Here is a 56,313-nt window from a genome sequence, read left to right as displayed (position 1 = left end):
CACACTGCCTGCCGCGCGCCTCGAGCGCAGCGGCAGCACCTCGACGATCACGATCACCAACACCGAGTGCCTCAACGCCGAGGACAACCAGCACGTCGCCGATATGGAAACCGCGGTCGACCTGGTACTGCTCGACCCCGAGACCCGGGTCGGCGTGGTCCGCGGCGGCGTGATGGACCATCCGCGCTATCGCGGTCGCCGAGTCTTCAGCGCGGGCATCAATCTCGCCCACCTGCACCAGGGCAAGATCTCCTTCCTCGACTTCCTGCTCGGACGCGAGACCGGCTACATCGCGAAGATCCTGCGCGGACACACCGAGGACGCGGCGCGCTGGCCCGCCGTCCCGGTCACCAAACCCTGGGTCGCGGCCGTCGATTCGTTCGCGATCGGGGGCGGAGCACAGCTGCTCATGGTCTTCGATCGGGTCATCGCGGCGACCGACAGCTACGTCAGCCTGCCCGCCGCGCAGGAGGGCATCATCCCGGGCGTCGCGAACCTGCGCCTGGGACGATCGGCGAACTTCCGGCTCTCGCGGGAGGTGATCCTGTGGGGTCGCAAGATCTGGGCGACCGAACCGGAGGCGCGGTCGCTGATCGACACCGTCGCCGAACCGGCCGACATGGACCTCGAAATCGGCAAGGCCGCCGCCAGACTCGCCTCGCCCGCCGTGGTCGCCAACAAGCACATGCTGGTCGTCGCCGAGGAACCACAGGACGTGTTCCGCCGCTATCTGGCGGAATTCGCGCTGCACCAGGCGTTGCGGCTGTACTCCCCGGACGTCATGGCCAAGACCGAGCGGTTCGATCGCAAGGCGCCGCGATGACCACCGTGGCGCCGTCGAGCACCGTCGAGTACCGCAAGTACGGCCATCTGGCGACCGTGGAACTCAACCGGCCGCGGGTACTCAACGCGATGAATCGCGCCATGCACGCCGAGCTGGCCGAGATCTGGGACGACATCGAAGCCGACGACGACATCTGGGCCGTCGTGCTGAGCGGGGCGGGGCGGCGGGCGTTCTCGGTCGGGCAGGACCTGACGGAACTGGCCGAGCGGATCGGCGACGGCGCCCCGACCCGGTCCTCGTTCGGCAGCGCGGGAAAGCCGGGGTATCCGCGGCTGACCGAACGCTTCTCCTTCGCGAAACCGATCATCGCGAAGGTGTCCGGGTACGCGCTCGGCGGTGGCTTCGAACTCGCGCTCGCCTGCGACATCGTGATCGCGTCGACCGACGCCCGATTCGGGCTCCCCGAGGTGAAACTGGGGCTGATCCCGGGCGCGGGCGGGGTCTTCCGGCTGCCCCGGCAGGTGCCCTACCGCGTCGCGATGGGACATCTGCTGACCGGCCGCCCGATGTCGGCCACCCGGGCCTACGAGCTCGGGGTGGTCAACGAGGTGGTCGACGAGTCGGAACTGGACGCGTGCGCCGACCGCTGGGCCGCCGACGTGCTCGCCTGCGCGCCCCTGTCGATTCGCGCGATCAAGGAATCCGCCGCGCTGTCGGCGAATCTGCCACTGCCCGCCGCCTTCGAGGCCGACTACCCGTGGGAGCGCGTCCGCGCCGACTCGGCCGACGCGACCGAGGGCCCGCTGGCCTTCGCCGAGAAACGTCTACCGCACTGGACCGGACGGTAGGACCAGACCGACTCGATTGCTTGAGGATTTTCATGCGAACACCCGATACCTACATAGCCGCCCTCGGCTCGTTCCTCCCCTCGACCGTCACCACCGAACAGGCTGTCGCACAGGGCTTGTACTCCGCCGAGACCGCGGAGATCCACGAGCTCGGCGGCGCGGCGGTGGCCGGTCCGATCCCCGCCCCGGAGATGGCGTTGCGCGCCGCGGAAGTCGCGGTGAAACGGTCCGGTCTGGCCGCCGACGAATTCGATCTGCTGCTGTACGCGAGCACCTGGCTGCAAGGCCCGGAAGGCTGGCTGCCGCATCCCTACCTGCAACGTCATCTCGTCGGGCCGATCCCGGCGTTGGAGATCCGGCAGGGTTGCAACGGCATGTTCGCCGGCCTGTCGATGGCATTCGACTACCTGCGCGCCGATCCCGACCGGCGGACCGCGCTGTTGGTGGCGGCCGACAATTTCGGCACCCCGCTGATGGACCGGTGGCAGATGTCGGCGCTGTTCGTCGCCGGTGACGCCGCCTCCGCGGTGGTGCTGAGCAAGACCGACGGCTTCGCCCAGCTGATGTCGGTGTGCCACACCTCGATTCCCGAAGCCGAGGAGATCCACCGGGCCAGTGAACCGATGTTCCCGCCCGGTGTCTCGCTCGGGAAGTCGCCCGACTTCTTCGCCCGGCTGCAGGAAATCACCGCCAAAGTGGCCGCAGCGCCCGATTCGCCCTTGGGTGCGGCCCTGGCGCGGGTGCGCGAGCAGATCCCGGTGGTGGTCGGCCAGGCGCTGGCCGACGCGGGCATCGAGCTCGGCGACATCGCCCGCGTCGCGTTCCTGAACTGTTCGCGCGAGGCCACCGAACAGCGGTGCATGGTGCCGCTCGGTTTGCCCATGGAGATGTCGACCTGGGAATTCGGGCGCGATATCGGCCACTGCTCGGCCAGCGACCAGATCCTGTCGTTCGAGCATCTGATCACCACGGGTCAACTCGGGCCCGGTCAGTACATGCTGCTGTTCGGCTCGGCGCCCGGCGTGCTGCTGTCGGCCGCGGTCATCAAGGTTCTGCGTGATCCGGGGTGGATCGCGTGACCGTCCATCCCGATCCCACGTCCGTCGCATCCAGGAACGAGAACGCTATGTCCCACCCAGTCTCCGGCAACGCCTCCCACACCCCGGTCGATCCGGTGGCGGTGATCGGCATCGGCTGTCGCTTCCCCGGCGGCGTCGGTTCCCCCGCCGACTTCTGGCAACTGCTCTCGGCCGGGCGCGACACCTATGGCGAGATACCGCCGGAGCGCTGGTCGCGATATCGGCACCGCACACCACAATTCGCGACCGCCATCCAGAACACCGTGACCCGAGGCAGCTTCCTCGACGAGATCGAGCGCTTCGACGCGGAATTCTTCGGCATCTCCCCGCGTGAGGCCTCGCTGATGGACCCGCAGCAGCGGTTGCTGCTCGAGGTCACCTGGGATGCGCTCGAGCAGGCCGGGATCGCGCCGCGAGAACTCGCGGGCAGCGAGACCGGTGTGTTCGTCGGCGTCTGCACGGGTGACTACGGTGCGCTGATGCTGGAGGACCTGGCCAGCATCGAGGCGTGGACCGGCATCGGCGCGGCGACCTGCGCTGTCGCCAACCGGTTGTCGCACTCGTTCGATCTGCGCGGACCGAGCATCGCGGTGGACACGGCATGCTCGGCCTCGCTGGTGGCGCTGCACCTGGCCGCCCAGAGCCTGCGCAACGGTGATTGCGATCTGGCGATCGTGGGCGGGGTGAACCTGATCGTCACCCCCGGCCAGACGATCACCCTCGACGCGGCGGGCGCGCTCGCCCCCGACGGCCGCAGCAAGGCCTTCGACGCCTCGGCCGACGGTTACGGCCGGGGCGAGGGCTGCGGCGTCGTGGTGCTGCGCCGCCTGGACAGCGCGCAGCGCGCGGGCGACGAGGTGCTCGCGCTCATCCGGGGCAGTTCGGTGAATCAGGACGGCCGGACCAACGGGATCATGGCGCCGTCGGGCGAAGCACAGGCCCACGTCATGGCGCGGGCCTGCCGTAACGCCGGAATCGACCCGGCCACAGTCGATTTCGTCGAGGCGCACGGCACCGGCACCAGATTGGGCGACCCGATGGAGGCCGAGGCGCTCGCCTCGGTGTACGGATCGGTGCGTCCGGTCGGCGACCCCTGCCTGATCGGGTCGGTGAAATCGAACATCGGCCACCTCGAGGGGGCCGCGGGCGTGGCCAGTGTGATCAAGACGGTGCTGGCGTTGCGGCACGCCGAGATCCCGCGCACGCCGCTGTCGACCGAGCTCAATCCGGAGATCCCCTGGGACACTTCGGGTATTCGGCTCGCCACCGAGCACACCGCGTGGTCCGAGGGCAGCAGCCCGCGGCGCGCGGGCGTCTCGGGCTTCGGCTACGGCGGCACCGTCGCGCACCTGGTGCTGGAGGAAGCGCCCGCCGCGCCCGTGCCACCGGTCGCGCCGCCGCGGACCGAGCTCGACGGGCTCCGGCTGTTTCCGCTCTCGGCGGCCTCCGATATCGCCCTGCGCGCGTACGCGGATCGGCTCGCGGAGTGGGTCAGCGACCGGGCGGGCGCGGTGTCGCTCGACGCCGTCGGCCGCACCCTGTCCCATCACCGGTCGCGACTGAACCACAACGCGGCCGTGGTGGCCCGCGACGAGCACGAGTTGATCGCACGACTGCGGGAACTGGCCGCCGCACGGCCGGACCCCGGCGTCGTGACGGGAACCGTGGCCGCCGAATTCGGTAAGGGCCTGGTGTGGGTCTTCTCCGGACACGGTTCACAGTGGCGCGGAATGGGACGCGAGCTGCTCGCCGTGCCCGAGTTCGCGGCGGTGGTCGACGAGGTGGAGCCGATCTTCCTGGCCGAGATCGGCTTCTCGCCGCGACAGGTACTGATCGACGACGAGATCGACGGCGTCGACCGGATCCAGACCATGATCTTCGTGATGCAGACGGGTCTGGCCGCGATGTGGCGAGCGTACGGGGTGACCCCGGACGCCATCATCGGCCACTCCGTCGGTGAGATCGCCGCCGCCGTGGCCAGCGGGGCGCTGCCGCTCGCCGACGGCGCCCGGCTGATCTGCCGGCGCTCGATCCTGCTGCGCCGGGTCGCGGGCAACGGCGCGATGGCGATGGTGACGATGTCGTTGCGGGATGCCGACGAAAAGCTCGGCGGCAGAACAGATCTTGTCGCCGCGATCGCGTCGTCGACAGTATCGAGTGTGCTCTCCGGTGACCCGAGTGCGATCGAGGAGGTGCTCGCGCAGTGGCCCGACGACGGGATCGGGGTGCGCCGCGTCGCCTCCGATGTGGCGTTCCACAGTCCGCACATGGACCCGCTGCTCGCCGAGCTCGCGGCGGCGGGCGCCGACCTGGACTACCGCCCGCATTCGGTGCGGATGTACTCGACCGCGCTGCTCGACGCGCGTGCCGAACCGGCAGCCGACGCCGAGTACTGGGTCGCGAACCTGCGAAATCCCGTGCGGCTGGCGGGCGCCGTCGAGGCCGCGCTGGCCGACGGATTCCGCGACTTCCTCGAGATCTCGCCGCACCCGGTCGTCGCCCACTCGATTCGGGAAACGCTCGGCGAGAGCGGAATCGACGACGCGTTCGTCGGCACGACCCTGCGTCGCGACGTGCCGGAGCAACCGGCCTTCCTGGCCGCGCTCGGCACCGTGCACTGCCGGGGACTGCTCGTCGACCTGGACCGCCTGCAGCCACCCGCGGCGCAGGCGGATCTGCCCGGCTACGCGTGGCAGGGACGTCGGCTGTGGCACGCCCCCTCGGTGGCCGGTCGGGTCCCCGGCCAGGGGCACGCCGCGACCTCGCACACGTTGCTCGGCACCCCGAGCACCGTCGCGGGCAGCGATCTGCGGATCTGGAACACGGTGCTGGTGGACGAGAACCGCCCCTATCCGGGTAGCCACGCGCTCAACGGCGCCGAGATCGTCCCCGCCGCCGTGCTGGTCGAGACCTTCCGGCAGGCCGGTGTGCTCGGTGACGCCGCGATCGAGCTCGCCGGGGTGGCGATGCGCCATCCCCTGCTGACCGACGGTGAGCGTGAGGTGCAGGTCGTGCACGATCCGGATCGTGGGCTGCTGCGGATCGCTTCGCGGACACCGGGTGAGGACCCCGAGCAGGAAGCCGCCTGGCTGATCCACGCCGAGGCATCCTCGGTGCCGGTCGCAGCCGGGGTGCCGCTGCCCACGGCCCTGGACGACCCGGCGGCGCGCCGGATGTTCCCGGTCGAACCGGGCGTGGTCCACCAGCGACTGGCCGCGGTCGGGGTGCCCGAAACCGGGTTCGAGTGGCGTGTCGAGGAATTGCTCTTCGGCGCCGACGTGGTGCGCGCGCGAGTGCGCGTCGCGGCAGGCGGCAGCGCCACCTGGGCACCGGTACTCGATGCGGTGATGTCGATCGCGCCCGCCGCGTTCGGCGGCGAACCGGTCCTGCGGATGGTGGTCCAGATCGATGACGTGCGCTGTGCCGGTGAGCCGGCCGACGAGGTGATCATCGAGGTGGCCCTGGATCCGAAGCGCACCGATGTCGTGGACGGGCTGGTCGCGTCGACGGACGGCACGGTGATCGCCCGGGTCAGCGGAATGGAGTATCCGGTCATCGACCGTCCGGTCGAGGACGATTCAGCGGCAGGCTCGGCGCTGTCCGGTCCGGTGCTGTCGCTGGAGAACCTGACCACCGAGCAGGTGCGGGAGCTGATCGCGGCGGAGGTGTCGGGCACGATCGCCGCCGAGATGCGCTTGCCCGATCCGGCGGATCTGAATCCGCGCCGTCCGCTGCTGGAACAGGGACTCGATTCGGTGATGACGGTGACCATTCGCAAGAAGCTCGAGAAGCGGTTCGGCCACAAGTTGCAGGCCACCGTCTTCTGGCAGCAGCCGACCGTTGTTGCGATCGCCGATCATCTGACGGAGATGCTGACGGCGTAGATCAGTGTCCTGCCGCCGTGCCGAGGCCTCGATCAGGCCCGGTACGGCGGCAAGGGCCGCGTTCTGCGCCACGGCTCAAACCCGGTGGGCGTTGCGCTCGTCCCACCACGCGGGCGCGTCGACGAAGTGGTTGTCGAATTCCTCCTGGGCGGCGACGAATTCCTCATGGGTCGCCGTGCCGTGGATGAGCCGATCGAGCAGGCGGAAGTACTCGAAGCGTTCGACGCCGGGCATCAGGGCGATGAGGATGCGCGCGCCGCTGTCCGGGGTGGCGCCGAAGGCGTGCGGCATCTGCCGTGGGACGACCAGCGAGCCGCCCGCGCCGACGGTGAGGATGCGATCGCCCGCCATGACCTGGAGTTCGCCGTCGGCGACATAGAACAGCTCGTCGGAACGGGTGTGGAAGTGCGGAGCGGCGCCGTCGGCACCCCGCGCCATGGTGACCTCGAGGGTGCTCACCGCGCCGTCGCTGGCGTTCGCGTCGGTGAGCAGGCGCATCCGCACGTTCTCGGTGCCCAGTGTCTCGGCATCCTCGGGAAGGCAGAGGGCGATGTCGCGGGTGTTCGTCATGACCATTCCGTTCGTCGGTTGATAATTCGCTACCGAACTATATCCCAGCGAATAGAATCGTGTCCATGGATGAACGCGAACCGGACGTGGTGGATGCGATCACGGCGCAGTGGCAGCGGGAGCGACCCGAACTGGAACTCGAGGCGATGGCGGTCTTCGGCAGGCTCGGCAGGCTGATGAACATCGCCATGGCTCGGATCGAAAACGTCTTCGCCGCACACGGTTTGCAGCGCGGTGAGTTCGATGTGCTTGCGGCACTGCGTCGTTCGGGCTCGCCCTTCGAGCTCAACCCGTCGGTGCTCGCCGACACTCTGATGCTGTCGCGCGCGGGGATGACCGGCCGCATCGACCGGCTCGAAGCGGCGGGCCTGGTCCGCCGCATCGCCGACCGCGAGGATCGTCGCGCCGTGCGGGTGGCGCTCACCGAGGAGGGGCGGGTGCTGGTCGACACGGTGGTCGTGGCGCACACCGAGAACGAGACGGCGATGCTGTCGGTGTTGACGCCCGCGGATCGTGGCGCCCTGGACCGGATCTCGCGAACCCTGCTCGATGGCTGGGCGAGCTGACCCGCCGATCCCGGCCGGGGAAAGGGCGCCCCGTGGTGATCCCGCCGTGCGCAATCGGGGAAAGTTCGGTGGCCATGGAGGCGGGAATCGAACCCGCGACATCCGTCCTGTGGAGTCGGCGTTCTACCTGCTGAACTACTCCATGGCCACGCCGAGCCTAACTCAGGATTCCTTGCGCCGCACCGAGGCTTCGACGAGATCCAGTACGGCGGAAAGGTTTTCGTTGGTGTGGCCCGAAGCGATGCGGGCGATGAGGCCGTCGAGGACCAGGTCGAGGTAGCCGAGCAGGACGTCGGTGGGGACGTCGTCGCGCAGGGCTCCGGCGGCCTTGCGACGCTCCAGGCGGGCGAGCGTCGCGGCGGTAAGTTCGGCCGAACGCTGGGTCCAGCCCGCGCGGAATTCGGGGTCGGTGCGGACTCGGCGCGCGATCTCGAGGCGGGTGCCCAGCCAGTTGAATTCCTCCGGGCGGGCGAGCATATCGCGCATCACCTGGACGATGCCCTGGTTGGCGGCGACTTCGGCCATGCGTTCGGCGTCGTCCTTGGCCAGGGCGAAGAAGAGAGCGTCCTTGTCACGGAAATGGTGGAAGATCGCACCGCGGGACAGGCCGATGGCCTCCTCCAAGCGGCGCACGGTGGCGCCGTCGTAGCCGTATTCGGCGAAACAGCGCCGTGCACCGTCGAGGATCTGGCTGCGGCGCGCGGCGAGGTGGTCGTCGCTGACCTTGGGCATGATTCCTCCAGCTAGCGGATACACGGACCCCCGCCCCGGCGAACCGAGACGGGGGCTGTCGCATTATTCACGGGCACACGAATGCCCTTGTGGCGCAACATCTCACGATGTCACGCCACCGGATCGAGCAGTTAGCCGCGGATCATGTTGCGCAGCACGTACTGCAGGATGCCGCCGTTGCGGTAGTAGTCGGCCTCACCGGGGGTGTCGATGCGCACGACCGCGTCGAACTCGGTGACCTTGCCGTCTTCCGCGGTGGCGGTGACCTTGACGGTCTTGGGGGTGACACCCTCGTTGAGGGCGGTGATGCCCGCGATGTCGAAGGTCTCGGTGCCGGTCAGGCCCAGCGACGCGGCGGACTGCCCGGCCGGGAACTGCAGCGGCACAACGCCCATGCCGATCAGGTTGGAGCGGTGGATGCGCTCGAACGACTCGGTGATGACGGCCTTCACGCCCAGCAGGCTGGTGCCCTTGGCGGCCCAGTCACGCGAGGAGCCCGAACCGTATTCCTTGCCGCCGAGCACGACCAGCGGGATGCCCGCGGCCTGGTAGTTCTGCGAGGCGTCGTAGATGAACGCCTGCGGGCCACCGTCCTGGGTGAAGTCGCGGGTGTAACCACCCGAGACATCGTCGAGCAGCTGGTTGCGCAGCCGGATGTTGGCGAAGGTGCCACGGATCATGACCTCGTGGTTACCGCGACGCGAGCCCAGCGAGTTGTAGTCCTTGCGGGCCACACCGTTGGCGTCGAGGTACTGCGCGGCCGGAGTGCCGGGCTTGATCGGGCCCGCCGGGGAGATGTGGTCGGTGGTGACCGAGTCGCCCAGCAGCGCCAGCACGCGAGCGCCGGAGATGTCGGTGACGGGGGACGGGTCCATCGACATGCCGTCGAAGTACGGCGCCTTGCGCACGTAGGTCGACTTCTCGTCCCACTCGAAGGTGTCGCCCTCCGGGGTGGCCAGGCCCTGCCAACGCTGGTCACCGTCGAAGACGGTGGCGTAGGAGTTGCGGAACATGTCCTGGCTGATCGAGGACTTGATGGTGTCGTCGATTTCCTGCGGCGACGGCCAGATGTCCTTCAGGAACACCTCGTTGCCCTCGGTGTCGGTGCCCAGCGCGTCGGTCTCGAAGTCGAAGTCCATCGTGCCCGCGAGCGCGTAGGCGATGACCAGCGGCGGGGAGGCCAGGTAGTTCATCTTCACGTCGGGGGAGATGCGGCCCTCGAAGTTGCGGTTACCCGAGAGCACCGCGGTGACCGAGAGGTCGTTGTCGTTGATCGCGGCCGAGATCTCCTCGGGCAGCGGACCGGTGTTGCCGATGCAGGTGGTGCAGCCGTAGCCACCGACGAAGAAGCCGAGCTTCTCGAGGTAGGGCCACAGACCGGCCTTCTCGTAGTAGTCGGAGACGACCTGCGAGCCCGGCGCCATGTTGGTCTTCACCCACGGCTTGGTCGACAGGCCCTTCTCCACCGCGTTGCGGGCGAGCAGGGCGGCGCCCAGCATGACCGACGGGTTGGAGGTGTTGGTGCAGGAGGTGATGCCCGCGACCACGACGGCGCCGTGATCGAGGACGAAGTCGCCGCGCTCCTGGGAGCGCACCTGCACCGGCTTGGACGGGCGACCCGCGGCGCCGTTGGCGGCCGAGTGGGCGGGGGTGTAGCTGTCGTTGGCCGAGGAGGCCGACACCGAGACCGGATCCGAGGCCGGGAAGGTCTCGTCGACGCCTTCGTCGAGCGCGGTGAAGTCACCGGTGACGTAGTCGCCGATGTCGGAGCGGAACGCCGACTTCGACTCGCTGAGCAGGATGCGGTCCTGCGGGCGCTTCGGGCCCGCGATGGAGGGTACGACGGTGCCCAGGTCCAGCTCCAGGTACTCCGAGTACGCGGGCTCGTTGTCGGCGTCGTGCCACATGCCCTGTTCCTTGGCGTACGCCTCGACGAGCGCGAGCTGCTCGTCGGTGCGGCCGGTCAGGCGCAGGTAGTTGATGGTCTCCTCGTCGATCGGGAAGATCGCCGCGGTGGAACCGAACTCCGGGCTCATGTTGCCCAGGGTGGCGCGGTTCGCGAGGGGCACCTCGGACACGCCGGCGCCGTAGAACTCGACGAACTTGCCGACCACGCCGTGCTTGCGCAGCATGTCGGTGACGGTGAGCACCACGTCGGTGGCGGTCACGCCGGGCACGATCTCACCGGTCAGCTTGAAGCCGACGACGCGCGGGATCAGCATGGAGACCGGCTGGCCGAGCATCGCTGCCTCGGCCTCGATGCCGCCCACGCCCCAGCCCAGCACGCCGAGGCCGTTGACCATGGTGGTGTGGGAGTCGGTGCCGACACAGGTGTCGGGGTAGGCCTGACCGTTGCGAACCATGACGGTCGGGGCCAGGTACTCGATGTTGACCTGGTGGACGATGCCGACGCCCGGGGGGACGACCTTGAAGTCGTCGAAGGCGCCCTGGCCCCAGCGCAGGAACTGGTAACGCTCGCCGTTGCGCTCGTACTCGAGGTCGACGTTGCGCTCCAGCGCGTCGGCGCGGCCGAAGACGTCCAGGATCACCGAGTGGTCGATGACCATGTCGGCGGGCGAGAGCGGGTTGACCTTGCTCGGGTCGCCACCGAGGACGGTGACGGCCTCACGCATGGTGGCCAGGTCGACGATGCAGGGCACGCCGGTGAAGTCCTGCATGATCACGCGCGCGGGGGTGAACTGGATCTCGACGCTCGGCTGCGCCGAGGGGTCCCAGTTCGCGATCTCGCGGATGTGATCGGCGGTGATGTTGGCGCCGTCCTCGGTGCGCAGCAGGTTCTCTGCCAGCACCTTCAGGGCGTAGGGCAGCTTCTCGGTGCCGGGAACAGCCGAGAGACGGAAGATCTCGTAGGAGTTGCTTCCGACCTCGAGCGTGCCCTTGGCGCCGAAGGTATCAATCTTCGTCACGTCAGCTCCACTCATGTGTGAGGGTGTGCCGCCGGCGGGGCTGTGCCGGCGACTCGCGTCTTCGGAGGGGGTATCCGGCACCGTGAGATGCCTGATTCCTCGCCGTACGATCCTAACAGTACGCTTGTCCTATGAAATACGCGGGGGCCGTGGGTGGTGCCGCGCAGGCGTAGCCGGGCGCCGAGTCGCGTACTGTGCCTGACGAGCGAAGTCGGGGAAGACGCAGTGACGCTCACCTTGGCAGTGTTGGACGCCCGTCGCGACACCGGCGATCGTGGCTCGACAGACCGGATGGAACATGACCACTTTTGCGCCGATGGCGGCCGAACTGCCGCCGAACACCGTGCTGAGCAGCGTCGCGTCCGACCTCGCCGACAATCACGTCGCGGCCCCCAAGGGTCAGGATCAGGAGAAACTGGCGGCGATCGTCGCGCAGGCGCGATCCGAGGGGATCCCGCTCAGCGTCGTCATCGTTCCCGGTAATCCCGGCCACGACTCGAGCCTACGTGACCTGGCCACCGAGGTCGGCGAGAACGCCCACGGCACTGTCGCCGTGTTCAGCGACGACTGGCTGGGCACCTACAGCGACACCATCAGCCGGGTGCGGCTCGAATGGGCCGAGGATGCGGCCAAGTACAAGGGCAATCACCCCGAAGAGGCCGTGCAGGCCTTCGTCGACCGGCTCGAGCAGCCGGAGGGCGTTTCTTGGGGCGTCATCACCACGGTGTTGCTGACCCTGATGGCGCTCGTGATCGCCGGGCTGTACCTGGTGAAGGTCCGCCGCGGTCCCGATGCGGACGCACCGGCAGCCCCCACGTCCTCGCGCGTCGATGCGGGTTCCACCAACTAACTGGTTTCACTGCAGTCACATTTCCAGACCAACGGTTTGTTTTCTGCGGTAGAAAACTGTCTTTCGTCAGGCTAATTCTGAGCAATCTGTGAATTGATGCCGCGCCCCACTGTGACGGATGTTTCCTTTGTGAACTATGTGTCGTACGGTTGCGATGAACGCGATCGTGAATGCAGTGGTACAGGGGGCATTGGTCGACTCTTGTGGTCGGTGTTTCGACTGATGCGCCGGTGGCGTATGTCGAGTCGAGATACTCGGAGGTGCCGTGCGCAGTGCGGGCAGGCAGGACGAACCAGGTCTATTACGAATAGCGATCGGTTTGCTGGCGGTGGTGGCAGTGCTGCTCGCCGCGGGACCGGTCGCTGCTGTGCCACCCCCTCCACCCAATCCGTCCGACGGTGAGATCGCCGGGGCAGGCGCCCAGGTCGACGCGCGGGTCACCGAGATCGGTGTACTGATCAATCGTGTCGCCGCGGCCGATCAGCAGTTACGCGAACTCGACGACCAGCTCGCGGGCAAACGGGAAGCGGTCAACCAGGCACTCGTGGACCTGCAGACCGCGCGCGACGCCGCCGACGCCGCCGCGGCCGCCGTCACCGACAGCCAGACCCAGCTGGCCGACGCGGGCGTGAAAGTCGGTGCGGCACGCCAGGATTTCGATCAGGTCGCCACTCAGGCGTACGTGCGCCCCGCCAACAGTTCGGTCGTCACCTACCTCGCCTCCTCCACCCCCGATGCCGCGATGGATCGCGCGCAGGTGCTCGGCATGGTGTCGAAGAACCAGCGGCAGGTCCTGGACGGCTTGCGCCGCGCCCAGGTCGCCCAGGCCAACCAGAACTCCGCCGCGCGGCAGGCCAAGACCGACGCCGACAACGCTGCCGCCGGGGCTGAGCAGAAGCGCGACGCCGCCCAAGCCGCGGTGAACATCGCGAAGTCCGAATTCGACACCCAGGCCGTGGCTCGCGACACCCTGCGTCGCGACCGCAGCGCGGCACAGTCCGCTCTCGACGTCGCCCGCTCGACCGTCGCCGGGCTGCAGAGCCAGCGCGAGATCTTCCTGGCCTGGGACGACCAACGCGAAGCCGAGGTGATGGCCCTGCTGGCCGCCGCCAACGCCGCCGCCTCGCGCGCCGCCGCGGACAAAGCCGCCCGCGACCGCGCCGCCCAGCTCAACGAGGGCCAGCGCCCGCACGCCGACCTCGAGTCGACCCCGGCCTCCCCGCGCCGAACCAAACCGCGACCCTCGCAACCGCAGGTCACCGGTTCGGCCGCGATCGAAACGGTGGTCGACCGCGCGATGTCGCAACTCGGCGTCACCTATGCCTGGGGCGGCGGCGACGAAGACGGTCCTACCCTCGGCATCCGCGACGGCGGCACCGGCGACGCCCACGGTGACTTCAACAAGGTCGGCTTCGACTGCTCGGGCCTGATGCTCTACGCCTTCGCCGGCATCGGCGTGTCGCTGCCGCACTACAGCGGCTATCAGTACAACGCGGGCACCCGGGTCGACGTCGAGGACCGCGAGCGCGGCGACATGCTGTTCTGGGGTCCCGGTGGCAGCGCCCATGTGGCGATGTACCTGGGCAACGGCAAGATGATCGAGGCCCCTGAATCCGGGGATGTCGTGAAGATTTCCCCGGTCCGCGAGGACGGCATCATGCCGTACGCGGTCCGCATCGTCACCGGCTGAGTGTCCATCGCCGCTGGTAGGGCCGCGATCGATGCAGCGTGCGCCACAGTCACCGCTGCGCGTGAGCGGCGTCACGAGCATGACGAATCCCCGTCTAGTACTGGCCGGTTGCGGCGCACCGGGCGATTCAATGGAATAGTTGGTGCCGCACGCACAGGACCAAAGCGAAAGCGGGGATGTTGGTGACTTCGACGGAAGGTGTGAGCGGGCCGAAGCTGGCGAAGGACGCCGGTACGGCCACGCCGAGCACCCTGGAGCGTGACGTCCAGACTCTCGAGAAGGCGATCTACGAGGTCAAGCGGGTTATCGTCGGTCAGGACCGGCTCGTCGAGCGTTTGCTCGTGGGCGTTCTGGCACGCGGACACGTGTTGCTCGAAGGTGTGCCGGGCGTCGCGAAGACTCTTGCGGTGGAAACCTTCGCCAAGGTCGTCGGCGGCTCGTTCTCCCGGGTGCAGTTCACCCCGGACCTGGTGCCGACCGACCTCATCGGTACCCGCATCTACCGGCAGGGCCGCGAGGAATTCGACACCGAGCTCGGCCCGGTCGTCGCGAACTTCGTGCTCGCCGACGAGATCAACCGCGCGCCCGCCAAGGTGCAGTCGGCACTGCTCGAGGTGATGGCCGAGCGCAAGCTGTCGATCGGCGGCAAGACCTACCCGATGCCCGATCCGTTCCTGGTCATGGCCACCCAGAACCCGATCGAGAGCGAGGGCGTGTACCCGCTGCCCGAGGCGCAGCGCGACCGCTTCCTGTTCAAGGTCGTCGTCGACTACCCCTCGGTCGAGGAAGAGCGCGAGATCATCTACCGGATGGGTGTGAGCGCGCCCGAACCGAACCAGATCCTCGACCCCGAGGACATCATCCGCCTGCAGAAGGTGGCCGCCAACGTCTTCGTGCACCACGCGCTCGTCGACTACGTGGTCCGCGTGATCACCGCGACCCGCACGCCCGCCGACTTCGGCATGGAGGATGTGGCGAGCTGGATCTCCTACGGCGCGTCCCCCCGCGCGAGCCTGGGCATCATCGCCGCGGCGCGCTCGGTCGCGCTGATCCGTGGCCGTGACTACGTGGTTCCGCAGGACGTCGTCGAGGTCATCCCGGACGTGCTGCGTCACCGTCTGGTGCTGTCGTACGACGCACTGGCCGACGAGGTGTCGCCCGAGGACGTCATCAAGCGCGTGCTCCAGACGGTCGGCCTGCCGCAGGTCGCCCCGCAGGCCAACGGCCAGGCCGCCCCGCAGCAGCCCCCGGTGCCCCAGCCGCCCCAGCAGCAGCCGGTGCCGCAGGCGGTGAACGGGCAGCAGTCCCAGCCCGCCGGCTCCGTCGCGCCCCAGTGAGTGCGCCGGAACCCGTTGTCCGCGTGCCCGTGTCGTCTCACGCTCCGCCCTCGTTCCGTGCCGGTGAACTGACCGACCCGAAGCTGGCCGCCGCGCTCAAGACCCTCGAGTTGACCGTGCGGCGCCGCCTCGACGGCGTGCTGCACGGCGACCACCAGGGGCTGATCCCCGGACCGGGTTCGGAACCGGGGGAGGCACGGCTGTACCAGCCGGGTGACGATGTGCGACAGATGGATTGGTCGGTCACCGCCCGCACCACCCATCCGCATGTGCGGCAGATGATCGCCGACCGCGAGCTCGAGACGTGGCTCGTCGTCGACCTGTCGTCGAGCCTGGACTTCGGCACCGGCCGGGTACACAAACGCGATCTCGCGATCGCGGCGGCCGCGGCGATCACCCACCTCACCTCCGGGGGCGGCAACCGGATCGGCGCGGTCGTCGCGACCGGTCAGGATCTGGTACGCATCCCCGCGCGCAGCGGACGGATGCACGCCCAGACCCTGCTGCGCGGCATCGCCACCACCCCGCACGCCCGCGACGGCGTACGCGGCGATCTCAAGGCCGGGATCGAATCGCTGCGCCGTCCGCAACGCAAACGCGGTCTGGCCGTGGTGATCAGCGACTTCCTCGGTGACGTCGACTGGCAGCGCTCCCTGCGCGCGATCTCCGCCCGCCACGATCTCCTCGCCGTGGAAGTGCTCGACCCCCTCGATGTCGCGCTGCCCGACGGCGGCGACGTGGTGCTGCACGATCCCGAATCGGGCCGCACCCGCGAGTTCAGCGTCACTCCCACGCTGCGGGCCGATTTCGCGGCCGCGGCCCGAGCCCAGCGTGAGCAGGTGGCGCAGGCGCTGCGCAGCTGCGGCGCGCCGGTGCTCACCCTGCAGACCGATCGGGACTGGATCGCCGACGTGGTCCGGTTCGTGTCCACCCGGCGCCACAGCCTCGGCGCCCCGAGCGGGCGGGTGCCTCGCCAGTGAGTATTTCGCATTTCACGGCCGTCGTCTGGCTCGGTTTCCTCGTGGTCGTCGCCCTGCTCGTGCTCGGTTACGTGCTGGTGCAGCGCGCCCGGCACAAGCGGATGCTGCAGTTCGGCAACATGGCCATCCTGGAGCGGGTCGCCCCGTCGCGACCGAGCCCGATGCGCCATGTCCCGATCGCGTTGATCCTGGCGGGCCTGGTCCTGCTGACGATCGCCGCGGCCGGTCCGACCGCCGTGCAGAAGGTGCCGCGTAACCGCGCGACTGTGGTTCTGGTGATGGATGTTTCGCTGTCGATGGAAGCCACCGACGTGGAGCCGAACAGGTTGCAGGTCGCGCAGAAGGCAGGCAAGGATTTCGTCGACGGGCTGACCCCCGGTATCAACCTCGGTTTCGTCACGTTCGCGGGCACGGCCTCGGTGATGGTGTCGCCGACGACCAACCGCGAGGCGGTGAAGCACTCGATCGACAACATCAAGCTGGCCGAGCGCACCGCCACCGGCGAGGGCGTCCTCACCGCACTGCAATCGATCGATACCCTGGCCGCCGTGCTCGGTGGCGCCGAGACGCCCCCGCCCGCGCGCGTGGTGCTGATGTCGGACGGCAAGCAGACGGTGCCCGACGACAAGGACGTCGACAACCCGCGCCACGGTTTCACCGCCGCGCGCCTGGCCAAGAACAAGGGCATCCCGGTCTCGACGATCTCCTTCGGTACCGAATGGGGCACGGTCGAGATCCCGGACTCCGACGGCAAGGGTTCCCAGCGGGTGAAGGTGCCGGTCGACAACGACTCGCTGCGCGAGATCGCCGAGCTGTCCGGCGGCGACTTCTACACCGCGTCGTCGCTGGCCGAACTCACCGCGGTCTACGACACCCTCGAGGAACAGATCGGCTACGAGACCACGCGGGGCGATGCGAGCCGCCCGTGGCTGTTGTTCGGCATGCTGGCCATCGCGGCGGGAGTCGTGGTCAGTTTGCTCTATCGTCAACGCCTGCCCTAGCTCCCACCGCCCCGCGTTGTGAGCTGTCGCAACGGCGCGACCCTGACGCGGGGCGCACGAATCGGAACAGATAGGTTGGACCCTATGTCGAACGTCACATCCCGGTCGGTCCTGGTCACCGGCGGTAACCGCGGTATCGGTCTCGCGGTCGCGCAGCGTCTGCAGGCCGACGGCCACAAGGTCGCCGTCACCCATCGTGGATCGGGGGTACCCGAGGGTCTGTTCGGCGTGAAATGCGATGTCACCGACAGTGATTCGGTCGATCGCGCGTTCACCGAGGTCGAGGAGCACCAGGGGCCGGTCGAGGTGCTGGTCGCCAATGCGGGCATCACCGACGACACCCTGCTGATGCGCATGACCGAGGACCAGTTCGAGCGGGTCATCGACGCCAACCTCACCGGCGCCTTCCGCTGTGCCAAGCGCGCCAACCGCGCCATGCTCAAGGGGCGCTGGGGCCGGATGATCTTCCTCGGTTCGGTGGTCGGCATGGCCGGTCAGGCCGGTCAGCTCAACTACGCGGCGTCCAAGGCCGGCGTCATCGGCATGGCGCGGTCGCTCACTCGGGAGCTGGGCTCGCGTTCGATCACTGCCAACGTGGTGGCCCCGGGCTTCATCGAGACCGACATGACCGCGGACCTGCCCGACGATCTGAAGACCATGGCGAAGAAGTACATTCCGCTGCAGCGTCTCGGCCAGCCGGAAGACATCGCCGCCGTGGTCAGCTTCCTCGCGTCCGAGGACTCCCGCTACGTTTCCGGCGCGGTCATCCCGGTCGACGGCGGCATGGGCATGGGTCACTGATCCGATAACGGCGCTGTCGTCCACGTCGACGGCTGCTATTGCATGGGTCACTGATCCGCTAACGGATCGCCCCGCGCCACCGACAAGGTGGCGGCAACCATACTGATTTCAGGAGAACCGAAAACTCATGGGCGGACTGCTCGAAGGCAAGACCATCCTGGTCACCGGCATCATCACCGACTCGTCGATCGCGTTCCACGCGGCCGCGATCGCGCAGGAGCAGGGCGCGAGGGTGATCATCACCGGCATTCCCGACCGACTGCGGCTCATCGACCGCATCGCCAAGCGGCTGCCGCAGGAAGTGCCGCCCGCCATCGGCCTCGACGTGACGAACGAAGAGGATCTGGCCGCGCTCACCGAGAAGCTGCGTGAGCTGGCCCCCGAGGGCATCGACGGCGCGCTGCACTCCATCGCGTTCGCGCCGCGGTCGATCATGGGCCCCGGCGCGCTGCCGTTCCTCGAGGGCCCCGGTCCCGATGTCGCCAAGTCGTTCGAGATCTCCGCGTGGAGCTACGCCTCGCTCGCGCGCGCCGTGCTCCCCGTCATGAACGAGGGCGGCTCGCTCGTCGGCATGGACTTCGATCCGCGCGTGGCCATGCCGTACTACAACTGGATGGGCGTGTCCAAGGCGGCGCTGGAGTCGGTGAACCGCTATGTGGCGCGTGAGGTCGGTGCCGCCAAGAAGGTGCGCTCGAACCTGATCGCCGCGGGCCCGATCAAGACCCTCGCGGCCAAGGCCATCGCCGGCACCGCGACCGACGATGCCAAGCAGCTCGTCCAGCTCGACCAGTACTGGGACGGCGCGTCGCCGATCGGCTGGGACGGCAACGATCCGCGCGCGGTCGGCAAGTCGATCGTGGCGCTGCTCTCGGATTGGCTGCCCGCCACCACCGGCTCGATCATCTACGTCGACGGCGGCGCCAGCCACAATATGTGGTTCCCGGAGAACATGTCCCTGAGCTGATGCCGGACGCCCTGCTGCTGCTGTCCTTCGGTGGTCCCGAGGGCCCCGAGGACGTGATCCCCTTTCTGGAGAACGTCACTCGGGGCCGTGGGGTGCCCCCCGAACGGCTCGCCGAGGTCGCGCAGCACTACCTGCATTTCGGCGGGGTCTCGCCGATCAACGCGTTGAATCAGCAGATCATCGCGGCGCTGGAGGCCGACCTCGCCGATGCCGGGCTGGATCTGCCGGTCTATTTCGGCAATCGCAACTGGCATCCCATGGTCGAGGACACGGTCGCGCGGATGACCGCCGACGGCGTGCGTTCGGCACTGGTCTTCCCGACGTCGGCGTGGGGTGGGTATTCCGGTTGCCGCCAGTACGACGAGGACATCACCCGCGCCCGCACGGTGGTCGGTGCCGGTGCCCCGGAGCTGGTGAAACTGCGCCAGTACTTCGATCACCCGCTGCTGATCGAGTCGTTCGCCGACGCGATCGCCGCTGCGGTGCAACAGATTCCGGCCGAGCGCCGCGACGGCGTGCGCCTGGTCTTCACCGCACACTCCATCCCCGTCTCGGCCGACCTGTCGGCGGGCCCGCCGGCCGACGGTGGCCGCCTCTACAGCAGGCAGGTCGCCGAGGCCGCCCGATTGTGTGCCGCGGCAACCGGTTTCGCCGAATACGACGTGGTGTGGCAGTCGCGTTCGGGCCCGCCGCAGGTACCGTGGCTCGAACCCGACATCGTCGACCACCTGGATGTGCTGCACGGCAAGGGCATCGACGCCGTGGTGGTGTGCCCGGTCGGTTTCGTCTCCGATCATCTCGAGGTGATCTGGGACCTCGACAACGAAGCGTCGACCCGCGCCGCCGAGCTCGGCATGGCCTTTGCCCGTGCGGGGACACCCGGCACCGATCCGCGATTCTCCCGGATGATCGTCGAACTGATCGCCGAACGCGTGAGCGCCGGTCCGGTGCGCGAACTCGGCACGGTCCCCGGCTACGGCTGCACCGTCGACGGAGCCCTGTGCGCCCCCGGTTGCTGCGAACCGCCCGCGCGCCCGGTCCGGCGCTGAACACAACCGGATAACCATTCACCGGTAGTCCCCGGTTCGAGGAGTAGCCTTTTCACAGTTGCGCTCGACTGATCGGAGGATTTCCGATGATTTCGACCACGCCGCGCCGCGCTGCCGGGTTCGCCCTCGTGCTGACCGCCGCCGCGCTCGGTCTGACCGGCTGTGGCGGGGACTCCGGCTATCAGACCCAGCCCCCGCAGCCCACCGAGCCCACGATCTCGCAGGCATCCGTCGAGGAATTGTGCGGCATCCTCGATGGGCAGAAGGGGACGTGGAAGGCGCTGGGCCCGCGCGTCGCGCGGGTGGCGTTCACCGGCGCGATGAAGCTGTGGACGGTCAACGACACCGTCGCCAACGCCGCGATCGCCTACAACCGCCACATCGTCGACACCGTCACCATCCGTACCTGCCCGCAGGTCCGCGATGCGACGCTCAGGTCGCTCGATGTGCCCGATCTCAAAGTCGCCCTCGGCGGATTCTGAACTGGCGCTTCCCCGTTCGGCGCATCTCTGCGTTAGCATCGCCGCAGACCTTCGCCCGAAGGTCGGGTGACGCTACGGGGAGGGCCCGATGAACCATGCCGACATGATGCTGACCGCACTGGCTCGGGGAGGTGGTCTTCTCGCCGGCGACGACATACTCGCGGGCGATGCGGAAGCGGTCCTGGCCCGTCGTGGGGGCGGTAGCAGCGTCAGCGTCGGTGGTGGCGGGGTCCCGGAATGGGTCTGGTACCTGATCATCGGCGTTGTTGTGCTCATCGTGGTGATCGTGTTGATCCGCACGTTCAGCGGTTCCTCGAACCAGGCTGCGCCACATCAGATGCCGCCACAGCACATGGCACATCAGCAGCAGCCGTACCCGGCGCAGTACCAGCAGCCGTACCCACAGCAGCACCCGTCTGGCCCCGGCTACCCGCAGGCACAGTACTCGCCGCAGTATCCGCAGGGTCAGTACCCGCAACCGTATCCGCAGCAGCAGCAGCAGCAGCCGATGCCGTACCCGCAGCAGCAGCCGTACCCGCAGCAGATGCCGTATCCACAACAACCGCAGTACCAGCAGCCTTATCGGCACTGACGGATCGGCTCCGGCGTGCGCCACCGGACTCGGTGACTACCCCGTCCGTCCCGAATAGGAAGGTCAGCCGTCGCGGCGGGCAGCGGCGTGGACCGCGACGAGGCGGGCCTCGCGGATCGTGTTCCACAGCGGCCGCAGCAGGGATTCGTGCGCCCCGAGCGCGGTGGCCGAGGTGGGTGAGGACGCCGGCTCGTGCTGAGCGACGGTGAGGATCGCGGCCACATGATCGGCCGTATCGAGAATTCGCTTGGCGCGCAACGGGATCGAGTCGGGATAGGCGTGGCGCGCATAGGCCGCGAGCTGGGCCTCGATCTGTTCACGCGGATCGTCGTCGCCGTTGCCGACCGAGGTGGTGTGCAGTTGCATCAGGGCGTCGGCGGCGTCGCGCACCGATTCGCGCATGGTGTACTCGGCCTCGCCGAGCGACATGTCGTGACCCGCGATACGCGGCAGATCGACGCCGTAGACGGTCCACTGCAGGGTGTCGTCGTCGTCCCACTGCGGGATCAGGCCGGTGCCGGGCTCGCCGGGAACGCCGAGCAGCAAGCCCTCCTCGGCGTCGATCGCGTCGGCCGCGAACGCGGTGCCGACCGGCAGCCCGCGCACGTCACCCGGTGCGGGCAGGACCAGGCGCAGCTGCGCCCCGGCGGGAGCCATCGCCTCGCGGATCACCTTGAGCAGCGGCATGGCTCCGTTGCCCGCCGCACCGCGCGAGGTCCACGGCAGGTCGGTACGTCCGCCGGTGACCGGGTCGCCCGCCGCGATGGTGTGGTGCGGCGCCCAGGCGTGCAGTGCCTCCAGCACGTCGTCGGGCGCGCTGGTACCGGCCAGCCAGGAGCCGGCCCACAGCGTCAGCGTGGCACTGGGAGAGCACATAATCATCGAGCATAAAGGTTCGCCCGCGATCGCGTGCGCGCACCGAGGTGGTCGATGGTGCCTACGCGGATCACCGATTTCGGCGCGACGATCCGTCTGACCTGCTGTGCGTTCACTCCGGCTCGGTCACGAAGTCGATGAGCCGTTCGACCGCGCCGATGAGTGGGGCTTCCAGATCCCGGAACGAGCCGACCGCATCGTAGACACGGCGCCAGCCCTGCTGCGGTGTTCCCCAGCCGAGGCGCGCGCAGATTCCGGTCTTCCAGTCCTCGCCGCGCGGCACTGTCGGCCAGGCATCGATGCCGAGCGCGGCGGGGCGTACCGCCTGCCAGACATCGATGTAGGGATGGCCGGTCACCAGCACGTGTGGGCCGAGGCCGGCGGTCAGGTGCGTCTCCTTCGAGCCGGTCACCAGGTGGTCGACGAGCACGCCTACCCGCGCGCCGGGGCCGGGTTCGAACTCGGTGAGCCGGGCACCGAGGTTGTCGAGGCCCTCGAGGTGTTCGACGACCACGCCCTCGACCCGCAGGTCGTGGCCCCACACCCGTTCGACGAGCGCCGCGTCGTGCACGCCCTCCACCCAGATCCGGCTGGTTCGCGCGACTCTTGCCCGCAGGCCCTCGACGCGGGTGGACCCCGACGCCGACCGCACCGGCTGTTTCGGCGCGGTCGCGGTGGGCTTGATCAGCGTGACCGGTTTCCCGTCGATCAGGAACGCCGCCTCCCGCATCGCGAACAGCCGCACCGCCCCGCGCGCGTCCTCCAGCTTCACGAACTCGCCGTCGTAGCTGCGATCGAAACCCACTACGGCACCGCAGAATCCGCTCGCCGCGTCCTCGACCACCAGATCGCGTTCGGCGTTCACTGTCGGCACCGGCTTCTTCTTGGTCCGATCGTGTCCGGAATAGATGTCGCCGTAGCTGTCTCGCGCACTCACGTCCCGAAACTACCGCGCGCGCCAGCGCGCGCGGTACCGGCGCACCGGGAGGTGGCGATTACGCGAGCCTGCCCCCGAACCGGTCATCGAGGCTAGGCTGGCAGGGTGGCCGCAATAGTCTGGCTGATCGCGGGCATCGTTCTCGCGGCGGCGGAAATGCTCACCGGGGACCTCACGCTGCTCACCCTCGGGGTGGCCGCACTCGGCACCGCGGGGATCAGCGCCGCCACCGACCTTCCGGTCTGGGGAGACGCCCTGGTGTTCGCCGCGATGGCCGGTGTGCTGTTCGTCGGGGTGCGCCCGCTGTTGCGCCGCAAGTTCGGTACCCCGCCGCCCACTCCGACGAATGCCGATGCGCTGCCGGGGAAGTCGGCGCTGGTGCTCGAGCAGGTCGCGGAGTATTCGGGTCAGGTCAAGCTCGGTGGCGAGGTCTGGACCGCGCGTCCGCTCGACCCGAGTGAAGTGTACGAAGCCGGTGTGACTGTCTATGTGATGAAGATCGATGGCGCGACCGCCGTCGTCTGGAAGGGTCCCTAGCAATGGTTGCCTTGATCGTGGCCGCCGTCCTCGTCCTGTTGGTCGTGGTGGTGGTGTTCAAATCGATCGCTCTCGTCCCGCAGGCCGAGGCGGCGGTGATCGAACGGCTCGGGCGTTATTCGCGCACCGTGTCCGGTCAGCTGACGTTCCTCGTCCCGTTCGCCGATCGCGTCCGCGCGAAGGTGGATCTGCGCGAGCGGGTCGTGTCGTTCCCGCCGCAGCCGGTGATCACCCAGGACAACCTCACCCTGCAGATCGACTCGGTGGTGTATTTCCAGGTCACCAGCCCGCAGGCCGCTGTCTACGAGATCAGCAACTACATCGCCGCGGTCGAGCAGCTCACCGTCACCACGCTGCGCAATGTGGTCGGTGGCATGACCCTGGAAGAGACGCTGACCTCGCGCGATCAGATCAACAACCAGCTGCGCGGTGTGCTCGACGAGGCCACCGGCCGCTGGGGCCTTCGGGTGGCCCGGGTGGAGCTCAAGTCCATCGATCCGCCGCCGTCGATCCAGGAATCGATGGAGAAGCAGATGAAGGCCGATCGCGAGAAGCGCGCGACGATCCTCACCGCCGAAGGTAACCGCGAAGCGCAGATCAAGACCGCCGAGGGCGCCAAGCAGGCGGCGATCCTGACCGCCGAGGGCGGCAAGCAGTCCTCGATCCTGTCGGCCGAGGGTGAACGCCAGAGCCGCATCCTGCGCGCCCAGGGCGAACGCGCCGCCTCCTACCTGCAGGCCCAGGGGCAGGCGAAGGCGATCGAGAAGGTGTTCGCCGCCATCAAGAACGGCAAGCCGACTCCGGAACTGCTTGCCTACCAGTACATGCAGACTCTGCCGATGGTGGCCAAGGGCGATGCGAACAAGGTGTGGCTGGTCCCCAGCGATTTCGGCAAGGCGCTCGAAGGCTTCGCCCAGAACTTCGCCACCAAGGGCGAGGACGGTGTTTTCCGCTACGAACCGTCCGCCGACGAAGCCCCGGTGAAGATCGAAGACGACACCGACGTGGCCGACTGGTTCGAAACCGCCTCGGACCCCAAGATCGCCGAAGCAGTCCGCGCCGCGGAAGCCACCGCCCGCACCCCCGTCGAAGGTTTCGATTCCCCCGTACCCCGGCCCAAAACCTCGGTGGCCAAGGGGGACCCGGAACTCCCTACCCCACCTCCGATCGCCCCGGCGGAACACCCCGCCCCGCGCCCGGACGACCCCTACGGTCGCCCCTGGCAGCCGCCGCAACACGGCTGATCCGAGCAGGGTACGGCCCCGGTGTGGACTTCCACTCCGGGGCCGTTTCTGTTGTGCGGCAGCGCTGTCGGGTCAGTGCGGGAGGGGAAGGAGTTCGACGAGGGAGCCTCGGCCGGTGCCGGGCGGCAGGATGGCCAGGGCTTGGCAGGGGATGAGACCGGCCAGGTGAGGGGTGTGAGCGGGGCCTGTGCTGCGCCAGACGCCGCCGGGGTGTTGCTGGACGCCGACTATCCGGGTGGCTTCGCCTTCCATCACGCCGGCGTCGGAGAGGCGGCCCCACATGGTGGGGCCGGGCGTGCGCAGCGTGAGGGCGTCGACGATGGCCGGGCCGACGGCCAAGAGGGCCGCGACGGCGGCGAAGGGGTTGCCGGGCAGACCGAGCAGGACTCGGCCGTCGGGGAGCTGGGCGACGAGGGTGGAGCCACCGGGGCGGATCGCTATCCGTTCGACGATGATGCGCGCGCCGAGGTCGGCCAGCAGGGTGCGCAGGTGATCGGCGGCGCCGCGACCGGTGGCGCCGACCATGACGACCAGGTCGGCGTGGGATTTCAGGGTGAGCCAGGAGCGCAGCAGGTCGCGGCTGTCGGCGAGGTGCCACAGGCCGGTGCTCTCGATATCGCAGCAGCGCAAGAACTCCGGCATGACCGGGCCGAGGGAGTCGCGGGTTTCGCCCGGACCGAGCGGGCCGACAGCGCGGATCTCGTCACCGGTCATCACCACATCGGCGCGCAAAGGTCCACGCACGGTGACAGTTTCGGCTTCGGCGCTGAGTGCCGCCGAAGCCAGGGCCGGTGAGACGCGGGCCCCAGCGCGCGCCAATTCCGTTCCGCTGCTCCAGTGTTCGCCTTGGCGGCGGGTGTCGTCGCGCACCGGTGCGCCGGGCGCGCGCATCACCACCGGTTTGCCGGACACGCTGGTGGTCACGATGTGTTCGTCGCGCAAAGTCGCCGTGGTACCCAGCGGGGTAGCCGCGCCGGTCGCGATCCGCACCGCCTCGCCGGGCGCCAGCACCACCGAGCAGCCGCGCCCGGCGTAGCTGACCTGCTGGTGTAGCCGCCACCACGGTCCGGGGCCCGCCACCGCGTAACCGTCCATGGCGGCGCTGTCCACCCGCGGCAGGGGAGTGCCCGCCGCGAGGGCGACAGCCAGGGTTGCCCCCACGGCCTCGGCCACGGGTCGTTCACGCACCGCGATCGGCTCGAGCTCGGCGGCTATTCGCGCGCGCACCAGCCCCAGCCCACATTGCACCGCCGCAACTACGCCCACCCGTGCGCTCGTCACCACGTTCCGCCTTCCGAGGACCCATCACCGATACTGGGACTCATCGTGCGCACCACCGATTGCCTGCGATTTTCTGGGCAGTTGCCGCGCGATGACGTTGTGCTCACGCACACGCGTGCCGCTCGGTGCGCAGTTCGGGCGTCACGAGTGGGTGACCCGCAGGTCTGCCGGGCTGGGTGCCCCGACGTCCGGGCGGTCAGCGGTGGGGGAGAAGCCGACGGGGTTCACGCTTCGGTGAGGGCGTTCGTCAGCTCGGCGGCGCGGTCGGCGATGGCGGTGCCCAGCTCGGCGGTGGTGGCGGTGCCGCCCAGGTCCGGTGTGCGAACCGTACCCGCGGCGAGGACGTCGCAGACCGCGCGGTCGACGGCGGCGGCCGCGGTGTGCTCGCCCAGGTGGGAGAGCAGCATGGCCCCGGCGAGGATCTGGGCGACGGGGTCGGCGATGCCCATGCCCGCGATGTCGGGCGCGCTACCGTGCACGGCCTCGAACATCGACGGCGCGTCCGCCGCGGGGTTGATGTTGCCCGAGGGCGCGAGCCCGAGTCCGCCGGTGACGGCCGCGGCGAGGTCGGAGAGGATGTCGCCGAACAGGTTCGAGCCCACGATCACATCCAGGCGATCGGGGTGGAGCACGATTTCGGCGGCGAGGGCGTCGACGTGCATCTGCCGGGTCCGCACCGTCGGGTACTCCTCGGCTACGCGCTCGACAATGCTGTCCCAGTAGGGCATCGAGTGGATGAGCCCGTTGGATTTCGTCGCCGAACAGAGCTTGCCCGAGCGTTCGGCGGCGCGGTCGAACGCATAGCGGATGATCCGTTCGCAGCCGGTGCGGGTGAACACTGATTCCTGCAGCACGAATTCGTCCGGCCTGCCCGGGTTGTGGATGCCGCCGATCTCGGAGTACTCGCCTTCGGAGTTCTCCCGCACGATGAGAATGTCGAGGTCCTCGGCGGTGCGGTCGCGCAGCGCCGATTCCGTGCCGGGCAGCAGTCGTACCGGCCGCAGGTTGACGTACTGGCCGAAGGCGCGCCGCAGCGGAATCAGCAGGCCCCACAGCGAGATGTGGTCGGGTACCCCGGGGAATCCGACGGCGCCCAGCAGGATCGCGTCGAACCCGGCGAGCTGCTCGGGCCCGTCGGCGGGCATCATCGCGCCGGTCCGCAGATAGTTCTCACAGGACCAGTCGAACTCGGTCCAGCTGATTCCCGGCAGGACCCGGTCGAGCACCTTCACCGCCTCGACGGTCACGTCGACGCCGATTCCGTCGCCCGGAATGGTCGCGATCCGGTATGTGCGCACGCTGTCTCCCTAAACCTTGACGCCGATGTATTTGGTCTCGAGGAATTCGTCGATCCCGGTGAAACCGCCCTCACGCCCGAGCCCCGATTCCTTCACCCCGCCGAACGGCGCGGCCGGATTGGAGACCACGCCCTGGTTCAGGCCGACCATTCCCGTGTCGAGCGCTTCGCAGACGCGCAGGCCGCGACGCAGGTTCTCGGTGAACACGTACGCCACCAGCCCGTACGGGGTGTCGTTGGCGCGGGTGATCGCCTCGTCCTCGGTGTCGAACGTGCCGATCGCGGCGACGGGTCCGAAGATCTCGGTGCGGCACAACTCGGCGTCGTCGGGCACGCCGGTGAGCACGGTCGCCGGGTAGAAGGTGCCCGGTCCGTCGATCGCCGTGCCACCGAGCCGCACCTGGGCGCCGCGCTGCCGGGCGTCGGCCACGAGGTGTTCCACCTTGGCCACGGCCTCGGCGTCGATGAGCGGCCCGACGACAACGCCCGGCTCGGTGCCACGGCCCATCGGCAATGCCGCCATCCGCGTGGCCAGTCGTTCGGCGAATTCCGCAGCGATGCCGCGCTGCACCAGAATTCGGTTCGCGGCCGTACAGGCCTGGCCGATGTTGCGCATCTTGGCGGCGAGCGCGCCCTCGACCGCTTCGTCGAGATCGGCATCGTCGAACACCAGCAGCGGTGCGTTGCCGCCGAGTTCCATCGAGGTGCGCATCACGGTGCGGGCGCACTGTTCCAGGAGAAGTTTCCCGATGGCGGTGGACCCGGTGAAGGAGAGTTTCCGGGAGCGCGGATCGGCGATGAGCGGTGTCATCAGCGCGCCGGGGTCGGCGGTGGTCACCACATTGACCACACCATCGGGCACACCCGCCTCGGCCAGGATTGCCGCGAGCGCCAGCATCGACAGCGGTGTTTGTTCGGCGGGCTTCACCACACAGGTGCAGCCGGCGGCCAGCGCGGGCGCGATCTTGCGGGCGCCCATCGCCATCGGGAAGTTCCACGGCGTGATGAGCAGACTCGGCCCCACCGGCTGCTTCGTCACCAGAAACCGGGATCCCCCCGTCGGCGCGGGCATGTACCCGCCGTCGAGGCGGACGGCTTCCTCGGCGAACCAGCGGAAGAACTCCGCGGCATAGGCGATTTCGCCGCGCGCCTCGGCGAGCGGCTTGCCCATCTCGAGCGTCATGACCAAGGCGAGGCGTTCGGTGTCGGCCAGCAGCGCGTGGTGCGCGCGCATGAGGACGTCGCTGCGGGTGCGTGCCGGGGTGCCGGCCCAGGCGGCCTGGGCGGCGGCGGCCGCGGCGAGCGCGTCGAGTCCGTCGGACGCGGTCGCGTCCGCCACCGCGCACAGCCGCGCGCCGGTCGCGGGATCGAGGACGGGCAGCGTGGCGACGGACTCACGCCATCGGCCCCCGATGAACAACCCCCGCGGAACGCTGTCGATCGCGGCCCGCTCGGCGGCGCTCAGGATGTCGAGCAGCTGCGCGCTGCCCCCGGACTCGTCCATGCGGTGCCTGCCTCCCGACGCGGTGGATCAACCGTTGCTGTGAACCCTGCCGCCATGTTATGCATATTGTCAACAATCCGACAATAGACAATCTGGGGAGTCCTTGATGACCGAGCTGTCTCCCGTCCTGAAGCAGGCCACGCCCGTCCACGTCGACCACGGCGCAGGCTGCTACCTCTACGACACCGACGGTCGCCGCTACCTGGATTTCACCGCCGGGATCGGCGTCACCAGTACCGGGCACTGTCACCCCACCGTGGTCGCGGCGGCGCAGGCCCAGGTCGCCAGCCTGATCCACGGCCAATACACCACGGTGCTGCACCGACCGCTGCTCGAGCTCACCGAGCGCCTCGGCGCGGTGCTGCCCGAGGGTTTGGACACGCTGTTCTTCGCCAACTCCGGCAGCGAGGCGGTCGAGGCCGCGCTGCGTCTGGCCCGCCAAGCCACCGGGCGCCCGAACGTGGTCGTCTTCCACGGCGGATTTCACGGCCGCACCGTCGCCGCGGCGACCATGACCACCTCGGGGACCCGGTTCTCGGCGGGGTTCAGCCCGCTGATGTCCGGGGTGCACGTGGCCCCGTTTCCGACCGCCTTCCGCTACGGGTGGAGCGAAGCCGAAGCCACCGATTTCGCGCTGCGTGAGCTCGACTACCTGCTCGCCACCCTCACCTCGCCCGCCGAGACCGCCGCGTTCATCGTCGAACCGGTGCTCGGCGAGGGCGGCTACATCCCCGGCAACACCCGCTTCTTCCAGGGCCTGCGCGAGCGCGCCGACCGGCACGGCATCCTGCTGGTCTTCGACGAGATCCAGACCGGCTTCGGCCGGACCGGAAAGTTCTTCGGCCACCAGCACTTCGACGTGCGCCCCGACGTGATCACCATCGCCAAGGGGTTGGCCAGCGGGTTCCCGCTGTCGGGCATCGCGGCGTCGCGGGAGTTGATGGCCAAGGCCTGGCCGGGCTCACAGGGCGGGACCTACGGCGGCAACGCGGTGGCCTGTGCCGCCGCGGTCGCGACACTCGAGGTGATCGAGGCCGAGGGTCTCGTCGACAACGCCGCCGTTCGTGGAGCGCAATTGCTCTCCGGCGTCGGGAGTCTCGCCACGAAGGCGATCGGGGACGTCCGTGGCCTCGGTCTGCTCGTCGGCGCCGAGTTCACCACGCCGACCGGCGAACCCGACACCGCGACGGCATCAGCCGCCCAGAAGGCCGCCGTCGACAAGGGACTGCTGCTGCTCACCTGCGGGGCGCACATGAACGTCGTGCGCATGATTCCGCCGCTGATCGTCACCGAAACGCAGGTGCAGGATGCCCTGGCGATCTGGTCGGAAGTCCTCGCCGAGCTGTAGTCCGCCACGCTGTCCCCGCTCGGGTTCCGGGCGGGGACTCGCACCACAACCGGGACAATCCCGAAATCCCGCACCGCACAGGAAGCAGGAGCCGATGGCCCGCTACATGAGCATCACCCTCACCGAAGCCGGCGTCACCTGCCGCGCGCGCCTGCTCGACGACGAGGCTCCGCGCACGTGTGCCGCCGTCTGGGCTGCGCTCCCGCAGGAGGGCGACGCCTTCCACGCCAAATACGCCCGCAACGAGGTCTACGCGCTGGTGCCCCGCATCACCGCGGCCCCGCATCGCGAAAACCCCACCGTCACACCGATTCCCGGCGACGTCTGCCTCTTCGACTTCGAACCGTGGGAAATCGGCAACCCCGCCTACGGCTACGAACCGGGCTCCGCCGCCCATCACGCCCAGGGCGCCACCGACCTCGCCCTGTTCTACGGCCGCAACAATCTCCTGATCAACGGCGACCTCGGCTGGGTTCCCGGCAGCGTCTTCGCCACCATCGAGGACGGTCTCGCGGACTTGGCGGCCGCCTGCAACGGGTTGTGGTTGCGCGGTGTCGAGGGTGAGACGCTGGCTTTCGCCCGCGCCTGACAGAGCGACCGCTCCGACGCCGTCGAATCCCTCGGCGGCGTCGAAAGAGGTGAGCGCCCTAGATATTTCAGGAGTTCAGCACGAACTCGGCGTGCCTGGCCACCGCGAGGATCAAGTCATCGGAGTGCCGGGGTCCCACGATCTGCAAGCCCACCGGCATTCCGGTGCGAGTCGTGCCGACCGGGATGCTGATGGCGGGCTGCTGCGTCATATTGAACGGGTAGGTGAACGGGGTCCAGTCCGGCCAGCCGCGCAGTCCGCTGCCAGGCGGCACATCGTGTCCGGCCTCGAACGCGGTGATCGGCATGGTCGGGGTGATCAGCACGTCGTAGGCGGTGTGGAAGGTGCCCATCGTGATACCGACTTCCGCCGCGACATGGCGGGCGTCGAGATAGTCCACGGCGCTGACAGCTTCGCCGCGAGCCCAGACCGCGCCCAAGCCGGGATCCACCTTCGCCCGGGACCCGGCCGGGAACTTCGACAGCATGGTCGCCGCACCCGCCGCCCACAGGGTTTCGAAGGCTTCGCGCGGGTCGGCGAATCCGGGATCGACCGCATCGATGGTCAGATCGGCCTCGGCCAACCGCTGCACCGCCCTCTCGACGATCTCGGCCACCTCCGGATCCACCTGTGCGTACCCGAGCGTGGCGGAATAGCCTACCGACAGCCCGCGCACATCCCGCTGAATCTGACTGCGGAAGGTTGTCAAGGTGGGGGCCAGCGCCGTCGGGTCCCGCGGATCCGGCAGCGAGAGGATATCCATCAGCAGCGCCGCGTCCTCGACGGTGCGCGTCATCGGCCCGGCATGGGCGAGGGGCCCGAACGGGCTGGCCGGGTAGAGCGGCACCCGCCCGTGCGTCGGTTTGAAGCCGACGATCCCGCAGAACGAGGCCGGAATACGGATGCTGCCGCCACCGTCGGTGCCCACCGACACCGGCGTCATCCCACCCGCCACCGCCGCCGCGCTGCCACCGGACGATCCGCCCGCGGTCGTCGCGGGATCGGCGGGATTGCGGGTGACGCCGGTGAGCGGACTGTCGGTGACGCCCTTCCAGGCGATCTCCGGGGTGGTCGTCTTGCCGACGAACACCATCCCGTCCTCGCGCAGCCGAGCGGCGACCGGGCTGTCCACCAGCCACGGCCCGCCCGCGTCGACGCAGGTGGAACCACGCAGGGTCGGCCAGCCTTCGGTCAGGAAGATGTCCTTGATGGAAATCGGCACGCCGTCGAGTAACCCGCGCGGATGGCCCGACTGCCAGCGCGCCTCGGAGTCCTTCGCCTGCACCAGCGCCCGGTCCGGATCGACCAGGCAGAACGCGTTGAGCGCGCCGTCGCGGGCCGCGATGACATCCAGGCAGGCTTGCGCTGCCTCGACGGGGGACAGCTGCCCGGCCGCATAGGCCGAGACCAGCTGAACCGCCGTCATCACGGTGGGATCGGTGGGGAGATCGGGCTGCGTCATGGCGGGGCTCCTTCAGCCGGGCACGTACCCGAGCGTCTTGTCGACAACGTTGTCCAGCGGCAGTCCGGCTGCCCACCTGCCGAAATTGTCGGTGAATGCGCGGACGATCTCGGTGCGCCAGCCGTGGAAATCACCCGAATTGTGTGGCGTGAGCACCACGTTCGGTAGATCCCAGAGCGGATGGTCCGCGGGCAGCGGTTCCGGATCCACCACGTCCAGTGCGGCCGCGGCGATCGAACCGTTGCCGAGCGCGGCTACGAGATCGTCGGTAACCACTGATTCCCCGCGCCCGACATTGACAAACCTGGCATGCGGTTTCATGGCCGCGAACGCGGCGGCATCGAACATGTGCCGGGTCTGCGCGGTGAGCGGCGCGATCGCGATCACGTAGTCCGCGCCGGGCAGTTCGGCGTGCAGGTCGTCGCTGATGGTGCCGAAATCCGGGTCGCCGGAGCGGGCGCGGCGCCCGACCCCGCGCACCGTCATACCCGCGGCGCGCAGCAATCGCGCGGTGGTGCGGCCGATCGAGCCGGTCCCGACGATCAGTGCCGTGGTCCCGGCCACGCGTTCGGATTCGCGGTGCCGCCACTCGTGCCGCTGCTGCAACCGGATCGAGCCGGGCAGGTCCTTGGCGAACGAGATGATCTGTCCGAGGACGTATTCGGCGATGGCCGTATCGAAGACATTGCGGGTGTTGGTGACCACCACCTCGGACGCGCGCAGCTCCGGGAACATCACCGGGTCCACGCCCACACCGCCCATGTGCAGCCAGCGCAGGCGATCGGCGCTGGGCCACGCACCGGGAACGGCGCGAGTCTGGAAGTCGTAGACGAACAGCACATCGGCGCCGTGTAGCGCGTCGGCGAGCCCGTCGGCCTCGGTGTAGCGGACGTCGGCGCGCTCGGCAACGGGGGCCATGAGGTCCGATTCGGGCAGGCTGTCACGATGTAGGACGGTGACAATCGGCCCGTTTTCCACATTGACACCGTACGATCAGATCGTATGATTGTCAACAATCCGATCGTGTTCGGAGGTCTGCCCGGCTGAGCGCGAGAGGGGCCGCAGTGGAGTTCAGCTTCCCGGACATCGACGGGCCGGTAGCCCAACGAGGTATCGGCGTGATCGCGCCGTTCGACCTGGCCCTCGAACGGGAACTGTGGCGGTGGGCGCCCCTCGAGGTGAGTCTGCACCTGGCCCGCACACCCTATGAACCGGTGCCGGTATCCCTGGCGATGGCCGAACTCGTGTCCAATCCGCTGCATCTCACGGCGGCCACCCACGACGTGCTGCACGTGGAGCCGGAAGTCGTTGCCTACCTGTGTACTTCGGGCAGTTTCATCAACGGTCTCGCCTACGAACGATCCCTGCGGGAAACGATCTGCCTGGCCGGCGCACCGGATGCGGTGACCACCTCCGGCGCCTTGGTGGAAGCGATCAAGCACCTCAACATCACCCGGATGTCGGTGATCACCCCGTACGACGAGATCCTCACCGGCAAACTGCACGACTTCCTCGACGAAGCGGGCTGCGCCACGATCAAGTCCGATCACCTCGGGCTCGGCGGCGGCATCTGGAAGGTCAACTACCGCACCATCGCCGAACGGATACTCGGCGCCGACGACCCCCGCTCGGAAGCGATCTTCGTCAGCTGTACCAACCTGCCGACCTACGACGTGATCGAGCCACTCGAACAGGCACTCGGCAAACCCGTCCTCACCGCCAATCAACTGACCATGTGGGCCTGCCTCGGCCGGATGAAACTCCCGATGATGGGCCCAGGTAAATGGCTCGTCAATGTCTTCTGAACGGAGCGAGATGCATACGCCGACCATCGGATTCATCTACCCCGACCACGCCGCCGAGGACGACTACCCGCGTGCCGCGGCCCTGCTCGGCGCCGCGTTGCCGGTGGCCCACATCTACGGCACCGACCTGCACGCCGTTCCCGAACTGCTCGATCTGGGCAGCCCGGAGAAGCTGAGCCACGGCGCTTCGTTGCTCGCGGCCGAGGACCCCGCCGCCGTGGTCTGGGCGTGCACCTCGGGCAGTTTCGTCTACGGGCCACAGGGCGCGCGCGGTCAGGTCGACAGCTTGGCCGAGGCGGCGGGAGTGCCTGCCTCCAGTACGAGTTTCGCGTTCGTCGAAGCGGCGCGGGCGCTCGGTGTGCGGCGCGTGGCCGTGGTCGCGAGCTACCCCGAGGAGGTGGCACGGTTGTTCGTCGACTTCCTCGCCGACGCGGGCATCGACGTGGTGTCGATGTCGAGCGCCGGGATCGACACCGCCGCGGAGGTCGGCACCCTCACTCCCGACCAGGTCCTGACCCTGGCCGTCACCAACGACCACCCCGACGCCCAGGCACTGCTCATCCCGGATACGGCCATGCATACTCTCGAGGTGCTTCCGAAACTCGAGGCCGCGCTCGGCAAGCCGGTGCTGACGGCGAACCAGGTCACCATCTGGGAAGGTCTGCGGCTGGCCGGGGTCACCGCGGTCGCTCCCGAGCTGGGCGCGTTGTTCGCGGAGGGGAGTCGCCATGTCGATCATTGATTTCGAACCGGTCAATCAGCAGTCCACCGCGGAGATGATCGCCGACCGCCTGCGCGAGGCGATCATGCGCGGTGCGCTGGCACCCGGCGCCCAGCTCGGGGAAGCCGACCTGGCAACCAGTTTCGGTGTCTCCCGCGGACCCGTGCGCGAGGCCATGCAACGTCTCGTGCAAGAGGGCCTGCTGTTCAGCATCCGCAACCGCGGCATCTTCGTCATCGAACTCACCACCGACGACGTCATCGACATCTACCGCGCCCGCACCGCCCTGGAAGGCGGCGCGCTCGACCTCATCCTCGACGGCCGCCGCGACATCGCCTACGCCGCACTGCGACCCAGCGTCACCGCCATGCGGCGCACCGCCGAGGCCGGCGATGCCGCCGGTGTCTCCGACGCCGACCAGGCCTTCCACGAAGCGCTCGTCACCGCCGCCGACAGCCCCCGCCTCGTCCGCGCCGCCCGGACCCTGCTCATCGAAACCCGCATGTGCCTGGGCGCCCTCCAAACCACCTACCCCGACCTGCGCGAACAAGCCGGCGAACACGTCGAACTCCACGAAGCGATCGGCTCGGGTGCACCCGAGCGGGCCCGCGCCCTGCTCGTAGAGCACATGGACGACGCGGTCCGGCGCTTGCGCGACCGCTAGCTGCCGCGGCTCGGGGGAGGGCATCACGGTGTCCGTCCGCAGCCGCAGCCGCAGTGCGCCGAGAGTGAGCGGGCGACGTGCGAGGTGATCGTGCGCGACGGGCACAATGGACCCGTACGATCACCTCGACTCCCCGCAGGAGCTCTCGTGGACAGCGAACAGCGCACACGCGCACAGGCTTTCGTCGATCTGCACCGCGAAGGCTGCTTCCTGCTGCCGAATGCCTGGGATGCGGGGAGTGCGCGAATTCTGGAGTCGGTGGGATTTCCCGCGATCGCGACCACCAGCGCGGGGGTCGCTTTCTCGTTCGGTCGCCCCGACCACGACTTCTTCACCGAGCACGGTGCGCACGGTCGCGTCGATCGTTCGACGATGATGGGGCGGATCCACGAGATCACCACCGCCGTGCGGGTGCCCGTCAGCGCCGATCTCGAGGAGGGGTACGGGCCGGACGCCCAGGAGGTGGCGACCACCCTCTCCCTCGCCATCGACGCCGGTGCGGCGGGCGGCAACATCGAGGACTTCACCGGCGACCGCACCACCCCGCTGTTCGACGAGGTGCACGCGGTGGATCGGGTCCGGGCGGCGCGCGCGGCGGTGGCCGCCAGTGGTGTGCCGTTCGTGCTCGTCGGCCGGACCGACGCGCTGCTGGTGGACGCCGGTCTCGACGAGGCGATCCGGCGCGCCAACTCCTACCTCGCCGCGGGCGCGGACTGCGCCTTCGTTCCCGGGGCGGCCGACGCCGCCACGATCGCCACGCTCGTCGAGGCGATCGACGGACCGCTCAACGTCGTCATGGGCCTGACCGGTGGCGGCCTGTCGATGGCCGAACTCGCCGACCTCGGTGTCCGCCGGGTCACCGTCGGCGGCAGCATCGCCCGACTGCTCTACCGCCACCTCCTCGACGCGGCCACCGAGCTCTCCGAGCACGGCACTTTCACCTACGGCGACACCCAACTCACCCAGACGGCGCTCAACGCCCACTTCACCGCCCGCACCTGACGGGCGAGCTCGCTCGGGGGCCTCATCAGGAAGTAGGCCGGGCGCCTCGCAGGTCGAGGAGCATGCCGAGGTACCCCATTTCCTGGCTTTGGGATTGGGCCATCGCGCGGGCGGCCTGCTTCACCGGACCCGAGGTGAGCAGGGTGTCGGCGGCGCGGGCCATCGTGACGCCGCCCGCGTGATGGCGGTACATCAGTTGCAGGAACAGGGTTTCGGCGTCGGCCGCACGGGCCCCCGCGAGGGTGTCGAGGTCGGCGATGGTGGCCATACCGGGCATCGTGGTCGGCGCGGCGGTCGAGTGGTGGTGGGTTCCCGCCATCCAGGTCATCGGGACATCGGCCGTGGGTGCGGCGCCGGCCAGCTGGGTCCAGCCGAGCAAGGTGCCGATCTCCACCCGCTGAGTGTCGGCGATCTGGTCGGCCAGCCTGCGCACGGTGGGATCCGCGGCCGGGTCGAGGCGCTCGGTGAGGATCAGCGCCTGCTGATGGTGCGCGGTCATGTCCTGGACGAAGCCCAGTTCCGTCGTGGTGAGAACCGGTGCGGGTGTGGCCGTCTCGGTGACGAACAGCGGTCGCAGGGCCGCGCCGAGCGCCAGCAGGAACAGGACAGCGGCCGCCGCGAACGCCACGCGGATCACCCGGTTCACGGTCACGACCCGACCGTGGACTGCTGGTTCGCGGGCGGTGTGTACACCTCGTTGTCGAGCTGCAACACCATGAACCCGTTGTCGGAACAGGTGACATACAGCTGATCGCCACGCCACTCCGGCGGGGACAGGCACCAGTCCGTGGACAGGTCGCCGAACGCGATATCGCCTGCCCGAGCGGTCAGCACCTGCGCGGGATCGAACAACCCCTCGGCCATCGACCGCAGTGCCGCCGGGGCGCTCATCACCGGGATGCCGATGATCGAGGCCAGGGCGTGGGGCGAGTTCCAGATCTCGAGATTGCGTCCGGTGCGGGCAGGCGGGTTGAAGTAGGCGATCTCGCGGATGTCGCCGGGATCGCGGACGTCGAACACCCGGATACCGGAGGAGATCCAGCCGCAGGCCAGGGCGGTCGGGTTGTCGGGACGGTCGGCGGTGCAGTAGTGCGATTCGTAGGAGAACGCCGAACCGCCCATCGAGGAACCGATGCCCGCGTCGATATTGTCGGGCAGGTTGATCTCGAGTTTGATCTTCGCGGTGATCCTGGGCGCGCTGTCGTCGGACACGTCGATGAGTTTCACGCCACCGGAGCCGCCCTCGTCGACCGTGAACAGATGGGGCACACCGTCATAGGTCACGGGCACGCTGTGCTGGGTGGCCCAGCCGTCGGTCCAGAATGTGCGGCCGAGGTGGGGGACAAGTGGATTCGGGTCGCGGCGTTGCACCGCGCTCACGTCGAGCACGGTGAATCCGCCCAGGGCGGAGATGTAGAGCCGGTTTCCGTCGGGACTCACCCCGAGCCCGTGTGCCTCGATCCCCGTCAGCCCCTGCCAGATCACCCGGGGATTCGCTGGGTCGGTGAGGTCGATCGCACTGAGAAAACCGGGGACCAGGCCCGATGCCCAATAGGTGCGTCCGTCGGGGGAGAAGCCGCCCTCGTGTGTCGTGATCGGCAGCGGCATCAGCAGATTCGAGCCGGTTCCGGGATTGAGTAGCCGGGGATGCGCGCAATCGGAGATGTCGTACACCGACAGGTATCCGGCTCCGATGCCGACCGGCACACCCGTTCCGACGAGCAGTTTGCGAGCCGTGTTGACCTTCAACGTCTCCCAGGTGCCTGCCAGCATGGCGGGTTCGGCGAGGGTCGCGGTCAGCCGCGGATTCGCCGGATCGGAGACATCGAGGACCTGGACGCCGGGGTGCTCGCTGAGCATGTTGCCGGGGAAGAACGTGCCCATGTAGGCGCAGTGCTCGAAACTGGTGGAGGTGATGCCCGCTCCGCGCCCGGCGTAGCCCCCGACCATCGACATGTTGCAGCGATAGCCTTGGGTGCTGCGCCCGCTGTCCCGGTCACCGGCGGGCACGTCGCCCTGCAATCCGGACTCCGGCAGTGATCCGGGCCCACAGTCGGCCCGCGGCACCGCCGTTCGGCCCACATCGAGGAATTCCTGCACCGCGCCCGTCAGGTCGGCGCCGAAATCGGCCGACGCACCGGACGGCAGGCCGACGGCCACGAGTGCGGTGATCGCGGCCGCCGCCACAGCACGCAGCAGCGAATGTCGTCGGCTGTTCGGCGGTGCCGCGCCGGAATCGCCCGGCGGGTTCGCGGACCCGGCTTCGGGTCGTGTGTCGGTGTGCGGACGTGATGGCATCGTTGCCCTCCCGAATCAATGATGCGGACAACACAACTGGCTCAGACAGTTGTGCCGCATCACGAATAGTAAGGCGATCGAATGGTTGCCGAAGGGTGTTTCGGGGAACAGGGTGTGGGGCGGGCTCGCGCTTACCTCGGGTCGCCGCCCATACGCTGTACGGTTGCTCTGCACGACCAGCGCGTCTGAAAAGGCGGGGAGTTTCCGCGATCGGAGAGGACTCGGACCCATGTCGAACGATGTCGTAGGAAGTTCCGGCACCGCACCGCCGCCGGGCGGATCGGTAGCCGATGGGTCGCCGGGCAAGCCCAGGCTGGATCTGCTCATCTTCTGCGCCACCGCGATCGGCGCACTCGCCTTCGTCGCCTGGGGTGTCCTCGACGACGAGAGCCTCGCCTCCGCGGCGAGTACCGCTCAGAAATGGGTCATCACCAATACCGGCTGGTTGTTCGTGCTCACCGCCACCGCGTTCGTGGTGTTCGTGATCTGGCTGGCGGTCAGCCGCTACGGCCGGATCCCGCTGGGCGCCGACGACGAGAAACCCGAATTCCGCACCGTGTCGTGGATCGCGATGATGTTCAGCGCGGGCATGGGCATCGGTCTGATGTTCTGGGGTGTGGCGGAACCGTTGTCGCACTTCGTGAACCCCCCGCCGCATACCGCCGAGCCCGGATCACCGGCCGCCGCGGAAGTCGCCATGGCCACCACACTGTTCCACTGGACACTGCACCCGTGGGCGATCTACGCCGTCGCGGGCCTGGCCATCGCCTACGGCACGTTCCGAAAAGGCCGCTCGCAGTTGATCTCCTCGGTGTTCCGGCCGCTGCTGGGCCGGCACGCCGACGGGATCGGCGGCCGGGCGATCGACATGATGGCGATCTTCGCGACCCTGTTCGGCTCGGCGGCGTCACTCGGTCTCGGCGCGTTGCAGATCGGCGCGGGCATGGAGTTCAACGGCTGGATCGACGGCATCGGAAAGATCGGTCTGGTGGCGATCATCGCGGGCCTGTCCGTGGCCTTCGTGCTGTCGGCGGTCTCGGGTGTCGAACGCGGCATCCAGTGGCTGTCCAACATCAATATGGTGCTGGCCCTTGCCATCGCGGCGTTCGTGTTCATCGCGGGCCCCACGCTGTTCGTACTCAATATCCTGCCCACCTCGATCGGCGACTACATCGAGAGCCTGCCGACCATGGCCTCACGCACCGGCGCCGGCGACGACGCGATGCAGACATGGCTGTCGAGCTGGACCATCTTCTACTGGGCCTGGTGGATCTCGTGGACGCCGTTCGTCGGCATGTTCATCGCGCGGATCAGCCGCGGCCGCACCATCCGTCAGTTCGTGACCGGCGTGCTGCTGGTGCCGAGCGTGGTGAGTCTGCTGTGGTTCGCGATCTTCGGTGGCGCGGGCATCGCCGAACAGGCCGAACACGGCGACCTCACCGAACCGGACGGCTCGGTCGATTCGAACTTCGCGCTGTTCCACCTGCTGGACCAGTATCCGATCACCTCGGTGACCACGGTGGTGGTGATGATCCTCGTCGCGATCTTCTTCGTCTCCGGTGCCGACGCGGCCTCCATCGTGATGGGCACACTGTCCGAACGCGGCAGCATCGAACCGTCGAAGTGGGTCGTCATCTTCTGGGGCGCGGCCACCGGCGCGGTCGCCGCGATCATGCTGGTGATCGCCGATTCCGACAACCTCGGCGGCGCTCTGACCGGCCTCCAGGCATTGACCACCGTGGTGTCGCTGCCGTTCCTGGTGGTGATGGTGGCGATGTGTGTGTCGTTGTACAAGGACCTGCGCGACGACCCGCTGATCCTGCGCATGGATCGCGGCATCGAGTTGGTCGAGGTCGCCGTCGACCAGGGCACCGAGCTGCACGAGGGTGACTTCGCCCTCGTCACCGAGGCCTCGCCGGACAAGGTCGACGTCGCCGACGATCCCCCCGTCGCCGGTACCGAACGAGGCTAGTCCGCGGTGTCGATCCTGGCCTGCGCCGACGACAAGTCGGCGCAGGCCAGCCGCAGGCGGTCCCGCAGTGCGTCAGCGGATTCGGCGATCGCCGCCTGGGATCGGACGTACTCCGCGCGTCCGGCCGGTGTTTCGATGCGCACCGGCTCGTAGCCGAAGCCCGACAGATCGTAGGGGCTGGCCCGCATGTCGAGTTCCCGTGCGGTGCAAGCGAGTTCGAAGCAATCGAGCAGCAGGTCCGAGGAGATCAGCGGCGCGAGCTTGAATCCCCACTTGTAGAGATCCATATTCGCGTGCAAACACCCCGGCTGCTCCCGCTGCACCTGGTCCGCGCGGGTGAGCGGTTCGGCATTGCGCCCCACCGCCTCCGGCGTGAAGAACCGGAACGCGTCGAAGTGCGTGCACCGCAACGACATCGACTCCACCACCGCATCCGTCCCCGCGTGTCCCAGACGCAGCGGAACCTGCTGATGCCGCACGTCGTCGGTGCGATAGACCATCGCCCATTCGTGCAGCCCGAAACACGACAACTGCGCCGGACGGCGCGCGGTAGCGGTGAGCAGGCCGGACACGAACCCGATCGTGTCGCGCCGCTTGGCGAGGTAGGCCGGGTCGGCCGTGAACACTCCGTGCTCATCCGGATGCTCGGCATACCCCCGCGCACCCCTGTAGTCGCCCGCCGCACGCAGCCCGATCCCGAACCCCGGATGCCACCGACGCAGCTGTGAAGGCTTATGGCCGTAGTAGGTGAAAAGGAAATCGATGACCGGATGGGTGGTCCCCGCCGCCCGCCGCTCCAGATACGGCCCGACCAACCGATCGAGCCGGTCACGATGTGCGCGCGCGGCGGCCCGCCACTCGACCGCCGGTAATACCCGCAAGTCGAGAGCGTGGTCGAGGTCGCCGTCCGTGCTCACCTGGACATTCTCCCGCACCGGCTTTCCCCGGCGAATTCGCCCTGAATCAGATCTCGGGGCGCGACCCCGGCCGGACTACGCATCTTCTGGGTTGCTCGAACGATCCGGGGACTTCCGCATCCGACGAGATCTGTGGTCCCGACGCGCCTATTTGTCGCGCCGGATGACGGCGCGGCAGCGCCGTTCCAGGAGCAGGACGGCCAGGCCGAAGGAGCGGAAGGCCGGATTGGTGGTCTGGCGGTGATAGTAGCGGTAGTAGATCTGCTGGCAGATCACCGCCAGACGGAACAGGCCGAAGACTTCGTAGAAGGCCCACTCGCGGTCGGTGAGACCGATGCCGGTACGGCGACAATAGTATTCGACCACTTCGTCGCGGGTCAGCATGCCCCGAACGTGGGTGGGCTGGCGCCGGAAGAACTTGAAGGCGAGGTTGTCGTCGGCCTGGACCCAATAGGCCAGGGCGCCGCCGAGATCCATCAGCGGGTCGCCGATGGTGGCCATCTCCCAGTCGAGCAACCCGATCGGACGGGTGGGATCGGCGGGATCGAGCACGATGTTGTCGAAGCGGAAGTCGTTGTGGATCAGCACCGATGCGCGATCGGGCGGTTGGTTGGCGGCCAGCCACGCCATCACGGATTCGAACGAGCCGACAGTGCGGGTGCGGGCGCGGCGATAGCGGTCGGACCAGCCCGACACCTGCCGGGTGATGTATCCGGGGCCCTTGGACATCCAGTTCAGCCCTGCGGCGGTGGGGTCGATGGTGTGCAGGTCGACGAGCACGTCGAGCACATTGGTGCACAGTGCGTGCACCCGCGATGCTGTCCAGGAGGGGTCGGGCGGGAGTTCCTTCCGGGGGATGAGTCCGTCGAGACGTTCCATCAGGTAGAACGGCGAGCCGAGCACACTGTCGTCCTCGCACAACGCCACTGTCGGCGGCGCGTAGTCGAACACCGGGCCGAGGGCGGTTTGCACGCGGTACTCGCGAGCCATGTCGTGTGCGCCCTCGGCGCGGTGTCCGCCGGGCGGTCTGCGCAGGATCAGATCACACTCGGGGTACTGCACGAGGTAGGTGAGATTGGAAGCGCCGCCGCAGAATTGGCGCACCTGTGCGATGCCGGTCAGTGATTCGCCTGTTTCGGCGCGTAGCCATTCCGTCAGGGCGGCGACATCGAAAGCGTCCTCGGTGCGGACGGCACGGGCATCGGCGGGGGAGGAGGACTCGGTCACGTCAGCCGCCGCAGCAGGGACACGGGGAGCAGCTTCACCACGACCGACAGCGGAACCCATGGCCAGGCCGGGACGTAGGCGACGGGTTTGCGTGCTTGGATCGCGCGGACCATCGCGGCGACGCCGGGCTCGGTGTCGACCAGGAAGGTGGTGCGACCTTCCTTGCCGTCGGTCATCTCCGACCGGATGTAGCCGGGGCAGATCAGGGAGATATCCACGCCGGGAATGCGTTCCGAGCGCAACCCTTCGGCGAGCGAGGCGACCCCCGCCTTGCTCGCGGCATAGGTGGTCATCGACCGGCGCATGCCGCGCAACGCGGAGAACGAGGAGATGAGGACCAGGTGGCCACGGCCCTGCGCGCGGAACACCGCCAGGGCGTGTTCGCTCTGCGAGAGCGCGCCGACGAAATTGGTGAGGGCGGTGCGCCGGTTGGCCGCGTGCCCACCGGTGCCCAATGGGGCCCCGTGGCCGAGGCCCGCGTTGACCACGACCCGGTCGAGGCCGCCGAATTCGGCCCGGAACTTCTCGAACACGGTCTGCACGGCGGCATCGTCGGTGACGTCGAGCGCGGCGGTGCGCACGACGATGCCGGGGTGGGCGGCGAGGAGTTCGTCGCGCAGCGTGTCGAGGCGGTCGGCCCGGCGGGCGCAGAGCCCGAGATCGTAACCGCGCTCGGCGAATTGGCGGGCCATCTCGGCGCCGAGGCCGGAGCTGGCGCCGGTGATGACGATGGTGCCGGTGCTCATCGGGAGGTCTCCTTGTCGTCGGCGGTCGCGATGCGACGGCCCATGGCGGTCAGTTGCCGGTCGTAGAGCGGGCGCAGCAGTCGTTTCGTCCAGAAGGCCACGCGCCCGGATCGGTCGGTGAGGACGAGGAAGCGGCGCGCGTCGATACCGGCCAGCGCGGCTTCGGCGATGTCGTCGGCGTCGGCCTCGGCGCCGTCGATCAGGCGACGGGCGACTTCGGTCATCAGGGGATCGGCGTTGCCGAGCGAAGACGCCAGATCGGTGCGGAAGAACGACGGGCACACCACCGAGACGTCGATGCCGTGCGGCGCGAGTTCGTAGCGCAGGCTCTCGCTGAGTGCGACGACGGCCGCTTTGGCGGCGGTGTAGGGCGCCATGGCCGGTGGGTGGACGAGTCCCGCCATCGAGGCGATATTGACCAGGTGACCGCCGCCCTGCGCTTCGAACATCGGGGTGAAGGTCCGGCACCCGGTCGCCACGCCGAGGACATCGACGGTCATGACCCGGGCCCATTCCTCGGCGGGCACCCGGTCGATGCGCCCGCCCGCGGCGATACCCGCGTTGTTGACCAGGATGTCGAGGCCGCCCATGGTGGCCTGCACGGTGTCGCGGGCCCGGTCCCAGTCCTGCTCGGACGTGATGTCCGCGCGCAGATACGAGGCACCCGGCGGGACCACGGCGTCGTCGGCGAGATCGGTGACCACGACGCGGTCACCGCGGGCGGCGAAGCGCCGCGCCAGCGCGGCTCCGAGACCGGATGCGCCACCGGTGATGAGCACTCTGGACATGGTTACCGCCCCTGCCCGTACTCGGCGAGCTCGAGCCGTCCGACCATGTCCAGATGCACCTCGTCGGGACCGTCGGCCAGGCGGATCGCCCGGGCGGTCGTCCAGGCCGCCGACAGCGGCACATCGTCGGAAAGTCCCGCACCACCGTGGATCTGCATGGCGAAGTCGATGACGTCCTGCGCCATCGACGGCACGTGCGCCTTGATCTGGCTGATCTCGCTGAGCGCGCCGAACGCACCGACGGTATCGAGCTTCCATGCCGCGTGCAGGACGAGCAGGCGCGCGGCATCGATCGCGATCCGCGCCCGGGCGATGCGTTCCCGGTTGCCGCCGAGCCGGGCCAGTGGCTTGCCGAACGCGGTCCGCGTCGTCGCGCGTTCGCAGGCCGCGGCGAGCGCGGCCTCGGCCAGGCCGATCAGCCGCATGCAGTGATGGACGCGGCCGGGACCCAAACGGCCCTGGGCGATCTCGAACGCTCGGCCGGGACCGAGGACGATGTTCGCGGCGGGCACACGCACGTCGGTGAACGACACCTCACCGTGCCCGAACGGCTCGTCGTAGCGGCCCATCGCGGGCAGCATCCGTTCGATCTTCACGCCCGGAGTGCGGACAGGTACGAGCACCATCGTGTGCCGACGGTGTTTCTCGGCCTCGGGATAGGTCAGGCCCATGAAGAGGACGACCGCGCAGTCACGATGGCCGATACCGGTGGTCCACCATTTGCGGCCGTTCACGACGACGTCGTCGCCGTCGAGGACGGCGGTGGCCGCCATCGTGGTGGCGTCCGAGGAGGCGACGCCGGGTTCGGTCATCCCGAAGGCAGACCGAATGCTGCCGTCGAGCAGCGGTTCGAGCCACCGCTCCCGCTGCGCGGCGTCGCCGTAGTGGAGCAGCACCTCCATGTTCCCGGAATCCGGTGCGTTGCAGTTGAAGACGTGCGGCGCCAGGAACGAGCGCCCGGTCTCCTCGGCGATCGGCGCGTAGTCGACATTGGTGAGGCCGGTGCCGCCGTCGGTCCCGAAGCGCGCGGCGTACCGGCCTGCATGGGCGGCGGGCAGGAACAGATTCCACAGACCCGCCGCGCGGGCCTTGGCGCGCAGCTCGCCGAGCACGGGCAGGGGATCCCACGGGTCGGCGCCGGTCTCGCGCAGCGCGGCCACGCTGCGGTGATAGTCCGCCTCGATCGGGGTGATCTCCTCGGCGATGAAGCCGCGTACTCGGCCGACCAGGTCGGTGGCGCGGGTACTGGGAGCGAAGTCCATGTCTCTGCTTTCGGTGAAAGGGGAACGGCGGCGGGGGATCCCGCTGGAATTCAGGAGGGTCGGTGGGTGAGACCGAGGGCGGATTCGTCCAGGCTGCCCAGCACGAGCGTGCCGTTCGCCTCGGCCACGCCGGTGACCATCGCGTAGTCCGCGCCGTCGCGCTGCAGGTCGTGGACGATGGTCCCGGCGTGATCGACCGCGATCACCCAGGCAGTACGGGCGGGGCGTGGCCTGAGCCGATCGGGTACCCGCCACAACAGTTTTCGCGCGAGGGTCGGTGCGGGCAGCAGGCGATCGAGCAGGGGATTACGCGGTGCGGCCAGCGTGACCCAGATCAGTCCGTCGGAGCCGAGGGCGATGTTGTCGGGGAAGCCGGGCAGATTCTCGATCAGCACCTCGCGAGTACCGGCTTTCGGGCCGCGCACCCAGTAGCGGTTGAGCCGGTAGGCCGCCGTCTCGGCGACGATCAGCGACGCCCGATCGGGTGCGAAGGCGATGCCGTTGGCGTACTGGAGGTTGTCCAGCAGGGTGGCGGTCGTCCCGTCGGGGGAATGCCGGAACAGGCGGCCGGTCCCGGAATGCTCGAGCAGGTCGCCCATCCACAGCTCCAGCGGCCAACGGCGCGAAGACGCGGTGAAATAGACGGTGCCGTCGCGCGGATCCCCGACGACATTGCTGGCCATGTTCAGCGGGCCGTCGTCGACGGCACCCACCAGGACCTCGATCTCGGTACCGGTCCAGCGCAGCAGGCCGCGGTGCGCGTCGCAGATGAGCAGTGACCCATCGCCGACCGCGCAGAGCCCCAGCGGGCGGCCACCGGTGTTCGCGACCACCTCGACGCCCTCGGTGGCGATGTCGACCCGCAGGATCCGGCCGTCGGCGATGCCGGTGTAGACGAGACCGTCGGCGCCGAGAACCACATCCTCGGGGCCGGCGCCGGGGAGTTCGATCCGCCGGACCGGGGGCATCGGTGGCGTACTTCGGCGCTGCCCGGCGCGGGGAGTCACCGTCGGCGGTGACCACCGAACGGGCGCCATCCCAGGTGCGGACCGAACACCGACGACCATGCGTGCCTCCCAGCGATCGAGCGCCGCCCGCTGCCGCGCTCTCTGTGCACATGCCATTCTTGGGTCCAGTCAGCGGCGTTGAAATAGGCGAGGAAACCGAGTTGACTGTGCATATGCACACCAGCGAGCCGGTGCCCGCGCTGGCGCTGGGACCGCACCGGCGCAAGATCGCGGCGCGCATCGCCGCGATGATCGCGGAGGTCGATCCCGCACTCAACGAGATGGCCGCGGACCTGACGCGGCTGTACCGCGACAACATCCCGGTCTACGACCAGGTCGACGCGGCCTCGATCGAGACCAACACCCGTGCCGTGTTGCGCATCGTCGTGGCGCAACTGGGCGACGAAGGAGCCGCGCACGCGGGGTTCGACGAGCTCACCACCCTGGCGAGAACCTGGGCAGACCAGCAGATCCCCCTGGATCTGGTGGCGCACAGCCTGCAGATCGGCGCGCGCCGGATCTTCGAGCTGATCCGTCGCCGCGCCGCCGCGCACGGGGTGCCTGCCGCCGAGATCGACGAGATGCAGGACCTCACCTGGGAATGGGCGACCGCGTCCGCCACCGCCGTGCACCGGGTGCTGCGGGAGCGGGCAGTAGCCGGGGCCGCGCGGCGCGCCGACTTTCTGCGCAGCCTTGTCGACGGCACGGTAGCGCCCGCTGTGCTGCGCGCCGAGGCGCGCGATCACCGGCTCGATCCCGAGCATCGGTACCGGATCGCCTGCGCCGCGTGGAACGGTACCGCCGCGGCGACGGACCTGCTCGCCGCGTTGCGAGCGCGGGGTTCGACGGCGAAGCTCCCGGTCGTCGACACGGTCGTGGATCAGCATCTGGTCGCCCTGCTGCCGCGGACTCCGGACGCGTTGCCGGAGGGCAGCGTGGTCGCGGTCGGCTCCGCGGTATTGCTCGGTGATGCCACGGCGTCGTACCGGCAAGCGCGGCGCGCGTTCGATCTCGCGGTGCGGCACGGCAGGAGCGGCCTGGTCGATCTCGGATCGCTGGGCCCGCTGCCGCTGCTCGGAGAGGCCGAGGGCACCGCGCGACTGCTCGCGGACAAGCATCTCGCGCCGCTGCGACGCCATGCTGGGGCCGAGGAGATACTCGGCACGGTCGAGACCTACCTCGACTGCGATCAACGCGTCGACGACACGGCGGCCAGGCTGTACCTGCACCGCAATACCGTCCGCAATCGGCTCACGCGCTTCGCCGACCTCACCGGCCTCGATCTGGGCCGGACCGACGACCTCATCGTCGCCTGGTGGCTCCTGCACCGCGATTCGGACTCGCCTCCGCCGTCGCGCTGACCGGCGATGCGTTCGGGATCGCGCCGAGGTGCCGCGGTCGCCACCCGACGGCAGCGGTAGCCACCGGTGAACAGCACAACTGCTGGGCCGACGCTGTCAGGTGCCGGTGTGGAACGCCCGCCGGTGTCTGTCCGGCGAGTCGAGCGGGTGACGTCAGCTCACCCGGGCGTCGTGCGTCAGCACACCACCGGTGCTGACGGGGGCGGCGAGTGATCCGGCTAGCATGTCGATGATCTCTGCCCACACCTGTGTATCCGTGGCCCGTGCATCCCCTGCTTCGGCCGCACGTTCGTGATCGGCCAGGAGTGCGAAAAGCATGGTGGTCAGCGCCCGTAGCCGCCGAACCCGCAATCGTGGTGGCAAGGCGCTGAGCTCGCGGTCGAGGCCCTGCATGATGACGCGCACCGACGTGCGCTCCGCGCTGTCGAGATTGGTCGCATCCGAGATCGACGGGTGGGGTTGGATCTGTTCGAGAAAACGGGCGTAGTGGTGAATTCCGTGCCGCTCGCCGAGCTCGAACATCGGCACCACCAAGGCTTCGAGCAATCCGTGCAAGCCTGGTGGCCGACCCGAGCCTGCTTGTTCGGCGAGCAATTCCAGCCGCCGCACTTCCAATGTCGCCAGCCGGAACTCGACCACCGCCGCGATGAGCCCGTCGCGGGACCCGAAGTGATATTGGATCACTGAATTGTTTCGCTGACCCGCGGCAGCGGCGATATCGCGCAGCGGTACCGACCGTCCGTGCTCGGCGATCAGACGCTCCGCCGCGACGATGAGGCGTTCCCGCGCTGCTGTTGCTGCCACAGATCGAACAGTAGCCGTTCATCAACAGGATTGAGAAGTACTCATTGACAGTTAAGCGAAATCTCTTAAAGATGCAGTGTGACCGCAGCCACATGCGGCCATCTCAGAGAGGAGCTTGCACCATGATCCTGGATGCCTTCCGGCTCGACGGTCGCGTTGCCATCGTCACCGGAGCGGGCCGCGGTATAGGCGCGGCCACCGCGCTCGCGCTCGCCGAAGCCGGTGCCGACGTCGCCATCGCCGCCCGCACCACCGAACAGCTCGACGAGGTCGCCGGGAAGATCCGTGCCCTGGGCCGCCGTGCTGTGACCGTGACGGCGGATCTCGCCGACCTGGCCGCGGTGAAGGCCTTCGCCGACACCGCCGCCGCCGAACTGGGCCGTATCGACATCGTGGTCAACAATGTCGGCGGCACCATGCCCAATACCTTCATGACCACCTCCCCGGAGTTCCTGGAGGAGGCGTTCCGCTTCAATGTGTCCACCGCGCACGCGCTCACCCAGGCCGCGGTACCGCACCTGCTGGAGTCGGACAACGCCTCGGTGGTCAGCATCTCCTCGATGATGGGCCGCACCGCGGGCCGTGGCTTCCTCGCCTACGGCACCGCCAAAGCCGCTCTCGCGCACTGGACCAGGCTGGCCGCCACCGATCTGTCTCCACGTATTCGCGTCAATGCCATCGCGGTGGGGTCGGTACTCACCTCCGCGTTGGATGTCGTTGCGAGTCAACCCGAGATCAAGGCCACGATGGAAGCCGCGACCCCGCTGGGTCGGCTCGGCGAGCCCTGGGAAATCGCGGCGGCCATCGTCTACCTCAGTTCACGCGCGGGCGGCTATGTCACCGGCAAGATTCTCGAGGTCGACGGCGGCATCGAAAGCCCCAATTTCGAACTCGGCCTGCCCGACCTGTGATCCACTCCCGCGCAAAGGATCTGACATGACCTACCGTGTAATCCAATGGAGCACCGGAAACGTCGGTGCGCGAGCGCTGCGTTCCATCATCGCCCGGCCCGAACTGGAGCTCGTCGGCGTGTGGGTGTCGAGCTCGGCCAAAGCCGGGAAGGACGCGGGCGAGCTCGCCGGGCTGTCCGTCGACACCGGCATCACCGCCACCACCGATGCCGACGCCCTGCTGGCCCTGAAACCCGACTGCATCGTGCACACCGCGATGGCCGACGACCGGCTGATGGAATCGGTCGAGGACCTGAAACGGTTCCTGCGCGCCGGCATCAATGTGGTCTCCAGCAGCCCTGTCTTCCTGCAATACCCGTACGGCACCCTGCCCGACGAAGCGATCGCCCCGATCGTCGCGGCCGCCGAGGAGGGCGGTGCGTCCCTGTGGGTCAACGGCATCGACCCGGGCTGGGCCAACGACTGGCTGCCGCTGCTGCTCTCCAGTGGCTCCGAACGGATCGACCGCATCATCTGCTCGGAGATCATGGACTACTCCACCTATGACAATCCCAAGGTCGTCTTCGACATCATGGGATTCGGCAGTGACCTCGATGCCCTGCCCATGCTGCTGCAACCCGGCGTCCTCACCCTTGCCTGGGGCAGCGTCATCCGGCAGCTCGCCGCCGCGCTCGACATCGAACTCGATTCGGTCACACAACATTTCGACCGGTTGCCGGCCACCGGTGATCTCACCGTCGGCGACCGCACCATCGCCGCGGGTACGGCCGCCGCGCTGCGCTTCCAAGTCCACGGCATCCGCGCCGACCGCGAGGTGCTGACTCTCGAGCACGTCACCCGTCTGCACCCCGACCTGGCTCCCGATTGGCCACAGCCGACCGGAAAGGGTGGCTACCGCGTCGAAATCCAGGGCGAACCGGACTACCGGCTGGACCTGCAGCTCACCAGCGACGGTGACCACGCTCTCGCCGGTGTGGTCGGCACCGCTGCCCGCCTGGTCAGTGCCGTCTCGGCCGTGGTCGAGGCCCGCCCCGGTCTGCTCACCGCCACCGATCTGCCCCTCACCACCGGCCGTGGACTGATGTCCTGACGGCCCGCTGTCCCGCGACTCGACTGGTGCCGAAAATCTAGAACACGTTATAGTTCGGCTGATCGGGCGACGATGCGGTCGGCCCGTGCTCGGAAGGGTGGACAAGTGCGGGCCTGGGATGACGCAGCCGATGTCGTGGTCGTCGGATACGGCGGAGCGGGAGCGGCCGCGGCGCTGGCCGCGCGGGAATCCGGCGCCGAAGTGCTGGCCGTCGACCGGTATCTGGGTGGCGGCGCTACGGCACTGTCGGGTGGCATCGTGTACGCGGGTGGCGGCACCTGGGTGCAACGCGACGCGGGCATCGACGACGACGTCGACACCATGCTCGCGTACCTGCAGGCCGAGGTCGGTGACGCCGTGAGCGCCGCGACGCTGCGCCGATTCTGCGAAGAATCCCCGGCGATGATCGACTGGCTGACCGGGCACGGCGTGCCCTTCCAGCCCTCGGTGTGCCCGTACAAGACGTCCTATCCGACCGATGACTACTACCTGTACTACTCGGGCAGCGAGAACTCCGGCGGTTACCGCGATCTCGCGAAACCACGTCAACGCGGTCACCGCACGCACGGTCCCGGCGTCTCGGGCAAGGCGCTGTTCGGGCCGCTGGCGGCGTCGGCGGCCGAGCACGGCGTTCGCGTCCGGACCGGAACCAGGGCGACTCGGCTCGTTGTCGAGGACGGGCGCGTGACGGGCATCGAGGCGCTCACGATCGCCGACGCGCCCGCGGCGGTACGGCGACGATTCGCCGCGCTCGCCCGGATCTCGGCGAAACCCGGTGTGTATCACCAGGGTTTGCGCCGGGCGGTGGAAAAGCTGCTGGCCCGGATCGAGCGCAGATACGGTGTGCCGGTCCGGATCCAGGCGAGATCCGGCGTGGTGCTCACCACGGGTGGGTTCATCGCGAACGGGGAGATGGTCGCACGGCACGCCCCCGCGTATCCGTGGTCGCAGGGACTGCCGCTGGGGAGCGCCGGTGACGACGGCAGCGGCATCACCATGGCGCTCGACATCGGTGCGGCGAGCGGCAAGATGGACGCGCTGTCGACCTGGCGGTTCATCGCGCCGCCCAGCGCCTTCTTCGGAGCGATCGCGGTGAATGCCCTGGGCGAGCGCATGATCGACGAGTCTCGCTACGGCGCGGCCCTCGGCGCGGCCATCGCCGCCAGTCCGGGTCATCGCGCGTGGCTGCTCGTCGACGCGGAGCTGGAGGCCGAGGCTCGCGGTCAGATCGGTACCCAGTCGGTGTGGTTCCAGCGAATGCAGACCGAGCGTTTGCTGCGGATCGGGCGCGTCTCGGGGAACACCGTCGAGGAGGTGGCCGCACGCGCCGGTATCGACCGGTCCGCCCTGCGTGCGACCCTCGACGCGCACAACCGTGCCATCGAGGACAACCGCCCCGATCCGCTGGGCAAGCCCGACGACATCCGCCGCCCGCTGCGCACCGGACCGTTCGCCCTGCTGGATATCTCGTTCAAGGCGCGGCTCACCTACCCGATGCCGATGCTCACCCTCGGCGGCCTGCTGGTGGACGAGGACACCGGCGCCGTGCGTCTCGAGAGCGGGGGAGTAGTGCCGGGACTGTTCGCCGCGGGGCGCGCCGCGGTCGGGGTCTGTTCGAACTCCTACATCAGTGGCCTCTCGCTGGCCGACTGCATCTTCTCGGGGCGGCGGGCGGGCACCCACAGCGCCCGGCCGCTGCTCCCTCGATGAGCACCCGCCGACGCCGGCTGATCAGGCGGGCATCCGATCCGGCGGGCCGCTCGCTCGCTCGATCCCGGTGACGAACGCGCTGACCTCGGCCAAGGCGGCGACTGCTTCGGGGACGGCCAGATAGCCGGCCTGGAAGACGTGGACTTGGCCGGGCCAGATCTGCAGGTCACAGCGCACGCCGACGCGGCGGGCGGTTGCCGCGAGGTGTTCGGCGTCGGCCTGCAAGACCTCGAGCCCGCCGACCTGGATGAGCATCGGCGCAAAGCCGGGGACGATCCCCGCCGCGACGTCCAGGCGAGGATCGGCGAGGTCTGACCCCGCCACGTACATGCCGACCAGCCGGTTGCCGGTGGTGGCCGAGGCGTACGGGTCGCGTATGCCCGGTTCCTTCGTCGCGGCCAGCCCGAAGGTGGGGTCGGCCACCGGCGAGAACAACACCAGCCCGGACGGTTGTGGAAGTCCGCGCCGGGCCAGCTCGCCGGCCAGGGCCAGTGCCAGATGCCCGCCCGCGGAGTCTCCGGCGACGACGATGTCGGCGGGTCGATGCCCGCGGGCGAGTAACCAGAGGTACCCACGCAGCGCGTCCTCGTGTGCCGCGGGAAACGGGTCCTCGGGCGCGAGCCGGTACCGTGCGGCGAACACGGGGCGTCCGCTCGCGCGACCCACCCGCCCGACCAGGCCGCGGTGGGTGCCCGGCGAACAGGAGAAGTACGCACTGCCGTGCAGGTAGTAGACGACCGGCTCGTGTGGCTCGGGTACTGCGTTCACCCATTCGCCGCGGACCGCGAATTCGTTGTCCGCGTGTTCGTGGACGGGAAAACGCGCCACCGTCCAGGACGGCATGACCAGGCGCAACCCGTGCATTGCCGCGCGTCCGATACGGACGCCGGCGCGAGTGGCGGGAAGCCGCGAGCCCAGTCGGCGCACTGTCAGCAGCATGACCGCCGCCACGATTCGGCTGGCGCGCGACGGTGTCGCGCTGAGATTTCGATCCATGCCGTGCATCATCTCGGGAAACAGGTCAACTGACAAGAACTCATGTCAAAACGCGCGATTGTCCTGTACTTTGTTGACATGACTTCATGTCAAAATTGGGACAGGCAATGAAAGGGCAGGTCATCGCGGTGACCGGCGGTGCGCGTGGGATCGGGAGGGAGATCGCCGCGCAGCTCGCCCGCGCGGGCGAGCGCGTCGCGATCGGCGACATCGACGAATCGGCGGCCCGCGCCACCGCGACGGAACTGGGTGCGCAGGTGCGGGGCTTCGGTGTCGATGTCGCCGACCGGGATTCGTTCGCGGCGTTCCTCGCCGCCGTCGAGCAGGTGTGGGGACCGCTCGATGTGCTCGTCAACAACGCCGGGGTGATGTGGGTCGGCCCGTTCGATCGGGAACCCGAGGCGGCGCGGCGACGACAGTTCGACGTGAACGTGCACGGCGTCATCAACGGGGTGACCCTCGCCGCACCGGCCATGCGTGCGCGAGGCGCCGGGCACATCGTCACCGTGGCCTCCGCCGCGTCGAAGCTCGCCCCGCCCGGTGAGTCCTCCTACGCCGCGACCAAGCACGCCGTCTTCGGCTACCTGAGCGGGGTCCGCGCGGAACTGCGCGGCAGCGGGGTCGAACTCTCGGTGATCATGCCGACCGTCGTGGACACCGAATTGGCGACCGGCACCGCCACCGGCGCGGTGGCACTGCTCCAGCCCGCCGACGTTGCCCGCGCCGTCCTCCGGACGATCGAACGCCCGCGATTCGAGGTGACAGTCCCCCGCTACATCGGAGCGCTGCTGCGCGCGGTGAACGTGCTCCCGGCCGCCCTGCGCGACCGTGTCCTGCTCGGCATGGTCCCGGATCAGGTTGCCGCCGTTCATGATTCATCGAGCCGGGCCGACTATGAACACAAGGTCTGTGGCCCCACCGAACCTCCACCCACGCCGACGACAGGAAACCGGACATGACCACAACCGACGCTCTCGGCGACATCCGGCCGATACCGGAGTTCGCCGGTGTCCACGACGTGTGGCCGCGCGGCGACCGGCTCGAGGCGGTGCGCGAAGGCGCGCGCCGCTACCGCGAGCGGTTCCTCCGGCAGGGGCAGGTGCGTGCGGTCAAGAGCTTCGACATCGCCGCCGCCCCGTATCCGCAGCGATTCGCGTTCCAGGGCTATTCGATCGGCCCCAACCCGATGATCTCGATCATCAACCGGATGTTCGTGGTCCAGTTCGAGGGATTCGACGGCACGCTCCGAACGCTGGTCTGGGAGCCCACCGTCGCGGCCGGATCGGGCAAGGCCCCGTTCTACGCGAAACTACAGAAGCTCTCGCGCACGCTGCGCGCGGAGTCGCTGTTCGTCAAGTACTACAACGATCCCGAGGCGGTGCTGCCCCGGCTGGGCCTGCGCAACGAGGATGTCGACTACGTCAGCTTCGACCATCTGCACGTGCAGGACATCCGCATGATCATGGGCAGCGACGTGCCGATCGACGGAGAGTCCGGCCCGCGTGACCCGCTGTTCCCGAACGCGCGGATGCTCGTGCAGCGCACCGAACTCGGCACGCTGGAATCGGTGCACCCGATGCAGTGGGCATGGTACGTCGACGGCGGTATGGACGGCGTCCCCGCCGAGCGGCTGCAAATCCTCGACGGTGACGTCGAGTTGGGTGTCGGGGTGAGCCTGCTGTGGACACCCGGGCACACCGACGGGAACCACTCGCTGTGCGTGAACACGCCCGACGGTGTGTGGGTGTCCTCGGAGAACGGGATGGCCGCCGACAGCTGGCAACCGGAACTGTCCAGGATTCCCGGGGTCCGGCAGCAGGCGCAGTTCTACGGCCGCGAAGTCGTCCTCAACGCGAACACTCTCGAAGACTCGCTGGATCAATACGATTCCATGGTCAAGGAGAAGACCATGGCTTCCCGGTCACCGCGCGATCCGCGCTGGCTGCAAGTCATCGCCTCCTCGGAATGCGCGAACTGGAAGCGGCAGTGGCCGGTCGTGCCGACTTTCACCCACGGCGGACTCGACTACGGGACGATCGCGATCCCACCGCGGGCCGATGACTAGGATGGAGACCTTCTAGATCAGGTAGCCGGATGCGGGAGGACAGTGACCGAGACCGACGCTCCGTCCGGGAACCGAGCTCCGTCGCGCCGCTACGGTGGGCGGGACAAGGAGAGTCGAAGCGCTGAGCGTCGAGACGCTCTCCTCGCGGCCGGCCTGGAACTGTTCGGCACCATCGGCTATCCGGCGTCCTCGGTGAAGAAGATCTGCGACCGCGCGGGTTTGACCGAGCGGTACTTCTACGAGTCCTTCACTCATCGTGAGGCACTGCTGCGCGCGGTCTACGACGGTCAGATCGACCAGGTCCGCGCCGCGACCTTGGCGGCGCTCGCGGGTGCCGAACCCGATCTGGCTCCCCAGGCACACGCCAGTGTCGACGCCTTCGTTCGGACCGTGGCCGCGGACCCGCGCCGCGCCCGGGTCATCTTCATCGAGGTCGTGGGAGTCAGCGCGGAGCTCGAGGTGCACCGGCGCGCGGTCATGCACGAATTCGCCCAGCTGATCGCCGGTTTCGCCGACGCCTACTTCCATGTTCCCGCCACCGATCGCTTGGCGATCGCGGCAATGCTGTTCGCCGGCGGGATGACCGAGCTGATGGTGGACTGGACGCTGGCCGACGCACCCTTGCCGCTCGACGAACTGATCGACGTCGCCGTGAGCATTCTGATCCACGGCCTCGGGACGCTGGATCGCCGACCCGGCGACCAGGTGTAGCCGGGTCGGCGATCCGCCAGGCCCCTCGGCACACGAAAACGGCCC

Annotated in this window: 51 protein-coding genes and 1 tRNA gene (1 of these 52 only partly in view); 31 read left to right on the top strand and 21 right to left on the bottom strand. The window is 68.7% G+C overall.

Features of this window, described 5'->3' with window-relative positions:
- The 4 genes in view from dpgC to ACWGCN_RS24745 are tightly spaced (at most 47 nt apart) and all read left to right on the top strand, a layout consistent with a single transcriptional unit that may run on beyond the window.
- Window positions 1–823 carry the 3' portion of a (3,5-dihydroxyphenyl)acetyl-CoA 1,2-dioxygenase DpgC gene (gene dpgC / locus ACWGCN_RS24760; RefSeq protein ID WP_452459293.1) on the top strand. It extends 494 nt beyond the left edge of the window, so the window shows 823 of its 1,317 coding nt (coding positions 495–1,317); its start codon lies beyond the left edge, outside the window; its stop codon occupies window positions 821–823.
- A complete protein-coding gene (dpgD, locus tag ACWGCN_RS24755; RefSeq protein WP_452459292.1) occupies window positions 820–1,632 on the top strand; it encodes an enoyl-CoA-hydratase DpgD in 813 nt (270 codons plus the stop codon). Before dpgC ends, dpgD begins: the two co-directional genes overlap by 4 nt.
- 32 nt (window positions 1,633–1,664) lie before the next feature.
- Window positions 1,665–2,711, top strand: a complete 1,047-nt coding sequence (locus ACWGCN_RS24750) for a ketoacyl-ACP synthase III family protein (RefSeq protein ID WP_387443038.1) — start codon at window positions 1,665–1,667, stop codon at window positions 2,709–2,711.
- 47 nt (window positions 2,712–2,758) lie between these two features.
- Window positions 2,759–6,595 carry a type I polyketide synthase gene (locus ACWGCN_RS24745; RefSeq protein WP_452459291.1) on the top strand — a complete coding sequence of 1,279 codons (3,837 nt, stop codon included), beginning with the start codon at window positions 2,759–2,761 and terminating at the stop codon, window positions 6,593–6,595.
- 75 nt (window positions 6,596–6,670) lie between these two features.
- Here the strand turns inward: ACWGCN_RS24745 and ACWGCN_RS24740 are convergent, their stop codons facing one another.
- A complete protein-coding gene (locus tag ACWGCN_RS24740) occupies window positions 6,671–7,165 on the bottom strand; it encodes a cupin domain-containing protein (protein ID WP_378995291.1) in 495 nt (164 codons plus the stop codon).
- 65 nt (window positions 7,166–7,230) lie between these two features.
- Between ACWGCN_RS24740 and ACWGCN_RS24735 the strand changes: the two genes are divergently transcribed.
- The gene (locus ACWGCN_RS24735; RefSeq protein ID WP_452459745.1) at window positions 7,231–7,731 is read left to right on the top strand and encodes a MarR family winged helix-turn-helix transcriptional regulator; all 501 of its coding nucleotides are present in this window, start codon (window positions 7,231–7,233) and stop codon (window positions 7,729–7,731) included.
- 69 nt (window positions 7,732–7,800) lie between these two features.
- On the opposite strand, the gene ACWGCN_RS24730 is transcribed toward ACWGCN_RS24735, so the two are convergent.
- The 3 genes from ACWGCN_RS24730 to acnA all read right to left on the bottom strand — a co-directional run bounded on the left by ACWGCN_RS24730 (window position 7,801) and on the right by acnA (window position 11,405).
- Window positions 7,801–7,876 (bottom strand) — tRNA-OTHER (locus ACWGCN_RS24730).
- Between the two features lie 17 nt (window positions 7,877–7,893).
- Window positions 7,894–8,463 carry a TetR/AcrR family transcriptional regulator gene (locus ACWGCN_RS24725; protein WP_358072240.1) on the bottom strand — a complete coding sequence of 190 codons (570 nt, stop codon included), beginning with the start codon at window positions 8,461–8,463 and terminating at the stop codon, window positions 7,894–7,896.
- Window positions 8,464–8,594: 131 nt separating this feature from the next.
- Window positions 8,595–11,405: an aconitate hydratase AcnA gene (gene acnA / locus ACWGCN_RS24720; RefSeq protein ID WP_378995286.1), complete on the bottom strand. Its 2,811-nt coding sequence runs from the start codon at window positions 11,403–11,405 to the stop codon at window positions 8,595–8,597.
- A 283-nt stretch (window positions 11,406–11,688) separates the two neighbouring features.
- On the opposite strand from acnA, the gene ACWGCN_RS24715 reads away from it, so the two are divergent.
- From ACWGCN_RS24715 to ACWGCN_RS24670, 10 genes are all read left to right on the top strand, one after another.
- Window positions 11,689–12,240, top strand: a complete 552-nt coding sequence (locus tag ACWGCN_RS24715; protein ID WP_452459746.1) for an Rv1476 family membrane protein — start codon at window positions 11,689–11,691, stop codon at window positions 12,238–12,240.
- A 265-nt stretch (window positions 12,241–12,505) separates the two neighbouring features.
- Window positions 12,506–13,930, top strand: coding sequence for an NlpC/P60 family protein (locus tag ACWGCN_RS24710; protein WP_452459747.1), 1,425 nt, complete (start codon window positions 12,506–12,508; stop codon window positions 13,928–13,930).
- Window positions 13,931–14,106: 176 nt separating this feature from the next.
- On the top strand, window positions 14,107–15,267 hold the full coding sequence (gene moxR1 / locus ACWGCN_RS24705) for a chaperone MoxR1 (RefSeq protein ID WP_378995282.1): 1,161 nt from the start codon (window positions 14,107–14,109) through the stop codon (window positions 15,265–15,267).
- Window positions 15,268–15,290: 23 nt separating this feature from the next.
- Complete coding sequence (locus ACWGCN_RS24700; protein WP_378627164.1) at window positions 15,291–16,247, top strand: DUF58 domain-containing protein; 957 nt, start codon at window positions 15,291–15,293, stop codon at window positions 16,245–16,247.
- Window positions 16,244–17,248 carry a VWA domain-containing protein gene (locus ACWGCN_RS24695; RefSeq protein WP_378995280.1) on the top strand — a complete coding sequence of 335 codons (1,005 nt, stop codon included), beginning with the start codon at window positions 16,244–16,246 and terminating at the stop codon, window positions 17,246–17,248. The genes ACWGCN_RS24700 and ACWGCN_RS24695 overlap by 4 nt, the downstream gene beginning before the upstream one ends.
- 84 nt (window positions 17,249–17,332) lie before the next feature.
- A complete protein-coding gene (fabG1, locus tag ACWGCN_RS24690) occupies window positions 17,333–18,049 on the top strand; it encodes a 3-oxoacyl-ACP reductase FabG1 (RefSeq protein WP_387443050.1) in 717 nt (238 codons plus the stop codon).
- 127 nt (window positions 18,050–18,176) lie between these two features.
- Window positions 18,177–19,013 (top strand): NADH-dependent enoyl-ACP reductase InhA, encoded by an 837-nt coding sequence (gene inhA, locus ACWGCN_RS24685; RefSeq protein ID WP_266290283.1) that lies wholly within the window; start codon window positions 18,177–18,179, stop codon window positions 19,011–19,013.
- Window positions 19,013–20,062, top strand: coding sequence for a ferrochelatase (locus tag ACWGCN_RS24680; protein WP_379313301.1), 1,050 nt, complete (start codon window positions 19,013–19,015; stop codon window positions 20,060–20,062). The genes inhA and ACWGCN_RS24680 overlap by 1 nt, the downstream gene beginning before the upstream one ends.
- A gap of 86 nt (window positions 20,063–20,148) precedes the next feature.
- Entirely contained in the window at window positions 20,149–20,544 is a 396-nt protein-coding gene (locus tag ACWGCN_RS24675; RefSeq protein WP_378627168.1) for a hypothetical protein, read from the top strand.
- 88 nt (window positions 20,545–20,632) lie between these two features.
- Window positions 20,633–21,136: a hypothetical protein gene (locus tag ACWGCN_RS24670; RefSeq protein ID WP_452459748.1), complete on the top strand. Its 504-nt coding sequence runs from the start codon at window positions 20,633–20,635 to the stop codon at window positions 21,134–21,136.
- A 63-nt stretch (window positions 21,137–21,199) separates the two neighbouring features.
- Here the strand turns inward: ACWGCN_RS24670 and ACWGCN_RS24665 are convergent, their stop codons facing one another.
- A complete protein-coding gene (locus ACWGCN_RS24665) occupies window positions 21,200–22,012 on the bottom strand; it encodes a hypothetical protein (protein ID WP_378995273.1) in 813 nt (270 codons plus the stop codon).
- A 112-nt stretch (window positions 22,013–22,124) separates the two neighbouring features.
- Window positions 22,125–22,949 carry a DUF3097 domain-containing protein gene (locus ACWGCN_RS24660; RefSeq protein ID WP_387443058.1) on the bottom strand — a complete coding sequence of 275 codons (825 nt, stop codon included), beginning with the start codon at window positions 22,947–22,949 and terminating at the stop codon, window positions 22,125–22,127.
- Window positions 22,950–23,054: 105 nt separating this feature from the next.
- Between ACWGCN_RS24660 and ACWGCN_RS24655 the strand changes: the two genes are divergently transcribed.
- A complete protein-coding gene (locus ACWGCN_RS24655) occupies window positions 23,055–23,486 on the top strand; it encodes an NfeD family protein (RefSeq protein ID WP_378995269.1) in 432 nt (143 codons plus the stop codon).
- Window positions 23,487–23,488: 2 nt separating this feature from the next.
- Window positions 23,489–24,730 carry an SPFH domain-containing protein gene (locus ACWGCN_RS24650; protein WP_378627173.1) on the top strand — a complete coding sequence of 414 codons (1,242 nt, stop codon included), beginning with the start codon at window positions 23,489–23,491 and terminating at the stop codon, window positions 24,728–24,730.
- Between the two features lie 72 nt (window positions 24,731–24,802).
- Here ACWGCN_RS24650 and ACWGCN_RS24645 read toward each other — a convergent pair whose 3' ends face one another.
- From ACWGCN_RS24645 to ACWGCN_RS24635, 3 genes are all read right to left on the bottom strand, one after another.
- On the bottom strand, window positions 24,803–26,011 hold the full coding sequence (locus ACWGCN_RS24645; RefSeq protein WP_378995267.1) for a molybdopterin-binding protein: 1,209 nt from the start codon (window positions 26,009–26,011) through the stop codon (window positions 24,803–24,805).
- Window positions 26,012–26,235: 224 nt separating this feature from the next.
- A complete protein-coding gene (locus tag ACWGCN_RS24640; protein ID WP_452459749.1) occupies window positions 26,236–27,309 on the bottom strand; it encodes a tartrate dehydrogenase in 1,074 nt (357 codons plus the stop codon).
- Between the two features lie 9 nt (window positions 27,310–27,318).
- The gene (locus tag ACWGCN_RS24635) at window positions 27,319–28,812 is read right to left on the bottom strand and encodes an NAD-dependent succinate-semialdehyde dehydrogenase (RefSeq protein WP_452459750.1); all 1,494 of its coding nucleotides are present in this window, start codon (window positions 28,810–28,812) and stop codon (window positions 27,319–27,321) included.
- A 106-nt stretch (window positions 28,813–28,918) separates the two neighbouring features.
- On the opposite strand from ACWGCN_RS24635, the gene ACWGCN_RS24630 reads away from it, so the two are divergent.
- A complete protein-coding gene (locus ACWGCN_RS24630) occupies window positions 28,919–30,160 on the top strand; it encodes an aspartate aminotransferase family protein (protein ID WP_378995261.1) in 1,242 nt (413 codons plus the stop codon).
- 94 nt (window positions 30,161–30,254) lie between these two features.
- Complete coding sequence (locus ACWGCN_RS24625; protein WP_378995259.1) at window positions 30,255–30,749, top strand: DUF3830 family protein; 495 nt, start codon at window positions 30,255–30,257, stop codon at window positions 30,747–30,749.
- Between the two features lie 67 nt (window positions 30,750–30,816).
- On the opposite strand, the gene ACWGCN_RS24620 is transcribed toward ACWGCN_RS24625, so the two are convergent.
- Both ACWGCN_RS24620 and ACWGCN_RS24615 read right to left on the bottom strand, forming a co-directional pair.
- Window positions 30,817–32,211 carry an amidase gene (locus tag ACWGCN_RS24620; protein ID WP_378995257.1) on the bottom strand — a complete coding sequence of 465 codons (1,395 nt, stop codon included), beginning with the start codon at window positions 32,209–32,211 and terminating at the stop codon, window positions 30,817–30,819.
- A 12-nt stretch (window positions 32,212–32,223) separates the two neighbouring features.
- Window positions 32,224–33,189, bottom strand: coding sequence for a D-2-hydroxyacid dehydrogenase (locus ACWGCN_RS24615; protein ID WP_378995255.1), 966 nt, complete (start codon window positions 33,187–33,189; stop codon window positions 32,224–32,226).
- A gap of 86 nt (window positions 33,190–33,275) precedes the next feature.
- On the opposite strand from ACWGCN_RS24615, the gene ACWGCN_RS24610 reads away from it, so the two are divergent.
- From ACWGCN_RS24610 to ACWGCN_RS24595, 4 genes are all read left to right on the top strand, one after another.
- On the top strand, window positions 33,276–34,016 hold the full coding sequence (locus ACWGCN_RS24610) for a maleate cis-trans isomerase family protein (RefSeq protein ID WP_379325394.1): 741 nt from the start codon (window positions 33,276–33,278) through the stop codon (window positions 34,014–34,016).
- A 10-nt stretch (window positions 34,017–34,026) separates the two neighbouring features.
- On the top strand, window positions 34,027–34,758 hold the full coding sequence (locus ACWGCN_RS24605; RefSeq protein WP_452449505.1) for a maleate cis-trans isomerase family protein: 732 nt from the start codon (window positions 34,027–34,029) through the stop codon (window positions 34,756–34,758).
- Window positions 34,745–35,401, top strand: coding sequence for a GntR family transcriptional regulator (locus tag ACWGCN_RS24600; RefSeq protein WP_378995249.1), 657 nt, complete (start codon window positions 34,745–34,747; stop codon window positions 35,399–35,401). The genes ACWGCN_RS24605 and ACWGCN_RS24600 overlap by 14 nt, the downstream gene beginning before the upstream one ends.
- Before the next feature lie 147 nt (window positions 35,402–35,548).
- Window positions 35,549–36,403, top strand: coding sequence for an isocitrate lyase/PEP mutase family protein (locus ACWGCN_RS24595; RefSeq protein ID WP_452460303.1), 855 nt, complete (start codon window positions 35,549–35,551; stop codon window positions 36,401–36,403).
- 25 nt (window positions 36,404–36,428) lie between these two features.
- On the opposite strand, the gene ACWGCN_RS24590 is transcribed toward ACWGCN_RS24595, so the two are convergent.
- Entirely contained in the window at window positions 36,429–37,055 is a 627-nt protein-coding gene (locus ACWGCN_RS24590) for a DUF305 domain-containing protein (protein WP_452460302.1), read from the bottom strand.
- A complete protein-coding gene (locus ACWGCN_RS24585) occupies window positions 37,052–38,701 on the bottom strand; it encodes an LVIVD repeat-containing protein (RefSeq protein WP_452460301.1) in 1,650 nt (549 codons plus the stop codon). Before ACWGCN_RS24585 ends, ACWGCN_RS24590 begins: the two co-directional genes overlap by 4 nt.
- Window positions 38,702–38,930: 229 nt before the next feature.
- Between ACWGCN_RS24585 and ACWGCN_RS24580 the strand changes: the two genes are divergently transcribed.
- Window positions 38,931–40,673 carry a BCCT family transporter gene (locus ACWGCN_RS24580; RefSeq protein WP_378995238.1) on the top strand — a complete coding sequence of 581 codons (1,743 nt, stop codon included), beginning with the start codon at window positions 38,931–38,933 and terminating at the stop codon, window positions 40,671–40,673.
- Here ACWGCN_RS24580 and ACWGCN_RS24575 read toward each other — a convergent pair.
- The 6 genes from ACWGCN_RS24575 to ACWGCN_RS24550 all read right to left on the bottom strand — a co-directional run bounded on the left by ACWGCN_RS24575 (window position 40,670) and on the right by ACWGCN_RS24550 (window position 46,650).
- A complete protein-coding gene (locus tag ACWGCN_RS24575; protein WP_452529110.1) occupies window positions 40,670–41,590 on the bottom strand; it encodes a 3-methyladenine DNA glycosylase in 921 nt (306 codons plus the stop codon). The two genes, ACWGCN_RS24580 and ACWGCN_RS24575, sit on opposite strands and share 4 nt — an antisense overlap.
- Before the next feature lie 147 nt (window positions 41,591–41,737).
- Window positions 41,738–42,817 carry a phosphotransferase family protein gene (locus tag ACWGCN_RS24570; RefSeq protein WP_378995234.1) on the bottom strand — a complete coding sequence of 360 codons (1,080 nt, stop codon included), beginning with the start codon at window positions 42,815–42,817 and terminating at the stop codon, window positions 41,738–41,740.
- The gene (locus tag ACWGCN_RS24565; RefSeq protein ID WP_452460146.1) at window positions 42,814–43,563 is read right to left on the bottom strand and encodes an SDR family oxidoreductase; all 750 of its coding nucleotides are present in this window, start codon (window positions 43,561–43,563) and stop codon (window positions 42,814–42,816) included. The genes ACWGCN_RS24570 and ACWGCN_RS24565 overlap by 4 nt, the downstream gene beginning before the upstream one ends.
- A complete protein-coding gene (locus tag ACWGCN_RS24560; RefSeq protein WP_452460147.1) occupies window positions 43,560–44,351 on the bottom strand; it encodes an SDR family NAD(P)-dependent oxidoreductase in 792 nt (263 codons plus the stop codon). The genes ACWGCN_RS24565 and ACWGCN_RS24560 overlap by 4 nt, the downstream gene beginning before the upstream one ends.
- Window positions 44,352–44,353: 2 nt before the next feature.
- The gene (locus ACWGCN_RS24555; RefSeq protein ID WP_378995227.1) at window positions 44,354–45,613 is read right to left on the bottom strand and encodes an acyl-CoA dehydrogenase family protein; all 1,260 of its coding nucleotides are present in this window, start codon (window positions 45,611–45,613) and stop codon (window positions 44,354–44,356) included.
- A gap of 50 nt (window positions 45,614–45,663) precedes the next feature.
- On the bottom strand, window positions 45,664–46,650 hold the full coding sequence (locus ACWGCN_RS24550; protein WP_452529108.1) for an SMP-30/gluconolactonase/LRE family protein: 987 nt from the start codon (window positions 46,648–46,650) through the stop codon (window positions 45,664–45,666).
- Window positions 46,651–46,787: 137 nt separating this feature from the next.
- On the opposite strand from ACWGCN_RS24550, the gene ACWGCN_RS24545 reads away from it, so the two are divergent.
- Window positions 46,788–47,981 (top strand): PucR family transcriptional regulator, encoded by a 1,194-nt coding sequence (locus ACWGCN_RS24545; RefSeq protein ID WP_452460156.1) that lies wholly within the window; start codon window positions 46,788–46,790, stop codon window positions 47,979–47,981.
- A 153-nt stretch (window positions 47,982–48,134) separates the two neighbouring features.
- Here ACWGCN_RS24545 and ACWGCN_RS24540 read toward each other — a convergent pair whose 3' ends face one another.
- Window positions 48,135–48,785, bottom strand: a complete 651-nt coding sequence (locus ACWGCN_RS24540; protein WP_452460149.1) for a TetR family transcriptional regulator — start codon at window positions 48,783–48,785, stop codon at window positions 48,135–48,137.
- Between the two features lie 122 nt (window positions 48,786–48,907).
- Between ACWGCN_RS24540 and ACWGCN_RS24535 the strand changes: the two genes are divergently transcribed.
- The 3 genes from ACWGCN_RS24535 (at window position 48,908) to ACWGCN_RS24525 (ending at window position 52,496) form a co-directional block, all read left to right on the top strand.
- Window positions 48,908–49,696, top strand: coding sequence for an SDR family oxidoreductase (locus ACWGCN_RS24535; RefSeq protein WP_379318348.1), 789 nt, complete (start codon window positions 48,908–48,910; stop codon window positions 49,694–49,696).
- Window positions 49,697–49,721: 25 nt separating this feature from the next.
- Complete coding sequence (locus ACWGCN_RS24530; protein ID WP_452460150.1) at window positions 49,722–50,786, top strand: NAD(P)H-dependent amine dehydrogenase family protein; 1,065 nt, start codon at window positions 49,722–49,724, stop codon at window positions 50,784–50,786.
- Between the two features lie 72 nt (window positions 50,787–50,858).
- Window positions 50,859–52,496 (top strand): FAD-binding protein, encoded by a 1,638-nt coding sequence (locus ACWGCN_RS24525; RefSeq protein ID WP_452460151.1) that lies wholly within the window; start codon window positions 50,859–50,861, stop codon window positions 52,494–52,496.
- Window positions 52,497–52,517: 21 nt separating this feature from the next.
- Here ACWGCN_RS24525 and ACWGCN_RS24520 read toward each other — a convergent pair whose 3' ends face one another.
- On the bottom strand, window positions 52,518–53,492 hold the full coding sequence (locus ACWGCN_RS24520) for an alpha/beta hydrolase (RefSeq protein WP_452460152.1): 975 nt from the start codon (window positions 53,490–53,492) through the stop codon (window positions 52,518–52,520).
- A gap of 107 nt (window positions 53,493–53,599) precedes the next feature.
- Here ACWGCN_RS24520 and ACWGCN_RS24515 point away from each other — a divergent pair, with 107 nt between their 5' ends.
- The 3 genes from ACWGCN_RS24515 to ACWGCN_RS24505 are packed head-to-tail and all read left to right on the top strand — an operon-like array spanning window position 53,600 to window position 56,268.
- Window positions 53,600–54,451 carry an SDR family oxidoreductase gene (locus ACWGCN_RS24515; protein ID WP_378995211.1) on the top strand — a complete coding sequence of 284 codons (852 nt, stop codon included), beginning with the start codon at window positions 53,600–53,602 and terminating at the stop codon, window positions 54,449–54,451.
- A complete protein-coding gene (locus tag ACWGCN_RS24510; protein ID WP_452460154.1) occupies window positions 54,448–55,557 on the top strand; it encodes a hypothetical protein in 1,110 nt (369 codons plus the stop codon). Before ACWGCN_RS24515 ends, ACWGCN_RS24510 begins: the two co-directional genes overlap by 4 nt.
- Before the next feature lie 42 nt (window positions 55,558–55,599).
- Window positions 55,600–56,268, top strand: coding sequence for a TetR/AcrR family transcriptional regulator (locus ACWGCN_RS24505; RefSeq protein WP_378995206.1), 669 nt, complete (start codon window positions 55,600–55,602; stop codon window positions 56,266–56,268).
- Window positions 56,269–56,313: the final 45 nt, after the last annotated feature.

It is taken from the genome of Nocardia sp. NPDC055050 (genome assembly GCF_053608345.1).
The sequence above is the reverse complement of the archived record's forward strand: the minus strand, read 5'-3'. Positions and strand labels throughout refer to the sequence as shown.

What these genes read in the sequence shown, in the direction of transcription:
- dpgD (WP_452459292.1), top strand. Translation starts at nt 820, where the DNA reads ATGACCACCGTGGCGCCGTCGAGCACCGTCGAGTACCGCAAGTACGGC.
- ACWGCN_RS24750 (WP_387443038.1), top strand. Translation starts at nt 1,665, where the DNA reads ATGCGAACACCCGATACCTACATAGCCGCCCTCGGCTCGTTCCTCCCC.
- ACWGCN_RS24745 (WP_452459291.1), top strand. Translation starts at nt 2,759, where the DNA reads ATGTCCCACCCAGTCTCCGGCAACGCCTCCCACACCCCGGTCGATCCG.
- ACWGCN_RS24740 (WP_378995291.1), bottom strand. Translation starts at nt 7,165, where the DNA reads ATGACGAACACCCGCGACATCGCCCTCTGCCTTCCCGAGGATGCCGAG.
- ACWGCN_RS24735 (WP_452459745.1), top strand. Translation starts at nt 7,231, where the DNA reads ATGGATGAACGCGAACCGGACGTGGTGGATGCGATCACGGCGCAGTGG.
- ACWGCN_RS24725 (WP_358072240.1), bottom strand. Translation starts at nt 8,463, where the DNA reads ATGCCCAAGGTCAGCGACGACCACCTCGCCGCGCGCCGCAGCCAGATC.
- acnA (WP_378995286.1), bottom strand. Translation starts at nt 11,405, where the DNA reads ATGAGTGGAGCTGACGTGACGAAGATTGATACCTTCGGCGCCAAGGGC.
- ACWGCN_RS24715 (WP_452459746.1), top strand. Translation starts at nt 11,689, where the DNA reads ATGACCACTTTTGCGCCGATGGCGGCCGAACTGCCGCCGAACACCGTG.
- moxR1 (WP_378995282.1), top strand. Translation starts at nt 14,107, where the DNA reads ATGTTGGTGACTTCGACGGAAGGTGTGAGCGGGCCGAAGCTGGCGAAG.
- fabG1 (WP_387443050.1), top strand. Translation starts at nt 17,333, where the DNA reads ATGTCGAACGTCACATCCCGGTCGGTCCTGGTCACCGGCGGTAACCGC.
- inhA (WP_266290283.1), top strand. Translation starts at nt 18,177, where the DNA reads ATGGGCGGACTGCTCGAAGGCAAGACCATCCTGGTCACCGGCATCATC.
- ACWGCN_RS24680 (WP_379313301.1), top strand. Translation starts at nt 19,013, where the DNA reads ATGCCGGACGCCCTGCTGCTGCTGTCCTTCGGTGGTCCCGAGGGCCCC.
- ACWGCN_RS24675 (WP_378627168.1), top strand. Translation starts at nt 20,149, where the DNA reads ATGATTTCGACCACGCCGCGCCGCGCTGCCGGGTTCGCCCTCGTGCTG.
- ACWGCN_RS24670 (WP_452459748.1), top strand. Translation starts at nt 20,633, where the DNA reads ATGAACCATGCCGACATGATGCTGACCGCACTGGCTCGGGGAGGTGGT.
- ACWGCN_RS24665 (WP_378995273.1), bottom strand. Translation starts at nt 22,012, where the DNA reads ATGTGCTCTCCCAGTGCCACGCTGACGCTGTGGGCCGGCTCCTGGCTG.
- ACWGCN_RS24650 (WP_378627173.1), top strand. Translation starts at nt 23,489, where the DNA reads ATGGTTGCCTTGATCGTGGCCGCCGTCCTCGTCCTGTTGGTCGTGGTG.
- ACWGCN_RS24635 (WP_452459750.1), bottom strand. Translation starts at nt 28,812, where the DNA reads ATGGACGAGTCCGGGGGCAGCGCGCAGCTGCTCGACATCCTGAGCGCC.
- ACWGCN_RS24630 (WP_378995261.1), top strand. Translation starts at nt 28,919, where the DNA reads ATGACCGAGCTGTCTCCCGTCCTGAAGCAGGCCACGCCCGTCCACGTC.
- ACWGCN_RS24625 (WP_378995259.1), top strand. Translation starts at nt 30,255, where the DNA reads ATGGCCCGCTACATGAGCATCACCCTCACCGAAGCCGGCGTCACCTGC.
- ACWGCN_RS24620 (WP_378995257.1), bottom strand. Translation starts at nt 32,211, where the DNA reads ATGACGCAGCCCGATCTCCCCACCGATCCCACCGTGATGACGGCGGTT.
- ACWGCN_RS24605 (WP_452449505.1), top strand. Translation starts at nt 34,027, where the DNA reads ATGCATACGCCGACCATCGGATTCATCTACCCCGACCACGCCGCCGAG.
- ACWGCN_RS24600 (WP_378995249.1), top strand. Translation starts at nt 34,745, where the DNA reads ATGTCGATCATTGATTTCGAACCGGTCAATCAGCAGTCCACCGCGGAG.
- ACWGCN_RS24585 (WP_452460301.1), bottom strand. Translation starts at nt 38,701, where the DNA reads ATGCCATCACGTCCGCACACCGACACACGACCCGAAGCCGGGTCCGCG.
- ACWGCN_RS24580 (WP_378995238.1), top strand. Translation starts at nt 38,931, where the DNA reads ATGTCGAACGATGTCGTAGGAAGTTCCGGCACCGCACCGCCGCCGGGC.
- ACWGCN_RS24565 (WP_452460146.1), bottom strand. Translation starts at nt 43,563, where the DNA reads ATGAGCACCGGCACCATCGTCATCACCGGCGCCAGCTCCGGCCTCGGC.
- ACWGCN_RS24560 (WP_452460147.1), bottom strand. Translation starts at nt 44,351, where the DNA reads ATGTCCAGAGTGCTCATCACCGGTGGCGCATCCGGTCTCGGAGCCGCG.
- ACWGCN_RS24555 (WP_378995227.1), bottom strand. Translation starts at nt 45,613, where the DNA reads ATGGACTTCGCTCCCAGTACCCGCGCCACCGACCTGGTCGGCCGAGTA.
- ACWGCN_RS24550 (WP_452529108.1), bottom strand. Translation starts at nt 46,650, where the DNA reads ATGGCGCCCGTTCGGTGGTCACCGCCGACGGTGACTCCCCGCGCCGGG.
- ACWGCN_RS24535 (WP_379318348.1), top strand. Translation starts at nt 48,908, where the DNA reads ATGATCCTGGATGCCTTCCGGCTCGACGGTCGCGTTGCCATCGTCACC.
- ACWGCN_RS24530 (WP_452460150.1), top strand. Translation starts at nt 49,722, where the DNA reads ATGACCTACCGTGTAATCCAATGGAGCACCGGAAACGTCGGTGCGCGA.
- ACWGCN_RS24525 (WP_452460151.1), top strand. Translation starts at nt 50,859, where the DNA reads ATGCGGTCGGCCCGTGCTCGGAAGGGTGGACAAGTGCGGGCCTGGGAT.
- ACWGCN_RS24520 (WP_452460152.1), bottom strand. Translation starts at nt 53,492, where the DNA reads ATGGATCGAAATCTCAGCGCGACACCGTCGCGCGCCAGCCGAATCGTG.
- ACWGCN_RS24515 (WP_378995211.1), top strand. Translation starts at nt 53,600, where the DNA reads ATGAAAGGGCAGGTCATCGCGGTGACCGGCGGTGCGCGTGGGATCGGG.
- ACWGCN_RS24510 (WP_452460154.1), top strand. Translation starts at nt 54,448, where the DNA reads ATGACCACAACCGACGCTCTCGGCGACATCCGGCCGATACCGGAGTTC.